The following is a 41,498-nucleotide window of genomic DNA, read 5'->3' on the forward strand; positions in this document are numbered from 1 at the left end:
AATTCTTCGTGTAACTGCTTACACCAGGCACGTACACGCTCTTCGGTTAATTCCGGCTGGCGGTCTTCGTCAATGCCCAGACCAACAAAGTGGTTATCATCAGCCATGCCTTTAGAGGCTTCAAAGTCGTAGCCGTCTGTAGACCACTGACCGACAAGAATTGCACCGCGGGGTTCTACGATATCGCGAACCATGCCCATGGCATCCAGGAAATATTCAGCGTAATCTTCCTGATCGCCGCAACCGAAAATTGCAACCAGCTTGTCATTGAAATCAATTTCTTCCAGTTCAGGGAAGAAGTCATCCCAGTCACATTGTGCTTCACCGTAGTACCAGGTAGGGATCCCGAATATCAGAAGATCAAATTCAGCGATCTGTTCTTTGGTACTCTTGGCAATGTCCTGTACATCAATCAGGTTTTTGCCTAATTCCTTTTGAATCATCTTTGCAACATGTTCGGTATTTCCTGTGTCACTACCGAAAAACAAGCCAACACTTGCCATAATAACCCTCTGTTCGATACATCTTCTGAAATTACACGCCGGTACTTAACCAAATAAGTTCTATCAATCCTTTGGCAATAAAACCCAGCGCTCCCATTCCGAGTACGCCATAGGCAACTACCCGTCCGATAAGCGGTACATCGTTACTTTTGAGAACATCATGTACGGCATAGCCCATCAAGACAAACAGGCCGGTAAGCCCAAGATAAAACATGATGGATTCAATGGTTTCGTAATTTTCAGCAAGCATAGTTTTACTTAGTCCAAAATCGGCGCAAACTATAGCACAGAAATCAGCTGCCTCGCAGTGAAAACCACGTAATTTTTTGCGCTATATCATGCCTGATGCGGGCGAAATATGTGTTTTTCAACCACGCGGTTGAAGGCGTCCGGCTTTTCTGCATGTAACCAGTGTCCGGCTCTTTCAATAACATGGGCGCGGGCAGCAGGAAAATACTGCAATATTTCGCTCTGCATGGACGCCGTGATGTAATCGGAATTACCACCCTTGATGAAAAGTACAGGCTCAGAGAATTGAGCATCGCTGCTTTGCCATCCTTTAATCGCTTCGTAACTGTTTGCCAGACCATTCAGATTAAAGCGCCAGTGCCATTGTTTACCGGTATCCTGATACAAACTTTTTAACAGAAACTGGCGTACTCCGGCTTCCGGAATACCACTTTGTAAACTTTTGTCCGCATCAGAACGGCTGTTGACAGAATTAAGGTCTACCGACTTTAATGCACTGATTATCGCATCATGGCGGGACGGATAACTTACCGGTGCAATATCCGCAACGATGAGATCGTCAAGAAATTGGGGATGGGTGAGTGCGAGGCGCATCGCTACCTTTCCACCCAGCGAATGTCCAAGTATGCCTGTGCGGGCTTTCTTAAACTGATTGATTAATGCGTATAACTGTTCTGCTGCAGCCTCTATGGAAAAATGCTCCAGATGGGCTGATTGACCGTGGTCCGGTAAATCTACACTGAGCACATTCACTTTGGGCGCGAAATGCCGCTTTACGACAGATAAATTGTCAGCTGTTCCGAATAAACCGTGAATAATAACAAGTAAATAATCAGAATCAGCATTTTCTGAAAAAGAATAATGTAACGTGGATTGCATGATTGACCTGAAAAAAAAGGCGACTGATGTCGCCTTTGAATGGAATTTTTTAAATTGCGAAATCTTCCAGCGATTTGCCGCTGTCTAACGCATCTTTGTAGACCCGTGGCATTCTTCCGATACCTGTCCACTGGTGTACTTTACCTTCACCATCTTTTAATTCGTATTTTACCGGACGTTTTTTTCCGGTAGATTTCTTTTCAACAGTCGTCGACTCCAGATCACTGACATCAAGACCGGCTTCTTCAAGTTGCTTTTGGATATCAGCAATTTTCTGCAGCTTTTCCTGTTTAGCTTTTTCTTCTTCGAGATCTTTTTCTTTTCTTTTCTCGATGATGTTGGCTAACTTTTCTTGTACAGATTCTAATTCAGCTGTGCTTAAATCCTTTACGGCACCTTGCAAACGTCTTCCATGCGTCAGTATTTCTAAAAAGTCGTTCATTCATCAACCTTGTGTTAGTTAAAAAACTGTGTATTTAAAAAGGATAGTCAAATTTTAATCTAAAAAAAAGCAGCTTAACACTGCTTTTTCTTAAAATTGTAATAAATAGCTAATTGACAGGATTTGGATCACATATTCGGATAATTCGGTCCGCCTGCACCTTCAGGGACAACCCATTGAATATTCTGTGACGGATCTTTAATGTCGCAGGTTTTACAGTGAATACAATTTTGCGCATTGATTTGAAATCGCAGCGTGTTGTGTTCTTCAATTATTTCGTATACACCGGCCGGACAATAACGCTGTGCGGGCTCATCGTACTTTGACAGATTAACTTTCAGTGGTATCTCAGGGTCTTTTAATTTCAGGTGGCAAGGCTGATTTTCTTCATGATTGGTGTTCGACAAAAAGACAGAAGAGAGTTTATCGAAACTCAAAATACCATCGGGTTTTGGATACACCTTTTTAGTGGCATCTTTCTTATCTTTTAATTGTAAATAATCTTTACGATCGTCTTTAATGGAGAAGGGTAATTTACCATTGAATATTTTTTGGTCAACAGTATTGTAAACGCCGCCCCAAAACGTGCCGAACTGGTGAATAGCTGCGCCAAAATTTTTACTGCTGTTCAGTTCAGAATATAACCAGGATGTTTTAAAAGCCTGATTAAAATTCGTTAATGCAGGATCAGGTGTTTCTGATTTTAATTCATTAATAATGCTGTCTGCCGCTAAAATGCCAGACTTCATCGCTGTGTGATTACCTTTGATTTTAGCGAAATTCAGTGTACCCGCATTACATCCTATGAGAATGCCTCCGGGAAAAGTCATGTCAGGTAATGAATTCAGTCCGCCTTTTGCAATTGCTCTGGCACCGTAGGAGACTCTTTTTCCATTTTCCAGATATTGCCTGAAAACCGGATGATGTTTCATTTGCTGAAATTCATCAAATGGACTTAAGTACGGGTTGTCGTAATTTAAATCGATAATAAGACCGGCAAATACCTGATTGTTTTCTGCATGGTAAAGAAAGCCACCGCCCGTTGAATCTGTCAGCGGCCATCCGGCTGTGTGAACCACCAGACCGGGTTCATGCAGGGCGGGGTCAATATCCCAGATTTCTTTAAATCCGATGGCATAATGTTGAGGGGCGGTATTTTCATCCAGATTAAATTTGGAAATTAGTTGTTTACCCAGATGTCCGCGGCAACCTTCGGCAAATATAGTGTAACGGGCTTTTAAAATCATGCCCGGCATGTAGCCGTCCTTTTGGCTGCCGTCTTCTGCTACGCCCATGTCGCCGGTAATGACACCACCGGCTGAGCCGTCTTCGTTATAAAAAACTTCAGATGCTGCAAATCCGGGAAAAATCTCAACACCAAGGCTCTCCGCCTTTTCAGCCAGCCAGCGGCAAACATTGCCCATACTGACAATATAATTGCCATCGTTGTGCATGGTATCGGGTACCAGAGCCTGAGGAAGTTTACGGGCATGCTGACCGTCAGTCAGGTAATAAATGTCGTCCCTCAGCACAGGGGTATTCAGGGGAGCGCCTTCATTTTTCCAGTCCGGAAACAATTCATCCAGTGAAGTGGTTTCGAATACCGCGCCGGATAAAATATGTGCACCTACTTCAGAACCTTTTTCAACAACACAGACCATCAACTCGAGGGAAGCGGCCTGAGCCTGTTGCATTAGCCTGCATGCCGCTGACAGCCCGGCAGGGCCTGCACCGACAATCACTACATCAAATTCCATCGATTCACGTTCCATGGTTGCCTCCGGTAAGTTTTGTCAATCAGGTTGACGTTTACGTCAACAGTAAGTAAATTGCATGGTAAGTTTACGTTAACGTAAAGATAAAGTCAGGTGTTAATTGTAACATCTTTGTAAACTGAGAAATCTGATGCTTTATTTAACAGGAGCATCGTCTCCGGTTTTTTGTTTTTAACACCGGCAATGAATGTTTAGACGTTAACTGTAATTAATCAAACTCTTATTCCCGGCCAACTGAGGTAAAGAATGAAAGTACTTGTCCCGGTAAAACGCGTTATCGATTACAACGTAAAGGTACGCGTGAAAGCTGATGAGTCAGGTGTGGATCTGACTAATGCAAAAATGGCGTTAAATCCTTTTTGTGAAATTGCAGTAGAAGAGGCGATCCGCCTGAAAGAAAAAGGTATTGCGACAGAAATCGTCGTTGTGTCTGTCGGCGATAAAGCGTGTCAGGAACAAATCCGTACGGCACTGGCACTGGGTGCTGACCGCGGTTTGCACATAGAAGCGGATAGTTCGCCGGACTCTTTGCAGGTAGCAAAGCTGTTAAGTAAAGTCGTTGAGCAGGAGCAACCCGGGCTTGTGATTCTGGGCAAACAGAGTATCGACTCCGATAATAATCAAACCGGACAAATGTTGTCAGCATTGACCGGCATGCCACAGGGTACCTTTGCTTCAGCTGTTGATGTGAAAGACGGCACGGTGGAGGTCACCAGAGAAGTAGACGGCGGTCTGCAAACTGTGTCACTAAGCTTACCTGCTGTAGTAACCACAGACTTACGACTGAATGAACCCCGCTATGCGTCGTTGCCTAACATTATGAAAGCAAAACGTAAGCCTCTTGATGTAAAGGTTGCTGCGGATTTCGGCGTCGATATGACGTCAAAAGTGAAGGTGATCAAAGTGACGGCTCCGGCTCAGCGAAGCGGAGGCGTGAAAGTGGCAGATGTGGCTGAACTTGTCGAAAAACTGAAAAGCGAGGCGAAAGTAATATCATGAGTATTCTTGTAATCGCAGAACATGACAATGACCAGTTGAAACCGGAGACGGCGAAAGTGTTACAGGCGGCGTCAAAGCTGAGCGGAGACATTCACGTACTGGTTGCCGGGGAAGATTGCAACGCCGTGGCAGAGCAGGCCGCAGCGTTAAGCGGTGTGTCGCTGGTCAAATGTGCCGACAGTACCCATTATGCACATCAGATGGCAGAAAGTGTTTCAGCCCTGGTGGTATCTCTGGCCGCGGACTATTCTCATATTCTTACCGCTGCCACAACCACAGGCAAAAATTTTATGCCTCGTGTGGCGGCCTTACTGGATGTCGCGCAAATCTCTGACATAACCGGCATTGAGGCTGATAACCGTTTCATCAGACCGGTCTATGCGGGTAATGCTATTGCCACTGTCGAATCTGAAGAGACAGTACATGTTATTACTGTACGAACGTCCGCCTTTGACAGTGTCTCTGATGGCAATAACGCAACGGTTGAACAGATCGATGCAGAATTTCCGTCGGAAAAATCATCCTTTACCCGTGCACAGCTCACTGAGTCCGAACGCCCTGAGCTGACTGCGGCGAACGTGGTGATCTCCGGTGGACGTGGCATGCAAAACGGTGAAAACTTCAGTTTGCTTGAGGGAATAGCCGATAAACTGGGGGCAGCAATTGGTGCGTCCAGAGCGGCAGTGGATGCGGGATTTGTTCCCAATGATATGCAGGTAGGTCAGACAGGTAAAATTGTTGCCCCTGATTTGTATATAGCAGTAGGGATTTCCGGTGCAATTCAGCATCTTGCCGGCATGAAAGATTCAAAAGTGATTGTCGCGATTAATAAAGACGAAGAAGCTCCGATTTTTCAGGTGGCAGATTATGGTCTGGTGGGTGACTTATTTGATATCCTGCCGGAACTTGAAAAGGCCCTGTAGCTATAAAGCAAAGAAGGCGCTTTACCAGCGCCTTCTTTCAATTTCTATACCCTTACAACCGAGTTATCTTCCAGACTCACCGGCGAGGGCATATAACCGTCAGCTTCCCAGTCATTCTCCCACACATCGTCATTCAATAAATAACGGAACTGGTATTCGGCATCAGCATCCAGCGTTACAGTTTGTGTGAAATCACCATTCTTAAGTTTTTTCATTGGTGTGACATCCGTATCCCAGGCATTAAAGTCGCCCACCAGTTTTGCTGTGGCAGCTTCACCAGCCTCGTTGGCATTTAAACGGAATGTGACCTTACAGGCAGGTTTAGTTTTTAAATACTGTTTTTTAAGACTCATGAGATCCCTCGTGCAAAATGCGTATGATTCATCTCCAAGTTAAGACTAATTTTCAATCAGTTCAAGGGATTTCGTGTTAAAAATCAGCCAGTGAGCTGTTGCTGCTTTAGTAAAAATATAAACAAACAGAAATAAAATTTAACAATCTAAAAGCAGCCAGCATCAGGCAACAGGTTTACACTAAAGATGTAAAAATAATAATACCGTTAAAACGGCGCCCGGAATGCCTGTACCCGTTAATCCATCAGGTTCAGTGTTTCCCGGCAGCTGTTATTACATTGCGCCTTAAAGGAATATTCATGTCTAAAAGTGGTTGGGTCAAAACACTCGGTCCTGTCATCGTCATTGTCATTGCGGTCGTGCTGGCAATCATTCTCATTTCATCGAAAGCACCGCCTGAACAAAAAGTACCAGAATCTAAAGATTTTCTGGTTGAAGCAAGGCTCGCTGAGAAACAACAAACCGCTTTTGTGGTGCATTCTCAGGGGAATGTAGTGCCTAAAAATCAAACCCGTATCAGTGTTCAGGTAAATGGTCAGGTGATGGCAATATCAGAACAGTTTGAAGTAGGGGGCACATTCAGGAAAGGTGATGTACTTGCTGTGCTGGAGCAGCAGGACTATCAGACTGAAGTGAAACTGGCAGAAGCTGAACTGGCGCAGGCACAGGCAACATTACAGGAAGAAATTGCCAGAGGAAAAGTGGCGGAAAAGGAATGGCGTTCTGTGAACTCAGTCGTGCCACCTGAACTGGGATTACGAAAACCACAGCTTGCCCGTGAGCAGGCCAATGTGAAAGCGGCAGAAGCGAAACTGGAAAGAGCTAAGCGCAACCTCGCCAGAACTGAGATCAAAGCCCCTTATAATGGCATTGTGATAAACCGGAATATTGATCTCGGGCAGTACGTTTCAGCGGGCAGTGAAACAGGCACGATCTACTCTACTGATACAGCCGAAATCCGCTTGCCAGTAACTGAATCTGAACTGGCTTATATTGACCTGCAGGGTGATCTGAGAAGTAAAACATCGGTGCGGCTGAAAGCTAAAGTCGCCGGAACACTTCAATACTGGGATGCTGAGCTGGTCAGAACTGAAGGGGTAATGGATGCCGGTAGCCGCGTACTATATGCCGTAGCCAGAGTGGAAGACCCTTACAACCTGAATGGCAAAAGGGATGGAGCCGTTTTGCGGTTTGGTCAGTTTGCAGAAGCTGATATCACCGGCTCGGATCTCGAAGAACTGTATGTGTTACCGCGCAGTGTGTTACGGCTGGATAATACCATTCTTACTGTTTCAAAAGACAATACCTTGCAAATTAACCAGGTAGATGTGGCGCGGGCGACAGCAAAGCAGGTATATGTGCGCTCAGGCTTGCCGGAAAATCCTAAGGTAGTCTTCAGTGTTGTGCCCAACCCCTATGAAGGAATGAAGGTACGCATTTCCGGTGAAGAGTTGATAACGGAAGATGCTACTGGAAATGACAGCGACGAGCTGAAAATCCCGGGAGCAGACAATGAGTAAAATCGATACTCATAAGGGCATTATTGCCTGGTTTGCCCGTAACAGTGTGGCTGCCAACCTGCTGATGATAATTTTGCTTGTTGGCGGTCTGTTCTCTGCATTCTCGATTCAGAAACAGGTATTTCCGGCTTTTGATATTGATGTGATCAATGTGAGGGTGCCTTATCTGGGTGCTGCGCCTCAGGAGGTGGAAGAGGGCGTTATACTGAAAATTGAAGAGGCGGTTAAAGATCTCGACGGTATTAAACAAATTACCTCAACCGCTGTAGAAGGCATGGGCACCGTCAGCATTGAAGTCGATGAAGACTACGATGTGCAGGAAGTACTTGATGAAGTAAAAGTGCAGGTTGATGCCATTCCGACATTTCCCGGTAACACCGAGAAGCCGGTGGTATACCGCCAGAAAATTCAGCAGGATGTTATCTGGATCTCAGTCTATGGCGAAGCGACTGAACGGGAACTGAAAGAATTCGCCAAAAACATGCGGGATGAGATTGCCAATCTGCCCGGAATTTCCAGTGTTTCCGTTGTGGGTGCAAGAGACTACGAAGTCGCCATAGAACTGTCTGAAATGGCGCTGCAGAAATACAACCTGACTTTTTCAGAAGTGGTGGATGTTGTCCGCCAGTCCAGTGTGGATTTGCCCGGCGGTGCGATAAAAACGGAAAACGGCGATATTCTTTTACGTACCAAAGGTCAGGCATACCGGGGAGATGATTTTGCCCGCATTGTACTGCTGACAGACAACAACGGCACCCGCGTTACACTGGGTGATGTGGCGGCCATAAAAGACGGCTTTGTTGAAGATAATCAGTTTTCAGAATTCGACGGTAAACCTGCTGTAAACCTGCGGGTCCGTGCTGTGGGTGATCAGAATGCGCTGGATATTTCTGATCAGGTTAATCAGTACATTGAGAAAAACAAAGAAGACTTCCCGGGAAATATTACTGCCGATACCTGGGGAGACAGCTCATTTTACCTGGCCGATCGCCTGAACATGATGCTTTCAAACATGTTTTTCGGTGCTCTGCTGGTTTTTATTGTTCTGTCTCTGTTCCTGAAAATTAAACTCGCTTTCTGGGTTATCTGGGGGTTACCGGTGTGTTTTCTGGGCACGTTACTGGTAATGCCCATGGAAGCGGTTGATGTGTCTATCAACATGCTAAGCCTGTTTGCCTTTATTCTGGTGCTGGGCATCGTGGTGGATGACGCCATTATTATGGGCGAGTCGGCATACTCTGAAATCGATAAAAAAGGGCACAGTACAGAAAATGTCATTATTGGTGTTAAGAAAGTGGCAATGCCGGCTACCTTTGGTGTGCTGACTACCGTTGCTGCCTTTACACCTATGCTAATGGTTTCAGGGCCCTTCGGCGTGATCTGGAAGACAATCGGCTGGGTTGTAATCATCTGTCTGCTGTTCTCCCTGCTGGAGTCAAAGCTCATTCTGCCTGCCCACCTGGCTCATATGAAATTAAAGCCCTATGACCCGGCAAAAGCCAATCGCTTCCAGCGCTTCCGGGATTTTTTCAGTGAAGGTATCAAAACCTTTATCGATAAGGTGTACGCCCCGTTTTTACGCAAAGCCATTCACATGCGTTATCTGACTTTGTCGATATTTCTGGCCATGATGATCCTGACTATCGGACTGTTTATGGGCGGTATAGTACGCTTCGTATTCTTTCCGAATATTCCCAGTGACTTCATGATGGCATCTTTCGAACTTGAGCCGGGTTCTTCGCTGCAACAGCGGGATCAGACCCTCGCGACAATGCTGGATGCCATGTACCGCATGGATAAAAATGTCACAGATGAAACCGGTGCCGGCATCATTAAACACGCCATTGCTTTTGACAGCGGTACTACGGGCGGTGAAGTCTTCGTGGAAATGACAAAAGGCGAAAGCCGTGAAATGAAAGACTTTGAGATCCACCAGCGCTGGCGGGATGAAATGCCTGAAATTCCCGGCGTAAAATCCTTCAATATCGGCGCGCCTGGGGGAATGGGGAGCGGGGCTGATCTCAGTTTTGAATTCAGTTCATCAGATATTGCCGCTTTGCAATCTGTCAGTGAAGCATTAAAAACCAGATTATCGTCTTTTGACGGGGTGACAGATATCAATGATACGTTTGCCGGTGGCAGCGATGAAATTCAGCTTTCTCTGACCACGCAGGCAGAGGCGCTGGGGATCTCACTTCAGCAGCTCGGCCAACAGGTACGGTATGGTTTCTATGGTGCTGAAGTACAACGGGTGCAGCGTGACGATGAAGAAGTCAAAGTCATGGTGCGATATCCCAAAGAGGAACGCTCATCGGTTTCTCATTTGCAGGAAATGCGGGTAAGGGCGCCTAATGGCGATGATATTCCGTTTGAAGAAGTGGGTGAAATCACATTAGGCAAAGGCTATGACTCTATTATCCGTGTAGACGGCAGCCGTTCGGTGACGGTAACCGCAAAGGTCGACAAGGATATGTTGGATCCCGGTGAAATTACCAAAGAAGTGGTCATGAAAATCGTGCCTGAATTACTCAAACAGTATCCGAAGGTGCACTTTAAACTGCAGGGCAACTCCAAAGAAGAAGCCGATGCAATGATGGGGCTGGTTAAAGGGCTGCTCTTTGCTTTATTCGCCATCTATGCGCTCCTAGCTATTCCGCTTCGCTCATACAGTCAACCGCTGATCATTATGTCTGTGATCCCGTTTGGTGTAGTCGGGGCCATATTTGGCCATCTTGTGCTGGGACTTGCTGTGAGCGTGCTGTCAATTTGCGGCATCATTGCGTTATCCGGTGTGGTGGTAAATGACAGCTTAATCATGGTGGATTTCGTTAACCGTGCCAGACAGGAAGGGCACAAGTTAATTGATGCCGCTATTCTCGCCGGTACTCAACGCTTCAGAGCTATCATTCTGACCTCACTGACAACTTTTATGGGGTTGATGCCCATCGTAGCAGAAAAGAGTTTGCAGGCTCAGATTGTGATACCCATGGCTGTATCACTGGCTTTCGGTATTCTTTTTGCCACGGTGATCACTCTTCTGCTGGTGCCTTGTCTGTACCTGATGATGCACGATGTACGCAAGCTGTTCAGAAGCCGGCGCGATGAGAAAGTCCGGATTTACGGAGAAGCAGAATCTACCACTGATTAATTCAGCTGCCCCGCTTGCGGGGCTTTTTTGACCAATATGCTTGATAAGTGTTCAAATATACAGTACTGTTTATGTGTACAGTATATGGAGGACTTATGAATACAGGTCTCAAAACAGTTGATAATTTAATCCGCACGTTTGGTATACGCACCAGAAATGGCGCTGATAAATCACAATCGCTGGTCACTCTGTCATCTGCTGATGAACGTCTGGCCTCTATGCGCATTCCTTTTTGTATGATGCAGAAAATACTGTCATTACCGCAAAACCGTTCACTGCGTTTTCACCAGTGGTATTTACCCCATAAAGGGGCAAAGCTTGCCTGTTTTCTCATAGACGAAGAAGGTCGTATTGTGGAGCAGGTCTATTTTCAGCGCGATACAAAACACGTGAATGCAGCAAGAAAGCTTCAAAAAATGGTGGAGCAGGCACACCGCAGTCAATATGAAATGACGGCGAAAATGGCCGCTTAGTGTAAGAACAGACTGTTTTAATTATAAATTCAGGTGGAATCCGTGCAAGATGTGCTGACAGTGTCTATAACTTAGTAATTGTGACCCTGCCCGGTCATGTGCTGTCCGTTGTGTATCTCTGCGCCGGATAATGTATATGGTCAGGCAGTCACTGCTAAGATTCTTACACTGGAGGTAATTTTGAATTTACTGGTCGTCGAGCCGGATGATATTCAGGCTGAAATTTATCAGTTGTCTCTTGCTGAAGCTTTTTTTGTCGATGTAGCTGACTCTTTTGAAAATGCCCGCATCATGATGAGAGACAAATATTATCAGCTGGTAGTGTGTGAATGGGAAATTGAGGGAGAGAAGGCATCCTGCCTTACCCACGCCAGTTATAAGCCGGATTATGCGGCGTCACCGGTTATCGTTGTTGTCAGTCATCATGCTGAAGAAGAAACCATGGTTGAGGCATACAACGGCGGGATTTCTTATTATTTCACCAAGCCTTATACCATCGTACCGTTCTATGAAACTTTACTGGCCATTCAGGATCAGATTGAAGCGCTGCAGCAACTTGAACACGATAAAAGGCAATCGGTGATTGCCTCTGAACAGGCAGTAAACAGAGCGGCAATATACCGTTTAGGGTTGGAAACCCTGGGCAAACTGAATGATGCCAAAAGTGTTGCCGATATCGCTCATATTACTCTCACAGCATTAAAAGAGCAGGGGATCCATGCTGCTCTTGAGTTCAGGCATAATAACCGGCCTCTTTATTTTGACGGTAAGTCAGACTCCTGTGATGAAACTACCGTTAAAGTGTTTACAACCCTTCGCAAGCAGGGAGAGTATTTTTCTTTCGGACAACGACTCATGCTGAATGCTGAGCACGTCTCTATGCTGTTGAAACAAACTGATAACCTCACCATTCCGTTGCAATCAGTCCTCACAGATTTAGGCACGAAATTCATGCCCCTGCTAAACATGCGTTATGTCGCATTATTGCAGGAGCAGGCCTTGTATGATGCCGGTAACGATGTCAACAAGTTGGTGAACAAGCTTCACGATGTGCTTATTGACCGCAGGGATCAAAAACATAAATTCTCTTCCAGAGTGCGTAATGTGGTCATGGAGGACAAAAGCACAGGGTCTCTGAAAGACACTGACAAAGAAGCTCTGGTCCGGCTATTACAACAGGCGACAGACAGCACGTTAAATGACGAAGAACTGATTAATGCAGATGCGTTACTTGCAGGCATTGCCGCCAGGATGCATAGCCGGCTGGTGGATTTATCTGTCAGGGAAATTTCCGGAGAGGATGACGATCTGGATGACGAATTAAGAGGGCTGGAATATTTCTGAAACAAAAAAGGTGGCAATCAGCCACCTTTTATCATTTGTCTTACGAAGGTTAAAGCACTGAAACCAGAGCCTTAGCCAGGGCATCAACGTTCTGCTGGTTGATACCGGCAACGTTAACGCGGCTTGAATCCACGAAGTATACGCTGTGTTTTGCACGCACTTCACGAACCTGCTCCGGTGTAATACACAGAAACGAAAACATCCCTTTTTGGGTGTTCAGGAAGCTGAAATCTTTCTGGGCGCCATTCTCTGCCAGTTTGTTAACTAACATTGTACGCAAATCAGACATGCGGTTACGCATTTCATTCACTTCAGTTGTCCATTCGTCCTTCAGCGCGGTGTCAGACAAAATGATATCAACTAATGCGCCGCCCCAGCTTGGTGGCATAGAGTAAATACCACGGGCAACAGACTGAATCTGCCCCTGGGCAATTTTACGGGTAGCACTGTCATTCGTGACAATTGCAGCCAGACCGGTGCGCTCACGGTACAGACCAAAGTTCTTAGAACAGGAAGCCGCAATAATCACTTCAGGCAGGTTTTCAGCCAGTAAACGGATGCCGTAAGCATCTTCTTCCAGACCGTCACCGAAACCCAGATAAGCCACATCGATAAATGGCAGGAAACCTTTTTCCTGAGCCAATTTAAGTACTTCATCCCACTGTGCGTTGGTTAAATCTGCACCGGTAGGGTTGTGACAACAACCGTGCAGCAACACGATGTCGCCTTTACCGGTTTGCTTAAGCGTTTCCATCATCGCATCGAAATTAATGCCCGCAGCAGCTTTATCGAAGTACGGATACGTTTCGATTTGCAGACCGGCAGAACCGATTAACGGGATGTGGTTCGCCCACGTAGGGTCGCTTACCCACACTTTCAGGTTGTCGCCGCAACGTGCAAGTAATTCAGACAAAATACGCAGCGCACCGCAGCCACCCGGCGCCTGAACCGCAGCGACGCGATCCGCCAGCATGACTTTGCTGTTTTCACCCAGCAATAATTTCAGCATGCCATCAATATAACCCTGATGACCCTGCGGGGTGATGTAAGTTTTAGAGGTTTCTCTTTCCAGCAAAATTTGCTGAGCTTTAGCCACCGACGTCATGATCGGCGTATTACCCTGCTCATCTTTATAAACACCAACACCTAAATCAATTTTAGCCGGATTGGTATCTTCCCGAAATGATGCAGACAATCCCAGAATTGGATCCGGAGCCAGTTGTGGTAATACTTCAAACACGATTTTTCCTCACGTTGCGTGATAATTAAGCGAGGTCGGCATTATGCCACTGCTCACGCAAATTACGAGACTTAAAATGCAATTTTCTTCAGGTTAAATTGGAATAAATCATTGCCGGATGCTACGGGTTGTAAAATACATTGTTCATCATGGGGTTTTAAACCTGATCCGAACGAATGATTTGTCACCTCGCCGGCAATTGGGACTGGGCGTAAACGCTGGTTTGCGGTAATATCCGCTTCCACAGGCAAACTCAAATCCGCTTTATTTTAGCGTTACAGACAGCCGGCACTCTCTGTGCGGCCTGATTTTGCTTCCTACATTTTTTATCAAACGTGGAGTTTCAGCGTGAATAACAAGGGATTCACTACCCGTCAGGTACATGCAGACCGCCTTTTGAATCAACCTGAGCACGGTGCTGTGCATACAGGGACGACTAATTCTGTGCTTTATGCCTTTGAGGATGCACAGGGTATTATCGATGTCTTCCAGGGTAAGAAAGCCGGTCATGTGTATTCACGCTCTTCGTCAGGCTCGATTGCCGCGTTGCAGAATATCCTTAACGAACTTGAAGGTGGCGCAGGGGCTTTGTGCTTTGCCACAGGCATGGCTGCAATCAGCAGCACGCTTTTATCACTGCTTAAAGCGGGCGACCATATTATTGTCAGTCAGTATTTATTCGGTAATACCCGTTGCTTCGTGGATACGCTGGCGGATCTGGGTATTCAGGTCAGTTTCGCCGATGTGACATCAATAGAGGATGTACAGGCACTTTATCAGCCGAATACCCGCATTGTGTTTTCTGAAACCGTGGCGAATCCGGCTACTCAAGTCGCAGATGTTCAGGCTATCAGCCAGTTCTGCCGTGAAAAATCATTATTATTTATCATCGACAACACAATGACACCGCCGCCGCTTTTCGATGCTAAAGCTGCCGGTGCTTCGATTGTTATTTCCTCGCTGACCAAATACGTGTCCGGTCACGGCAATGTGCTCGGTGGTGTGATGGTTGATCTTGGTACGTTCGACTGGACAACTTACCCGAATATCAAACCCGGCTACCAGGTCGCTGACAAGGGGCAGTGGGGAATTACTCAGGTCAAGAAGAAGGGGCTACGTGACATGGGGGCAACATTAGCACCGGGTTCTGCCCATGCAATTGCTACCGGTCTTGAAACCCTTTCCCTTCGTATGCAGCGTAATTGTGAGAATGCGATGAAACTGGCTACCTGGCTGGACAGTCATCCGCTGGTAGAAAAGGTGTATTATCCGGGTCTTGCTGAGCACCCTCAGCATTATACTGCCAGAGAAATGCTGTCAGGTGGCTATGGTGCCATTTTGAGTCTTGATCTGGTAGACCGCATCAGTCCACGGGACTTTTTAAATGCTCTGGAGCTGGTCATTTGTGCAACACATCTTGGTGACAACCGCACCCTGGCGCTGCCTGTTGCCTCAACCATTTTCTTTGAAAACGGACTGGAAGAAAGACAGAAAATGGGGATTTCAGAAGGTATGATCAGATTATCAGTAGGTATTGAAGATACTGACGACCTGGTAGCTGATTTTACGCAGGCTTTCGGACAGTTTAACTGACACCGTTTAGAATTTTTGTAAAGACAGGGTTATTTTAGAAGCAATTCTGCAACAACCCTGCTATGATAATTTTCAGCAAGTAAGCGGGCTTTCTTTTCTCGTAGGGTGTTTTGGCGAACTTCGAACCGGGTGATGCTTGAATTTCCGCTACTTGCTCCATTCTCCTCACCTTTATCTCAAATTTTTCCCACTATTTTTCTATCTGAAGTTACAGATTTATCTCACTTTTTTAATATTCAGATAATTTATCAAAAAATAATTTGAACTAAAGACTAATAGTAATGACTAAATCTATGCAGTTAGCAATTAACGGTTTAAGCCAGGACTTGTGCTTAATCGTTACCGCTAAAGTGTGTTCCAAGTTGAGTGTGCTTGATTGCCCCGCCATGTGCGGGGCTTTTTTATGTCTGTTTATGACTGAGAGTGTGGTAGAAAAGCCAGTTACATGGCTGCTTTAATATCTGCGCGCAGGTCTTCATCTGAGGGCTTAACGCGGCTTCCGTAGTGCTTGACGATGTTACCGTCTTTATCCACCAGGTATTTATTGAAGTTCCATGAAGGCTCTTCGCCGGTGGCGCGGGTGAGCATGCGGTACAGAGGGTCCTGATCATCACCGGTAACCACGGTAGGTTCAAACATCGGGAATTTTACGCCGTAGGTCAGCTCACATAATTCCGCCGTTTTACCTTCATCTTTTGCTTCCTGATTAAAGTCGTGGGCAGGAAAACCAAGAATGGTGAAGTTTTGATCTTTGTATTCTTCATACATGGCTTCCAGTCCTTCAAATTGCGGCGTGAATCCGCAATAGCTTGCTGTATTCACGATCAGCAGAGCCTTCCCCTGGTATGCTTCGCACAGGTTCACTGTTTCCTGGGAATTCAGTTTACGTTTAACAAATTTCAGGACAGAAGGGCAGTTTTCAGCAGCGAAAGTAGCACTGCTGAACAGAGTAAGTGTCGCAAGCAAAAGCGTTTTTTTCATAATGGCCTCAAGATGTGGAAGAGTTTGTCTCAACCTTAACAGTAATCTGCGCAGAGAAACAGTTGCGCGGTTGACGACACCGGTCAGTCACCGTTAGGCTGGGATAATCCGACAAGTTAACCCGATGAAAACGGCTGTCGGAATTACCTTGTTGCGTATAATTAACATGCTTATAAATAACACACTTAAGACAGAACCATAATGAAAAAAATGTTAAGCCTCGTTATTGCTGCTGCGTTAGGCACGTCACTTTCCGCTTGTGTCTCTACAGCTGCTGATCCCGTTACTTCCTCAACGCCGGTACCGGTCACTGCACCACCTGCTGTGGTAACACCGGAAACAGTCACTCAACCAGTGTCATCAGACACGATTACACTGAAACAAATTATGGCCGATCCACAGTGGATGGGTCGTTCTCCGGTACGCCCCGGCTGGAGCCTTGACGGCAGCATGCTGGTGTATGAGCAGGAACGGGAGAACAGTCATCTCCGTGATGTATTTGCCGCTCCGGTCAACATGCCTGCCAATGCAGAGCGTATCCCGCTATCCGAACAGTACCTGTACCGCTACAGCGAAAAAGCACAAAGTGTTGATGGCCAGACAATGGCATTTCTCGCCGGAGAGAGTGTTTTTATAAAACACAAAAGTCAGCCGGCCGAACAACTCATCCGTGGCGGAGCTCCGGTACACGGATTGTCTTTTATGACCGACGGCAGGCTGATGGTGACCACAGGTAACCGTATCGTTGCTATCGACGTGAATAATGGCAGACGTGAGCAACTGTTCAGTTGGGCATTCGGGGACAAGCCTGAAGCAGTAAGCGAACCGGAAGACTATATTGCCGGTGAACAGATAAAATTAATCAAATATATCGACAAAAAACGCAGACAGAGCCAGCAAAGTGCTGACCGTAATGAAAAACTGAAAACGGTAAGTCCGGCCTACGTTCAGGATAAGGTCTGGTTCGATAAGGGTGACAGACTGGTCACCGCTTCGGTATCTCCGAATGGTAAATTTGCACTTGTCGTGACTACCGCTGATGTGAAGTCCAGAGACGACTCTGACATCATGCCGCATTTCATTCAGGAAGATGCGCGGATCTTGCCTATGCGGGTGAGAAGCCGTGTTGCTGATGCAGAGCCGGTGAATCACGATGCCTGGCTGGTTAATCTGCAAACCGGTGAGAAATCAAAATTATCCTACATGAGCTTGCCCGGCTACAACGACGATGTACTTGCAGACGTGAAATCTGAAAATGCAGCTGCCCGCGGCGACAAGTATGTGGTTAACCGCCTGCCCAGAGACATAACCCTGTTCAGCAGCTGGGACCGGAACAATCCGTCTGTTCGCTGGCACAAAAATGGCGGGGCTCTTGCCCTGATGCTGGAAGCATGGGACAACAAGGATCGCTGGATTGTAACCGTTGACTTTGAAAAAGGCCGGTTTGAAACTCAGGAGCGGTTACACGATGATGCATGGGTGAATTACAGCCATAACCAGTTTGGCTGGCTAAATAACAGCGAAACACTTTTCTATCAGTCAGAAAAAGACGGTTACTCCCATCTTTATTTGCAGGTACCCGGTGAGAGTCCCCAGCAACTTACTCGTGGTCAGTTTGTCACGGAAGAGCCGGCACTCACCAGCGATGATAAGTTCATATACTATCAGGCCAATAAAAAGCACCCCGGCATTTATGAAGTTTACCGGGTGAATACCGCTACCGGTGCCAGTGAAGCCATGACCGATTTGAACGGCATAACGGACTTTGTACTCAGTCCTGATAACAACACACTGTTGTTAACTCACAGCAAAGTAAACCGACCGCCTGAGCTTTACATTAAAAAAGCCGGTGACAGTGGCGCAGCACAGAAGATCACAGATACTGTCAGTGATGCATTCCTGTCAATGCCCTGGGCCGTTCCTCAGGTGGTAGCGATGCCATCTTCTCATACCAGCCAGCCTGTTTATGCCCGTGTGTATTTACCTGAAGGCTACAACGAGGGTGAAAAGCGCAAAGCGGTGGTCTTTAACCATGGTGCCGGATATTTGCAGAATGCGCACCTTGGCTGGTCAGGGTATTTCCGTGAATACATGTTCAACAGTATGCTGGTGCAGCAGGGTTATGTTGTGATGGACATGGATTACCGCGCATCAAAAGGTTACGGCCGCGACTGGCGTACTGCCATTTACCGTCAGATGGGCACACCTGAAGTAGAAGATTTACGGGACGGAGTGAACTGGCTGACAGAAAATGCGAATGTTGACCCGGCACGTATCGGCACCTACGGCGGCTCTTACGGTGGTTTCCTGACTTTCATGTCTATGTTTACCGCACCGGATCTGTTCGCAGCCGGCGCAGCATTACGTCCGGTAACCGACTGGGCGCATTACAATGCGCCTTATACATCTAATATTCTGAATACGCCGGATGTGGATCCCATCGCATTTGAGCGCAGTTCGCCTATTTACTTTGCAGAAGGTCTGGAAAAACCATTACTTATCATTGCTCCCATGGTTGACGACAACGTGTTCTTCCAGGACTCAGTGAGACTGGTTCAGCGCCTCATCGAACTTGAGAAAACCGATTTCGAAACGGCGATATATCCGGTTGAACCTCACGGATTCGTTCAGCCCAGTTCCTGGCTGGATGAGTACCGCAGGATCTACAAATTGTTTGATACAAACCTTTAATAAAGCAGGCAGTGACTGACCATCACTGCCTTTTTTTATCCGCCGGAGACGGCATACAACAAGAACGATAACACCAACAACAGGCAGGAAATATGATGAAAGCGCTTACGACAATCGCCGCAACGATCTATCTGGCCGGTACCACCACAGTACAGGCTGCACAGGACAATACACTGACCGCAGAGGAATCTGCCGCCGGATGGCAGTTACTTTTTGACGGGCAATCTTTTACAGGCTGGCGTAATTACCGTGAAAAACAGGTGGGTGACGGCTGGACTATCGAAGAGGGTGCCATGAAGCTGGCTAAGGCTGGTGGTGGCGATCTGATTTCTGACAAGACCTGGGAGAACTTCGATTTTCTCATTGACTGGAAGATCTCAGAAGCAGGAAACAGCGGTATTTTTATTCTCGCCGATGAGACCGGAAAATATATTTATTCCCATGCACCTGAGATTCAGATCCTCGACAACGAAAAAGCGCACGACAACAAAACAGATACTCACCTTGCCGGTTCACTTTATGACATGGTGGCCGTCCATTCCTCTGCTTCAAAACCCGCCGGCGAATGGAATACAACCCGCATAAAACTGAACGATAATTTGTTACAGGTGTGGCAGAACGGTGTGATGACGACCAATGTGGTTATCGGAACATCAACCTGGAAGAATCTGGTGGCGGCGAGCAAATTTGCTGACTGGGAAGGCTTTGCAGCTAACGCTTCCGGTCATCTTGGATTGCAGGATCATGGCAACACGGTCTGGTTCAAAAATATAAAAATAAAGGAACTGTGAAATGGATAACACTGATTATCAGGTACTGGTAGTCGGCTCCGGTGCCGGCGGTGCCATGGCTGCTTACGAGTTAACCCGGCAGGGCATCAAAGTGTTGCTGCTTGAAGCTGGCCGTGATTATGACCCCCGTACAGAAACCCCCATGTTTAAAAGACCCGGTGATGCGCCTTTGATGGGCTCGGGGAATGTGGATAAAGATTTTGGCTACTACGACGCTACCGTAGATGGTGGCTGGACCGTACCTGACGAGCCGTACACGACTGCAGATGATACCGAATTTCTCTGGTGGCGGGCGCGGATGCTGGGTGGCCGGACCAATCACTGGGGCCGTTATTCCCTGCGTTTTTCTCATCATGATTTTAAAGGTAAGACCCGCGACGGTCATGGCGCTGACTGGCCATTTGAGTATGATGACATTGCGCCCTGGTATGATAAAACAGAAACCCTTGTCGGCGTGTGCGGGGAGAATACCGGTCATGAAGATATGCCTGACTCTTCTGAAGGTGTATTACAGCCACCTCCGGCCCCCAGAGTCACTGAATTACTGGTGGCTGCTGCCGCCGGTAAAGAAGGCATACGAACCGCGCCTATGCACCGTGCAGTCCTGACACGCTCGCAGGATATCCGCCAGAAGTGTTTTTATGCCACGCCTTGTGGCCATGGCTGCTCTATCGGTGCGGCTTTTCAGACCACCACGTCATTGATTCCTATGGCCAGAGCCACCGGAAACCTGACCGTGATTACCGATGCGATGGTTAAGGCTGTCCGTACAGATGTGAACGGTAACGCCACAGGGGTGACCTACGTGGATAAGAAAACAGGTAAGGATACCGACCTTGATGCTCCCGTGGTTATTCTGGCCGCCAGTGCCTGTGAGTCGGCACGGATCCTGCTGAATTCAGCATCAGAACAACATCCTGCCGGACTGGCTAATTCCAGCGGACAGGTAGGTCGCAATCTGATGGATTCCACCGGGGCGAACATCGGTGCCTACGTGCCGGCACTGCGGGACCGGCCACGGTATAACGAAGATGGTCATACATCGAACCATTTGTTCATTCCCTGGTGGGGCCACGAGGCGCAGGAAAAAGGGGAACTGGACTTTCCGAGAGGTTATCACTTTGAAATCGGCAGTGGTTTCCGTGAACCCGGCAGTTGGGTAGCCGGTGATTTTCAGGGCTACGGTGAAGCTGTAAAAGCTGAGGCCCGTTCTGCCTATGGCAGTTACATTGGCTTTGCGCTGCGTGGGGAAATGGTGCCGAATGAACATTGTTATATGGAAATTGATAAAGACGTGAAAGACAAATGGGGTATACCTGTTGCGAAGTTTCACTGGAAGTGGTCGGAAAATGAACTCAACCAGGTCAGGCACGGCCTTGAAACCGCGAAGAAAATTTTCGCCAATATGGACGCTGACCCGGGGGAATTACCTTCTCCTGAAGAGGCTATTCTCAAAGGCGGCGAAATTATTCATGAGGTGGGCACAACCAGGATGGGAGACGATCCCGGCACCTCTGTGACCAATGAATGGGGACAAACCTGGGACTGTAAAAATCTGTTTATCATGGATGGCGGCGTGTTCGCCTCTAATCCTCATAAAAACTGTACTCTGACTATACTGACCCTGGCCATGCGTAATTCAAGCTGGCTGGCAGGACAAATTCAACAAGGGAGCCTGTAGCCATGAGAGATGTAAAATCTTCCGTTTATGTGCCACGGTTAACACGCCGCGAATCGTTAAAATGGCTGAGTGCTCTGGCAGCCACTGCGGCATTTCCTGCATTAACAGCGTGTTCAGGCGAGCCGGATAAAAGCGCGAAGGCCACAGCAGGAGCGGGTGAGGGGCACTGGCCTGAACTCACACTAAAGCCGGTGAATGCCGCCGGTTACGGGAAAGATCCTGATCTTATCATGCCGCCTGAATCACCCTGGCCGCGGCTCCTGTCACAAAAAGAGCTGCAACTGGTTGCTGACATCAGCGATCTTATTGTTCCTCAGGAAGGGGAATACCCTTCTGCGACCGGGGTTAATGTACCGGATGTCATTGACGAGTGGATAAGTGCACCCTATGAGCGGCAGCAAAACGACCGCAAATTCATCATGCCACTTCTGGTATGGCTGGATGACGAAGCTGCATTGCGTCATGACATGACGTTCACGGACCTGACAGAAGCCCGGCAGAAAGCCATCCTGGATGATATAGCGACGGTGGACGACAATACCGGTGATGCCTATCTGCGTCCGGCTGAGGCTTTTTCCCGTCTTCGTGGTTTGGTTCTGGCTGCCTATTTCAGTTCGCCGGAAGGCACCAGAGATATTGGCTATCAGGGGAACGTTGCCATTGCCGGAGACTATCCCGGACCCACGGATGAGGCTATGACGCACATTAACCGTGTTATCAGTGAGTTAGGTTTGTCGGAGTACGCGCTTAAAAGCTGATAATTGAATAAAGCCGTCTGTCAGTGCTGCACTGCCGGACGGCGTTTGTTCACCGGAATAATCATCAGCAGAAACATTAAAAGACCCGCTACCGCGCCGTAAAGGTGGGCATCTGTTGCAACCGCTGCACCAATCAGTGCCTCCACATCAGCAGAACCGCCATTGATTTGTTCGTACACTATTTTAGCGACCACACCGCAGGCCAGTAGCCAGCCCGACTTTAAACCTGAACGGATATCCATGCAGGCGCCCCACAAAAACACGCCATGTAATGCGCCGGACAAACCTGCATACCATATGAGTTGCGGTGAAAAGTAATAAATACCTGCACTGGTCAATAAACTGCACCAGAGAAATAATTTAATAAACCGCATGAAACGATAATGGTCGCTATGCAGAAAGGTGAGCAAAGTCAGCCCGGCCAGATTCAGTAAAGCGTGCCAGCCGTTGGTGTGGACAATATTGGCTGTAAGTAAACGCCAGGTTTCAAAGCCCTCTATGGCATAACGGTCATATGCCAGCCATTCCCCTGACGCGGGTTCGAAGACGCAGGCCAGCAACACACAGAGTGTCAGCAGCAGGGGCCCGCCGTAAGGTCCGGCAAATTTGGTGAAATCAGATGACATGAAATTTTGTAGTTTTTGCTGTTAAATCGCTATGATACAGAAAACTGATAAGAATTTGCCTGTAATTTTGTGAGGATTTTGTCATGAGCACTGTGACTACACAGATAGAAAACCACGTTCTGACCATCAGCCTGAACCGCGCGGATAAGAAAAATGCGTTAACCCGTGAAATGTATCAGTTAATGGCGGATGCAATTAATACCGCGAGCCTCGATCCGGAAGTAAAGGTTATCCTGCTCAAAGGGGAAGGCAGTGCGTTTACGGCCGGTAACGATATTGCAGATTTTGCACACAGGGAGGAGGGCGATAACGTTGCTGAGATTGTTGCCTTCATGAATGCTCTGACTCAGTGTACTAGTCCTGTTGTAGCGCAGGTTCATGGCGTTGCCGTTGGCATCGGGACGACCTTATTGTTACATTGTGATCTGGTGTACTGTGCACCGGACAGCGTTTTTTGTATGCCTTTCATTAACCTGGGCCTCGTACCCGAATATGCGTCAAGCTATCTGTTACCCAGACTGGCCGGCCGCAGAAAGGCCAGTGAATGGCTGATGCTGGGCGAAACCTTTGGCGCAGAGGAAGCACAGCAGTTTGGTGTCGTTACCGCTATCATCGCGGCAGAAAATCTAAGCGAACATGTTGAGGCAGTGTGCCGTAAACTGGCACAAAAGCCCGCATTCGCGCTGAACCAGACAAAAGCATTGATGAATAATGAGCAGGATGCCATACAACAACAAATCAGTGCTGAACTGGATATCTTTCTTGAAGCGCTGTCTACACCGGCAGCCAAAGAAGCATTCGATGCATTCATCAACAAGCGCCCGTTAAACCGGGATAAATTTAAGTAATTCAGAGGAAGCGATACATTGAAGTTCAGTCAGGGAATTCTGGCAACGGCTGTTAAGGTCGTTTGTTTATCGGTCACACTGGTGTCCGCCACTCAAGCTGTTGAACGTTTTGAGCCCGAAGCGGCTACCGGTTTTGAAAATAAAAAAGCCCGTATAGCCAAAGATTATATGGTTGTGGCTGCAAACCCGTACGCCTCATGGGCGGGTAAAAACATTATCGAAAAAGGTGGTTCTGCCATTGATGCCGCTGTGGCTGTGCAGGCAATGCTGACACTGGTTGAGCCTCAGTCCTCCGGGATCGGTGGTGGTGCATTTATCCTTTACTGGGATAATAAAACGAAGACTCTGCATACATTTGACGGGCGGGAAACCGCACCGGCTGCCGTTACACCTTACTGGTTCTTCAAAGGTAAAAACCAGATGAACTGGCTTGAAGCTGTGGTTGGTGGTAAATCTGTGGGTGTTCCCGGCGCATTAAAAGCACTGGAAACTGCGCAGCAAGAATTCGGCAAGCTGAAATGGGAAGACCTGTTTGACGATGCGATCAACACCAGCGCTGAAGGGTTCAGGGTCTCAGCCCGTCTGGCGCACCTGGTCTCGCTGAATAAACACCCGGGTCTGAAAGAGTTTCCATCCAGCGCTACCTATTTTTATCCTGCCGGTGCACCGCTTAAAGAAGGAACGGTTAAAAAGAATAAAGCGCTTGCAGATACCCTGCGCCATATTGCCAGTGACGGTACAGACTATTTCTACAAAGGCCCTGTGGCTGAGAAAATTGTTAAGGCAGTAAACGGGGCATCCATCAACCCGGGACAAATTACCACGGCTGATATTGCCGGATACGAAGCATTAAAGAAAAAACCTGTGTGCGGCGATTACCGCGAACATAAAATTTGTGGCATGGCACCGCCCAGTTCCGGAGGGATCAATGTATTCCAGATCATGAAACTGCTGGAAGGTCAGGACATTGCTTCATTGCAGCCTGACAGTGCTGAATTTGCCCATTTATTTGCACAGGCCAGTGCCCTCAGTTTTGCTGATCGGGAAATGTATATTGCCGACAGCGACTTTACCGATTTACCCTTTGCGGCATTGATCAACGCGCCTTACCTGAAACGCCGAGCAGAGACGATTGGCATCAATGAAAAATGGCATAAAGCAAAGGCCGGCAAGCCTTACACCGATGCTAAAGTTCACCTTGGGATGAATCTGGAGCAGCCTAACACCAGCCACTTCTCAATTGTGGATAAAGAAGGGAACGCGGTGTCTATCACGACCAGCATTGAGTTTATGTTCGGTTCCGGCTTAATGGTCGACGGTTTCCTGCTGAATAACCAGCTTACGGACTTCTCATTTAATCCGGATATTAACGGCTGGCCTGTGGTTAACCGTGTGGAACCGGGTAAGCGTCCGCGCAGTGCCATGAGCCCGACCATGGTGTTTGATGATAAAGGTGATCTTGAACTGGTCATCGGCTCACCGGGTGGCAGTCGTATTATCGATTATGTCGCGCAGACCCTGTTTGGTGTTCTCGACTTTAACCTTGATGTGCAGCAGGCCATTAATCTGCCCAGAATGACCAACAGAAATGATTATACTGCGCTGGAGGCTGGTACGTCCGCTGAGGCGCTGAAACCTGCACTTGAAGCACTGGGTCATGATGTCAAAGTGATGGATCTGAACTCTGGTTTACATGGCGTACAAGTGAAAAACGGTAAGTTGATTGGCGGTGCCGATCCCCGCCGGGAAGGAGTAGCAGTGGGGCAGTAAAAGCCCCGCTTACCGGTTTACATAAAATGGTCCGGGTCGATGCGGTCAACTTTCCACAGCCCGTCGTCGCGGATCATTTGTACCGTTCTTAAATCTTCCACTTTGTCATCATTATACTGGCCGCTGAAAAATAAAGTGACGGTGGCATTTTCCGCAAACTCATTACGTCCCACACGGTTAGATCCCTGAGGTGTAATGGTTACTGTATCGTAACGCAGATTAACAATGTGTCTCTGAACGTTGCGGTTTGTATGGTAGCGCTTAAGCATTCTTGCCATGCTGTCAGAACTCAGTTCTACTGCACGGTTTATGTTCTTGTCTTCATAAATACTTTTCATAAATGCCACAGCAGCGTAGTCCGGCGTATTTTCGTCCATCATCCCGTAGCGCCCGAGCCCTTCTTCCTTTTCTTTACAACCGGATATCAAAATCAGACATAAAGCGATGAACAGGGAACTGAGGTGGCGGGAAGGGTAATTCATAATAATTATTCCGGACGGCTAAACTGTTATAAAAATAGCAGATTTTACAGGCAAAAAAAAAGCGGAGTAATTATACCCCGCTTTCTGATTTTATATCTTTAACGCTTACTGAACTTCTTCCTGTTCACCGAATTCACCGGCAAACAACGGACTGCTCAGGTAACGCTCTGTTCCACTGGCAAGCAGAACAACAACGATTTTGTCTTTGTTTTCCGGACGCTCAGCAAAACGCTTAGCTGCGACAACCGCCGCACCTGAGGAAATACCGGCTAGGATACCTTCTTCCTTCATCAGACGGTGAGTCATTTCCATACTCTCGTCGTTAGTTACCTGTTCAACTTCATCTACCAGGTCGAGATCAAGGTTACCCGGAATGAAACCGGCACCAATCCCCTGGATTTTGTGAGGACCCGGTGTCAGTTCTTCACCGTTCTTGGCCTGGGTGATTACAGGTGAATCTGTCGGTTCTACGGCGACAGAAGTAATTGCTTTACCTTTGGTATTCTTAAGGTAACGGCTAACACCGGTAATCGTACCGCCGGTACCGACACCGGCAACAAAGGCATCAACCTTACCGTCAGTGGCTTCCCAAATTTCAGGGCCGGTTGTTTTTTCGTGGATTGCCGGGTTAGCAGGGTTATCAAACTGTTGCAGCAGAACGAATTTTTCAGGATCTGAAGCAACGATTTCCTGAGCGGCTGCAACGGCACCTTTCATGCCTTTAGGGGCTTCAGTCAGTACCAGGTTTGCGCCCAGCGCCTTGAGTAATTTTCTGCGCTCAAGACTCATGCTGCTTGGCATGGTCAGTGTCAGCTTGTAACCACGGGAAGCTGCAACAAATGCCAGTGCAATACCTGTATTACCACTGGTCGGTTCAACAATCTCTTTACCCGGGCCCAGAACACCACGCTTTTCTGCATCCCAGATCATGTTTGCGCCGATACGGCATTTCACACTGAAGCTCGGGTTGCGTGATTCAATTTTTGCATACACATTGCCACCGGTAACGCGGTTGAGTTTTACCAGCGGTGTGCGGCCAATAGATAATGAGTTGTCGTCAAATACTTGCATTATTATTCCTTACCTGGTTAAAAATACCTGCGGACAATGATGTAGTCTGTCAAATGAACAGAACCACACAGGTATTTGTGTACGGTTATATAATTGGTGTCATTTTGTAAAATGAAAAGTGCTTTTTCGATATAACTTATTTTGATTTGCGATGAGGGTTAAAAAGCAGGCAAACGGGTGGTCGTTACAGTCAAATTCACCGTAATTACAAACAGCGTTCAGCCGGGATGACAGGTGCAGTGGTAGAGGATTTACGACAGACGTCACGGATGCGGTGATACTTTGTTATATATTAGCGGTAAATTTGCCGGTGATACCGGCTTAAGAAATATAAAACTGTGAACTGGTTCTGCGAATAGCGTACAGGCTGTTCATGGTCGTTCAGGCGGGGAAAAATGAATCATCATATTTACCATGTGTTGTCGGACTGGTTCCCTCAGCGCGATGCAGGTAACTGGTTGCTGGCAACCATCATCAATACCGAAGGCTCTTCTTACCGCAAAGCCGGTGCAATGATGCTGTTCAGTGAATTTGGCAGTCAGCTGGGTGTTGTTTCCGGCGGATGTCTGGAAAGTGATTTATTGCATCAGTCACGGCGGTGCTGGGAAACAGGCAACAGTCGTATTGTGACTTATGATATGCAGGAAGAGGGTGATGTTGCGTGGCGGCTGGGCATAGGTTGCGGCGGTGAAGTGACGCTTCTTTTGCAACCTGTGAGTGCACAAAACAACTGGCTGGGGCTGACAGATGTGCTGGATGCGCTCAGCCGGCAGCAAACCGTTTATTTTTCACAGCCGGTCACACCGGGCATTCCTTCAGGGTCTGCGGCGGCATCTGATCCCGGCGACAAAGCACTGTTTACAGCCACACTCATACCACCTCCCACGCTGGGCATTTTAGGTGGCGGGGTTGATGCACTGCCGTTATGCGATATGGCTTCAAGGCTCGGCTGGCGTGTTATTGTTAACGACAGCAGAGCGCGTTATGCGCGGCCTGCAGACTTTACCACTGCCACAGTGACAGACGAACAGCCAGCGGGTGACATTAGCGGCACAGACTGGTATCACCAGATGAACGCAGTCATTGTTATGCATCATCAGGTGCGTATGGACGGTGAGGCGCTCGCGGCAATGGTCTCTGTACCGCCGCAGTCTTTACAGTATATTGCCTTGCTGGGTCCCTCACATCGCGCTGAGCGTGTGCTGGAAGAAGCCGGCATTGATGAATCTCTGTTACCGCTGCCACTTCATGCACCTGCCGGTATCGCAATCGGAGGTGAATTACCTGAGTCAATTGCATTATCCATGCTTGCACAGGCACACGCTGTGGTACATGGCAAGTCAGCCCGTTCACTGAAGGGTAAGCCATGTCAGGCAGAATAGCGGTTATTATACTGGCTGCCGGTGAGGCCAGCCGGTATGGCGACAACAAATTACTTACTGCCCATCCGCAAGGTGACACATTGCTGGAGTATGTTGTACAGCAATATGCGCCGTTTACGGATTTGCCCGTATTTGTGGTGACCGGTTGTTACCGTGAGGCGGTTGCCGAATGTCTGGTTAATAGTCCGGTATTGCCAGAGGTGTCTCTCGCCCACAATGACGCCTGGCAGCAGGGAATGGGCGGCAGTATTGCTAGCGGAGTTAAAGCCGTGCTGCATTATTGTGAGGAAACCGGCACATTGTCGCCGGATCATTTTTTTATCGGATTAGGTGATACACCGGCTGTTACTACCGGTTCCCTTCGTGAGCTTGCTGAAAAAGCAGGGATTTTTCCTGCCAGCCGGATTGCCAGCCTGGCTGAAGGAAAACGCATGTCACCGGCTATCTTTCCATACTCCGACGAAGCATTGCTTATGTCTCTGAGTGGTCAGAAGGGGGCGGCAAAACTGCTCAACGTTGCTGCCCCTGAGTGTTTTGCCGTACCTCACCCGCAAGCTGCGCTGGATATCGATACGCCGGATGACTGGCATAAATTAAACCGTAATTAAGCCGCTGTCTGGTAATTCCCGATATTGTCCCAATATCGGGATTATGAAGCATTCAAATAAACGCGATATCCTGCTGCGTTCGGTATGGCTCAGTGTTCTGTGTGTCACTGTGCTCTGGGTCATCCAGTCCGCCGGTGTGTTGTTCCATTTACCCTTAAATTCTCTGGGTATCGTGCCTTTGTCCCTGGCAGGACTATACGGCATTATTACTGCTCCTCTGGTACACAGTTCTTATGAGCATTTATTCCATAATACATTGCCACTGATCATTCTTGGTTCCGCCCTGTATTATGGCTATCCGGCTACGAGAGGCAAAGCGCTGGCATTTACATGGTTGGGTTCAGGTCTTGGCGTATGGTTATTCGGCAGGCCGTCTGTGCATCTGGGAGCAAGCGGTGTTGCACACGGATTATTTTTTTATCTGTTCGTTATTGCCATTCTGCGCAGAGATAACCGCTCAACGGGTCTGATGATGATCGCATTCTTTCTGTATGGCGGCATGATGATGTCTATCTTTCCCCGCGATCCACAAATTTCTTACGAGGCGCATTTCTTCGGTGCAGCAGGGGGGGTTATTGCTGCACTGCTGTTTGGTAAACAGGATCCCAAACCGCTGAGGAAGCGCTATTACTGGGAATCGCAGGATGAAGAAGACCCGGTGATTGGTGATCAGTGGCAATCCACCGGGCCGGAAGAGCCGTCTAAGCCGCCTGAACGCGCTGGCGGCGCTGAATAATCATAACGCGGCTGCCTAACATCACGGCGGCGCTGCTTAATCCTACAATAAAACCTATCCAGAAGCCGGCAGCGGACATGGGCTCACTGGTTATCCAGTCTGTACGACCCAGAATAAGTCCGGTGGGAAGACCGATTAGCCAGTAGGCAATGAAAGTGATGATAAACATAGCCGTGGTGTCTTTGTATCCCCGTAACGCATTGGCCGATAACACCTGGATTGCATCAGAGAACTGGAAAAGCGCGGCGTAAATCAGCAGTGAGTTAGCCAGTGCAAATACCGTTTCATCCTGCGTATACAGGCTGATGATGGCACCCTTGGCCAGTAACGTGAAGCTGGCGGTTAACGTGGCAATGCACATACCTATGGTAATACCGCTTTTTACCACCATGCGGGCCTGCAAAGGATTGTTCTGGCCAATCCGGTAACCTACCCGGATTGACAGCGCCATGCCTAAGCTCAGGGGAAACATGAACATGATTGCACTGAAATTGAGTGCAACCTGGTGAGCCGCTACGGTGCCGGGTCCGAAAGGGGCCAGCATCAGGGCAACGACGGCAAACAGGGTAACCTCAAACAGAAGCGTCATGGCCACCGGAAATCCGAGTTTGAATGTGCGCAGGATCATGCGCAAATCCGGGCGATAGATGTGGCCGAACAGGTTGTACTTCTTCAGTCTGTCAGACAACAAAACGTAAGCCATGGTAGCGAAAAACATCGTGTATATAACAATGGCCGTAGCGATACCACACCCCGCGCCACCGAATGCAGGAACCGGCCCTGCGCCATAAATGAATATGTAGTTACCCGCGACGTTACACATTAATCCGATCAACGTAATGGCCATGGTGGGTTTGGTGGTGCCAAGGCCTTCACAGAAGTTACGCAACCACTGGTAACCGGCAAATGCCGGCATGGAAAGCAACACAAACTGCACATAGTCCACGGTAATATCGTAGAGTGCCGGCTCCATGGGAAACAGTGCGACCAGGTGGCCGGTAAACGGCCAGATAAGCAGAATGAGTAAACTGATTGTCAGTAGCAGGTATCCGGCCTGCCAGGCCGCAGAGGCTACGTCAGATGTATTTCCCTTTCCGTGTAATCTGGACAGGATAGGGGGCATAGCAAGACCCAGGCCCTGAATAAAACACTGCAACGGTACAATGATACTGAAACCCAGTGCCACAGCGGCCATATCTGTAGCGCTGTAGTGACCGGCCATAATGGTATCAATAACACCCATCATCATCTGCGTTATCTGGGCAATCAACAGAGGCCAGGCAAGGGTGATCAAACGTTTACTTTCCACGGCAAAGCGCGGAGAAATGAATGCCGCCATGGGTGAATTATGCTCCGTTAAGTGAAAATGGCTGCACTTTTACCGTGTCACCGGCACTGAGGATTTTGCAGTCAGACGGAACGACAATGTAACAATTGGCCTGTGTCACGGTGGTCATCACACCGGAACTTTGTTTACCTGACGGAGTGACGTTATAGCTGCCATCCTCCTGCACAACCATAACCGCCCGCATAAATTCTTGTCTGCCGGCTTTACGTTTTATACCGGCGGTCAGTGTGGCATTAATCGTGAGAGGCTTACCTGCCCCGTCAGTTTCAATACCGCTCAACCGTTTGAGCATGGGTAACACCAGTTGCTGTGTGGTGACCCAGGCTGACACCGGGTTGCCCGGTACGCCACAGAAGCGTGCATTTCCCAGAGAACCGAATGCGAAGGGTTTGCCCGGTTTAATCGCGATTTTCCAGAACGCAATCTCACCAAGCCTGGCAACCAGTTCTTTAACAAAATCGGCATCACCTACAGATACACCGCCGCTGGATATAATGACATCCTGAGATTCAGACGCCTCTTTAAATACCGTTTCCAGAGCGGCTTTGTCATCAGGAATAATGCCATAGTCAGTGATTGTGACCGGCTCATGTGCGAGTAAGGCCCGTGTGCCGGTACGGTTTGATTCGTAAATCTGACCTGACTGCAAAGGTACTCCCGCCTCAACCAGTTCATCGCCGGTAGCCATGATTCCCACTTTCAGTTTGCGGAAAACACTCACTGAACTGATCCCCATTGAGGCAAGCAGTACCAGGTGACCGGGTTCAAGGCGGGTGCCCTGTTTAATGACCTGTGCGCCTTTAGCGATATCTCCGCCGGCGCGGCGAATATTTTCACCGGCAATAGCGGGTTTGGTCACTGTGATAATGTCATCTTCCCTGCGTGTATTTTCCTGCATAACCACGCATTCTGCTCCGGGCGGGATAAGCGCACCGGTCATGATCCGTACTGCTGTACCCCGCTGTATTTTTTCTTCCGGCAACGCCATGCCCGCAAACTGCGTACCGGATACCGTGACGGGTTCGCCGGCGGTATCGGCTGCATAAAGAGCGTAACCGTCCATCGCAGAATTATCAGCCGGTGGTACATCTGTCTTTGAAACAATGTCTTCGCCGGTAATCCGGTACAGCGCATCAGATACTGCAACGTTTTCAGTTTCTGTAACAGGAGTAACAGCGGCAAGAGCACGGCTCAGGGCCTCGTCCAGTGGAAGCCAGCCGGAGGGAGTGGAAGCAGAATTGGTCATATTTATTAGCGCAGGCGAATTAAGAAGGGGATTATTACTGATTGGTATAAGAAAACCAACACCTGCGACCAGAATTCCGCAGGTGTTGATAAGCGTGTCAGTCTTCAAACTCCATATTGCTGATCCACACAGTCTGGTACGGCTTTAACTGCATGAATCCTCCAACGTCTTCAATTTCATCACGTGTAATGAGGTCCATCCATTTATCTGTGCCAATCAGATTAATACTGGAAAGCAGGATAGACTGTTCTTCATTCGTGACATTGCTGACGCAGAACACGCTCTGGCGTCTGTCGAGACTTTGCCGCCAGTAGCCAAACAAGGTGTCTCCCAGTTGCAGGGTAAACTGTGTGGCATTGGGGTGAAAAGCCGGTTGTGCTTTTCTGATACGGATAAGCTGGGACAAACGGGTTAACACTTTATGGTGTTGTGAAAACGGCGAGTCCAGCAGGGCTGCCAGTTCTTCAAAGTTCCATCTGTGCCGGTTGATAGAACGGTTCTGACCGGTGTTAGCCACTTTTTCATAGTCATTACTGGTACCCAGTAAGCTATGGATGTACAGACCCGGTATACCTTCCATACCCAGCATAATGGCATGAGCACAAATAAAGCGGTCTACCTGATACTTATCCGGGCCTGCTGTGGTTCCCTGCAGTGCGTCAAACAAAGTAATGTTGATTTCATACGGCTTCTGCTGACCGTGATCAGACGCCCGCCAGGAGACCTTACCGCCGAAATTCTGCATGGTATGCACCAGTGTAGAAATTTCTTCATCGTCAAGTAAGCCTTCAGCCGGGCGCAGACCGATCCCGTCATGGGATGCAATGAAGTTAAAATATGTCGTGCCGTTCTGCGCCGGCGGCATACTCATCATCCAGTTCTTCAGATAGCCACAGTTGCCGGTAACAAGGGTATTTACCAGCAATGGGGGGAGTGAGAAGTTATAGATCGCATGGGCTTCATTGGCATTACCGAAATACGTCAGGTTCTCCCGGTTAGGGATGTTGGTTTCGGTAATAATAATGACAGTAGGATCAGTGTGTTCAATCAGTGTACGGAGCAAACGGATAACTTCGTGGGTCTGAGCCAGATTGATACAACTGGTACCGATGATTTTCCATAAAAACGCCACTGCATCCAGACGGAACAACTTAGCGCCTTTGTCCAGATACAGGCGGATAATTTCCACAAAAGCCAGCAGTACCTTCGGATTGCGGAAATCAAAATCCACCTGGTCGTGACTGAACGTGCACCAGACATGTTTCGTGCCGGTGGCGGTTTCAGTTTCCCGCAGCAGGGGAGACACCCGCGGACGGGTAACCATAGATAAATCATCAGACGGATCGGCAGTAAAAAAGAAATCACTGCCAGTGCCTTCGCCTTTCTGAAAATTGTCAAACCAGGCACTACGGGCAGAACAATGGTTGATAACAAGATCAAACATCAGTCCGTAGTGCTTTGACAGCCGTTCAATATCAGGCCAGTCTCCCAGTGATTCATTCACACTGGAATAGTCGATGACGGAAAAGCCATCGTCTGAGCTGTAAGGAAAGAAGGGCAGCATGTGTACTTTGTTGATCGTGTTCTTACAGTAGGTGTGCAGAAAACGGTCAAGGGTAAACAATGGCTGCTCATCATCACTGATCACACTGTCACCGTAAGTGATCATGATAATATCTTCTTCATCCCAGTAATTGCAGTGCGGCGTTGGTTGAACAACGTCTTTATCTTCTTCAAGACGCATCGTATGCATCAGCTGAGTGGCAAGATCTCCCACAGGGATATCCAGAACCACATCAGCATAAATCGACTGCAAGTGATGACTGACTTTTTCGTGTAATTGTTCCCAACTCGTCATGCGTTACCCTAATAATTCTGCTGTGTCTGCTTCAACGGCCTCCAGCAGGCGGTCAAGAATGTCCGGTACTGCACTGGTGACCCTGTTCCAGCTTGGAATAAACGGTGTTTCCATCGGATTGTCGAGGAAGCTGTTACCCGCTTTCATAATATTGCTGGCAAACAGTTCAACGGCTTTTTCTTCATTGTGAATGTCTAATGTCAGGCCATTCATTACTGCATCGTTGTGATAGGTTTCAACGAAATCCAGCGCAATACGGTAATAGGTTGCTTTAATGGAACGGAACATTTCGTTGCTGAAAGTAAATCCCTGAGTCGCCAGCTTTCTGAACAGTGCTTTGGTGATGTCGATAGACATCTTCGACAAACCGCCCTGGTCATTATTGAATGACAAGTCCTGGTGTTTATGATCGTAATTATCTGCAATATCGGCCTGACACAGGCGGTTGTGATTGTAGTTGCGGTGCATTTCAGACAGCACGCCTACCTCAAGGCCCCAGTCACTGGGAATACGGATATCGTTCAGCACATCACGACGGAAAGAGAACTCGCCGGCCAGCGGATAACGGAAGCTGTCCATGAATTCCAGATATTCGTTATCACCCAGCGTGCGTTTCAATGCGCGCAGCAACGGGGTAACCAGCAAACGGGAAACCCGGCCATTGATTTTTCCGTTGGCTACGCGGGCGTAATAACCTTTACAGAACTCGTAGTTGAACTGAGGATTCGCGACCGGATAGATAAGGCGGGCCAGCAGGTCGCGGTTGTAGGTGACGATATCGCAATCGTGGAGGGCGACGGATTCTGCACGGTTTGATGCCAGAATATACCCCATGCAGTACCAGACGTTGCGGCCTTTACCCAGTTCCTTAGGCGCGAGGTTCAGAGCCGATAGTTCTTCGTCAATGGCTTTAAGACGGGGGCCGTCGTTCCACAAAACGCGATGGTGTTGCGGCAGCTTTTCGAAAAATTTTAATGCAGATTTGTATTGCTCTTTATCTGCACGGTCAAGGCCAATGACGATTTCAGACAGATAGGGGACGTGGGTGAGTTCGTCGACGATGTGCGGCAGGGCTTCGCCTTCCAATTCTGAATACAAAGACGGCAGGATCAGCGCCATCGGACGTTTCTGAGAAAATCGTAACAGTTCAGCTTCAAGCTCTTCTGTGGGGCGTCTTGATAAGTTGTGTAACGTCGTCACTACGCCATTTTGATAAAAATCAGCCATGTGTTCTCCATGTCCTGTTAAAAAAGTAATCGGGTCAGTACTTCAGTCCAGCCTTGCGGGCCGTGCAGGGTACTGGTGTATACATTTTCTTCTTTTTTTAGTGTAGGGGGTTGATGGCTCGGGGAGGCGATCCGAACGGCAATATCCGCCGCCTCAAGCATTGCAATATCGTTTTTACCGTCACCCAGCGCAATACTGGTTACCGGTTCGTCATGTTGACGGATAAACTCTTCGACAAACCATTGGAGGGCTGCGCCCTTATTACAGTCGCCGGAAATATGAATAAAACGGCCGCCTTCCAGGGGGTAGGCGCCTCTGTCTGTCACAGACCGGATAAACGCCTCTTTTCTTTCCTCCGTGCCTTGCCACAAGACCGGCTCACCGAATTGTCGCTGTGCAGCCAGTGCAGCTTCTGCGGGTGATAACCCGGTGGCTTCACAGATGTCCTCATTGGACATCTCGCTGAAATGGGTGAATTCACCGGCAAAATCCGGTTTGACCTTTTCGAGTAATTTCAGCCAGTACATTTTCGATGAGGTGAAAGATTTGCACCAGAAACCATCCTGCCACACGGTACCGGCTGGCTTTTTCGCGAAAAAACCATGAGGAATGTATGCTGCAGCGCCGTTTTCTACGATAAACGGGCCGGTCAGGCCAATGGTTTCCCGCAATTCAAGCAATTCAACAAAGGTTTTGCTGGTGGTAGGAATGACGGGAATATTTCGCTCTGCCAGTGAGGTCAGCGTAGGCTTTGCTGCGTCAAAACTGTATGTATGGTGGTCAAGTAACGTACCGTCCATGTCAGTGAAAATGAGTGTATTCGCTGTGTCCATGACTACTTCCTGATGACGTTTTTAATGACTCTGTTTTCATCTAACTCAAATACCTGATTACACTTTGCAGGCAGGGAATTAAACGCATGTTCTGTGAGTCTCTGATAATGTTGTATGAAACGAAGAATTTGTTCATCGCTCATAATACCGCTTCCGGTTTTTCCGGTTTTTGCGGCCAGTTTGTGTTCCTGTTCACACCGCCATTTGTAAACATGCTCAAAAGACGGACCTTTTAACATTACCCAATACTGCATTTCGTCGTATAAAGATTCATATTCTGCAGCAATTTTATCATTCACATACCGCCGCCATGTGCCATCCGGGTCTTCAGTACGCTCAAGATCATTAACCGGCTCTTTAAGTGCGTCCTCAGATTGCGCTGACACGCCCCAACACCAGCCTTCAATTAACACAATATCAGGTGGAGAGGTGATTACCGGCCACGCAGATCCTTCAAAAGGATCATCGGTGGCTTTGTTAAAGCGGGGCAGAGCAACGCTGCCTGCAGATTTTAACGCTGTAAAAGTGCTATCAGCCAGAACCGTATTGTGCGTACCGGGTACGCCTCTGGTGCAAAGCAGGGGATGTACGTTGGCAGCAAGTTCTTGTCGTCTTGCACGGGAGAGATAGAAATCGTCAAGGGAGATCGTGACTGCTGACAGCCCGTGCTGGTGGGTGAAGTAGTGGATAAGAAAGTCGCACAATGTGGATTTCCCTGATCCCTGGCAGCCATTAACACCGACGAAAAATGGCCCTTCTGCACCATTTCTGTGCGAAAGGATTTCGTCTGCTAACGGTATGAACCATTCTTGTGCAATGGCCTGGTAAGTGTCCGGTAACTGGTGCTCGTTCAGAAAGCCCGTAATATCCATGTTACTACCTGTGTGACGTGCTGTTTCAGCACAGTTTATAAAGTAGTAACTACAACAATTATGCCAATCCGGGTCAGGAATGCTCGCAGACCGGTGCCAAGAATTGGCAACAGTCTGCAAACGAACAGGACATAAAGTTACTTTTTCGTGGCTATCAGTACTGCACGTTGTGGTGCAGGATAACCTTCAATGGTTTTGCTGATGTCATCAGGATCCAGAAAATCTTTCAAAGACTGAGACGTCATCCATTCTGTGGTGCGCTGCTCATCCAGAGACGTGGTATTGATATCAGCGACCTTAATATTTTCAAAACCCAGCCTGCTCAGCCACACAGTGAGTGCCTTTACACTTGGCAGAAACCAGACGTTACGCATCTGTGCATAACGTTCGCCTGCCATCAGTACGGTTTGCTCATCGCCTTCCACTACCAGTGTTTCAAGCACCAGCTCACCACCTTTACGTAACTGATCTTTCAGTTGGGTGAGAAACTGTACCGGATCTTTTCTATGGTATAGCACACCCATTGAGAACACGGTATCAAATGCTTTTAATGCCGGCATCTGCTCAATACCCAGCGGTAAGAAATGGATATTAGCGGCAGGAATAAAATGCCTGATAGCCTGAAACTGAATTAAAAACAGCTGAGTTGGATCGATGCCATATACGCCGGCAGCATCTTCTCCCAGCATACGCCACATGTGATAGCCACTGCCACAACCCACATCCAGAACATGACGGTTGGCAAGCGGGCTGATATGAGGCATTACCCGATCCCATTTCCAGTCTGACCGCCATTCTGTATCAATATGAATGCCGTGAATGCTATAGGGGCCTTTTCGCCAGGGCATAAACTGTTTCAGCAAACCTTCTATCTGTTTCTGCTGATATTCGCTGATGTCAGCGGCGCTACCCGCAGTAACACTGTGTTTCAGTTCTTTTGAACTGACAGTGGTCTCAGGAAGTTTTTCCAGCAATTTACACCATTTACTGAATTCTCCGTGAAGGTGTTCCCGTTGCCATTCGCTGATTTGTGCCGGCAGCGTTTCAAGCCAGTGTGCCAGAGGCGTGTCCAGCAACTGACGGTAACATTCAGTGAACCAGGGATCAGAAATACGTCGCATCAGGCATTGTCTCCACCAGCCTTAATGGCCACCATTGAGGTAAAGTTATAGCATTTGAACCACATCACCACATCTTCAAACCCTACCTTTTTCAAGCGGCTTTCATGAGTCTGATAGGTGTCGGTGAGCATCACATTTTCAAGCGCTGCCCGTTTCTGGCTGACTTCCAGCTCACTGTAACCATTATTGCGCTTAAACTGATGATGCAGGTCGATAAGAAGATGATTTCCCTGTTCACTGGGATGCTGAATTTTCTCTGATAAAACAAGGATCCCACCCGGATTCAGACCGTTGAAAATTTTGCTCAGCAGCGTTTCTCTTTGCTCCGGGGGAATAAACTGCAAGGTGAAGTTCATGATCACCATGGATGCATTTTCTATTTTGGTGTCCAGAGCAGATTCACAATGGAGTGTGACAGGGTTGGGTAAATGAAAACTGGAAATTACCCGTTCACAGCGCTCAATCATTGCCGGGGAATTATCAATACCGGTGATCTTACAGGATAAATGATCTGTGTTGCGTGCAACAGAAAGACTGGCAGCACCCAGAGAACAGCCGAGATCATACACATTGCTGCCTTCAGTGACTCTGGCTTTGGCCAGTTCTCCGATGGTATGCAGAATCGTCTGATAACCCGGGACTGAACGTTGAATCATATCGGGAAATACGTCAGCTACGTGTTCATCAAATCGGAAATCACTGACGGTTGTCATATGGCTGGCAAAAATATTATCCGGCTTTTGCACTGAAAGACCTTACTGATTAGCTAAAAAACGGGGCAGATTTTAAAGGATTGCCACGTTTTTTTCATTTAAAAGGAAAAATTTCTTGATTATAAAGCGCCTTAAGTTAATTTGACTTTATATCGTTAGCCTAAAGTATTACCCTATAGTAACAGGAAAAATTACATTGTTCGGGCACCGCATTATATGACTCGTATATTAGTTGCAGATGATCATCCACTGTTCAGGGAAGCATTAAGTGCTGCACTGGAACCGTATTTCAAGGACGCTGAAATTCTTGAAGCGGACAGTCTTGAATCCATGATGACCGTGTTAACTGAAAATCACCACATTGATTTACTGTTATTAGATTTAAATATGCCGGGAGGCGAATACTTCAACGGTCTTATTTCCGTTAAAGATGTTTATCCGGAATTACCCGTCGCGGTTATTTCTGCCAATGAAAGTATTGATGTTGTTGCTCAGGTCATGGGTCTGGGTGCACAGGGCTTTATTCCCAAATCATCGCCCACAAAACAAATTGCTGAAGCAATCGTGACCATCAAAGGCGGTGAAAACTGGGTTCCGGAAGAGATGAAAGCGGACCTGGAGAACGTTGATGAAGAACTCACTCAACTGTTGAAACGTTTCCGTGAACTGACGCCGAAACAAATTCAGGTGCTGAGCTTCCTGCGGGCAGGTTTAATGAACAAGCAAATTGCCCACGAAATGAATGTGACCGAAGCGACTATCAAGGCACATATCAGCGCAATTTTGCGTAAGCTTGAAATTAATACCCGGACTCAGGCTGTACTGCTGATGGACAAATTGCAGTTCAGTTAATTCTTCCAAAAAATAAAAAAGGCCGCATCATTATGATGCGGCCTTTTAGTTTCAATCAGCATTTAAGCCATTGTATTCACTTTTGCAATGAGTTCTTCGTTGTCGAAATCATCTACATTGATAGTACGCAGACGGCCGGCTTCGGCTCTGGTAAGTAACTCAGCTTCTTCTTCGTCAATAATACCGTCTGACAATGCTGCATCAGCCAGTTTATCCAGACCGGTAAAGGGAAAACGGGCTTTTCTGGCCTTACAAATTTTATCGAATACCGGCTCAGCAGCCAGCACATCATCCAGTGTTTGCTCCAGATCGCCGAACAGACTGCCTTCCTCCCGGGTAAGGTACTGACCGTCACCAAGTCGTGTACGTACTGTGCCGGGGGTTTGCAGGATGGTTGCGATCTGGTGTTCCAGTTTGTCATCGGGACGTTTACAACGGCGGCCGAAGGGTAAAATCAATACTCTTAATGCCACTGCCATTGCTTTGTTCGGGAAGTTACTGATAAAGGTATCCAGTGCTTCTTCGATGTCGAACAATGTGTTTTGCAGTGCCCAGTGCATCAGCGGAGCATCTTCCTGTAACCGGCCTTCTTCATCAAAACGTTTCAACGTTGCGCTTGCCAGATACAAGCCACTGAGAATGTCCCCCAGTCGTGCAGATAAACGCTCTTTACGTTTCAGTTCACCACCAAGGAGACCCATTGACACGTCAGTCAGAAATGCCAGGTTAGCACTGTAACCCTGGAGCAACTGGTAATACCGGCCGGTGTCGTCATTAAATGGCGTGCGGTGAAATAAACCACCGGTGAGTGAGAACCACAGGCTTCTTACTTTATTTGCTGCGGCGAAACCCAGGTGACCAAATACCGCTTTATCAAATTCCCGGAGTTGTTCAGATTTATCCGTCATTGCCGCAGCCTGGATCTCAGACAGTACATACGGGTGACAACGCATAGCGCCCTGACCGAAAATCATCATATTGCGGGTAAGGATATTGGCACCTTCCACGGTAATAGAAATGGGCGCGCCCTGGTAACCGCGGCCAAGATAATTATTTGGCCCGAGCATAATGCCCTTACCACCGTGAATATCCATGGCATCGTTTATGACCTGGCGCATTTTCTCCGTCAGGTGATATTTGCTGATGGCGGATATCACGGACGGCTTTTCGCCTAAATCCACACCTACAGTGGAGAACCGGGTGACAGCATCCATCAGGTAAGCATTACCGCCGATACGGGCAAGCATTTCTTCCACGCCTTCCATATGACCAACAGGAATACGGAACTGACGGCGTATACGTGCATAGGCGCCTGTTGCCAGTGCCACTGATTTTGCACCGCCTGCACCGGTAGAGGGCAGGGTAATGCAACGACCCACTGATAAACACTCCATCAGCATGCGCCAGCCTTTGCCCGCCATTTTCGGTCCACCGATAATGAAGTCCAGAGGCACAAATACGTCTTCACCTTTAAGCGGCCCGTTCTGAAAGGGGGTATTCAGCGGGAAATGACGACGGCCAATTTCCAGTCCTTTCGTGTCTCTTGGGATCAGAGCACAGGT

37 protein-coding genes are annotated in these 41,498 nt (G+C 48.0%); 17 read left to right on the top strand and 20 right to left on the bottom strand.

All coding sequences use genetic code 11. From position 1 onward, the window contains the following. The 5 genes from fldA to AC4PME_RS16840 form a co-directional block, all read right to left on the bottom strand. Nucleotides 1-503, bottom strand: a 503-nt coding sequence (gene fldA, locus AC4PME_RS16820; protein ID WP_491529664.1) for a flavodoxin FldA, incomplete at its 3' end; no start/stop codon positions are given. Nucleotides 504-534: 31 nt separating this feature from the next. Then, entirely contained in the window at nt 535-753 is a 219-nt protein-coding gene (locus AC4PME_RS16825; protein ID WP_119501487.1) for a DUF2788 domain-containing protein, read from the bottom strand. Between the two features lie 86 nt (nt 754-839). Next, nucleotides 840-1,631: an alpha/beta fold hydrolase gene (locus AC4PME_RS16830; RefSeq protein WP_491045420.1), complete on the bottom strand. Its 792-nt coding sequence runs from the start codon at nt 1,629-1,631 to the stop codon at nt 840-842. A 49-nt stretch (nt 1,632-1,680) separates the two neighbouring features. Continuing rightward, a complete protein-coding gene (locus AC4PME_RS16835; RefSeq protein ID WP_303574763.1) occupies nt 1,681-2,073 on the bottom strand; it encodes an H-NS histone family protein in 393 nt (130 codons plus the stop codon). A gap of 128 nt (nt 2,074-2,201) precedes the next feature. Then, a complete protein-coding gene (locus AC4PME_RS16840; RefSeq protein WP_491045421.1) occupies nt 2,202-3,845 on the bottom strand; it encodes an electron transfer flavoprotein-ubiquinone oxidoreductase in 1,644 nt (547 codons plus the stop codon). 249 nt (nt 3,846-4,094) lie between these two features. Between AC4PME_RS16840 and AC4PME_RS16845 the strand changes: the two genes are divergently transcribed. Both AC4PME_RS16845 and AC4PME_RS16850 read left to right on the top strand, forming a co-directional pair. Further along, the gene (locus tag AC4PME_RS16845; RefSeq protein WP_119501483.1) at nt 4,095-4,847 is read left to right on the top strand and encodes an electron transfer flavoprotein subunit beta/FixA family protein; all 753 of its coding nucleotides are present in this window, start codon (nt 4,095-4,097) and stop codon (nt 4,845-4,847) included. Beyond that, nucleotides 4,844-5,770, top strand: coding sequence for an electron transfer flavoprotein subunit alpha/FixB family protein (locus AC4PME_RS16850; protein WP_119501482.1), 927 nt, complete (start codon nt 4,844-4,846; stop codon nt 5,768-5,770). The genes AC4PME_RS16845 and AC4PME_RS16850 overlap by 4 nt, the downstream gene beginning before the upstream one ends. A 44-nt stretch (nt 5,771-5,814) precedes the next feature. Here the strand turns inward: AC4PME_RS16850 and AC4PME_RS16855 are convergent, their stop codons facing one another. Further along, nucleotides 5,815-6,123: an isoamylase early set domain-containing protein gene (locus AC4PME_RS16855; RefSeq protein ID WP_119501481.1), complete on the bottom strand. Its 309-nt coding sequence runs from the start codon at nt 6,121-6,123 to the stop codon at nt 5,815-5,817. 299 nt (nt 6,124-6,422) lie between these two features. Here AC4PME_RS16855 and AC4PME_RS16860 point away from each other — a divergent pair, with 299 nt between their 5' ends. From AC4PME_RS16860 to AC4PME_RS16875, 4 genes are all read left to right on the top strand, one after another. Continuing rightward, on the top strand, nt 6,423-7,643 hold the full coding sequence (locus AC4PME_RS16860) for an efflux RND transporter periplasmic adaptor subunit (RefSeq protein WP_119501480.1): 1,221 nt from the start codon (nt 6,423-6,425) through the stop codon (nt 7,641-7,643). Further along, nucleotides 7,636-10,791 (top strand): efflux RND transporter permease subunit, encoded by a 3,156-nt coding sequence (locus tag AC4PME_RS16865; RefSeq protein WP_119501479.1) that lies wholly within the window; start codon nt 7,636-7,638, stop codon nt 10,789-10,791. The genes AC4PME_RS16860 and AC4PME_RS16865 overlap by 8 nt, the downstream gene beginning before the upstream one ends. Nucleotides 10,792-10,886: 95 nt before the next feature. Then, on the top strand, nt 10,887-11,264 hold the full coding sequence (locus AC4PME_RS16870) for a hypothetical protein (protein WP_119501478.1): 378 nt from the start codon (nt 10,887-10,889) through the stop codon (nt 11,262-11,264). A 180-nt stretch (nt 11,265-11,444) separates the two neighbouring features. Next, nucleotides 11,445-12,608, top strand: a complete 1,164-nt coding sequence (locus AC4PME_RS16875; RefSeq protein ID WP_491045422.1) for a hypothetical protein — start codon at nt 11,445-11,447, stop codon at nt 12,606-12,608. 49 nt (nt 12,609-12,657) lie between these two features. On the opposite strand, the gene AC4PME_RS16880 is transcribed toward AC4PME_RS16875, so the two are convergent. Continuing rightward, entirely contained in the window at nt 12,658-13,848 is a 1,191-nt protein-coding gene (locus tag AC4PME_RS16880; RefSeq protein WP_119501476.1) for an amino acid aminotransferase, read from the bottom strand. 348 nt (nt 13,849-14,196) lie between these two features. Here AC4PME_RS16880 and AC4PME_RS16885 point away from each other — a divergent pair, with 348 nt between their 5' ends. Then, a complete protein-coding gene (locus tag AC4PME_RS16885; RefSeq protein WP_119503403.1) occupies nt 14,197-15,441 on the top strand; it encodes a cystathionine gamma-synthase family protein in 1,245 nt (414 codons plus the stop codon). 441 nt (nt 15,442-15,882) lie between these two features. Here AC4PME_RS16885 and AC4PME_RS16890 read toward each other — a convergent pair whose 3' ends face one another. After that, nucleotides 15,883-16,422 (bottom strand): glutathione peroxidase, encoded by a 540-nt coding sequence (locus AC4PME_RS16890; protein ID WP_119501474.1) that lies wholly within the window; start codon nt 16,420-16,422, stop codon nt 15,883-15,885. Nucleotides 16,423-16,623: 201 nt separating this feature from the next. On the opposite strand from AC4PME_RS16890, the gene AC4PME_RS16895 reads away from it, so the two are divergent. The 4 genes from AC4PME_RS16895 (at nt 16,624) to AC4PME_RS16910 (ending at nt 22,343) form a co-directional block, all read left to right on the top strand. Then, nucleotides 16,624-19,113, top strand: a complete 2,490-nt coding sequence (locus tag AC4PME_RS16895; protein ID WP_491045423.1) for a prolyl oligopeptidase family serine peptidase — start codon at nt 16,624-16,626, stop codon at nt 19,111-19,113. A 92-nt stretch (nt 19,114-19,205) separates the two neighbouring features. Beyond that, nucleotides 19,206-19,904, top strand: coding sequence for a 3-keto-disaccharide hydrolase (locus AC4PME_RS16900; protein WP_491045424.1), 699 nt, complete (start codon nt 19,206-19,208; stop codon nt 19,902-19,904). Nucleotide 19,905: 1 nt separating this feature from the next. Beyond that, complete coding sequence (locus AC4PME_RS16905; RefSeq protein ID WP_491045425.1) at nt 19,906-21,585, top strand: GMC family oxidoreductase; 1,680 nt, start codon at nt 19,906-19,908, stop codon at nt 21,583-21,585. 2 nt (nt 21,586-21,587) lie between these two features. Further along, the gene (locus AC4PME_RS16910; RefSeq protein WP_474863850.1) at nt 21,588-22,343 is read left to right on the top strand and encodes a gluconate 2-dehydrogenase subunit 3 family protein; all 756 of its coding nucleotides are present in this window, start codon (nt 21,588-21,590) and stop codon (nt 22,341-22,343) included. Nucleotides 22,344-22,363: 20 nt separating this feature from the next. Here AC4PME_RS16910 and rrtA read toward each other — a convergent pair whose 3' ends face one another. Next, nucleotides 22,364-22,969: a rhombosortase gene (gene rrtA, locus AC4PME_RS16915; RefSeq protein ID WP_491045426.1), complete on the bottom strand. Its 606-nt coding sequence runs from the start codon at nt 22,967-22,969 to the stop codon at nt 22,364-22,366. Between the two features lie 83 nt (nt 22,970-23,052). Between rrtA and AC4PME_RS16920 the strand changes: the two genes are divergently transcribed. Further along, nucleotides 23,053-23,817, top strand: coding sequence for an enoyl-CoA hydratase (locus AC4PME_RS16920; protein ID WP_491045427.1), 765 nt, complete (start codon nt 23,053-23,055; stop codon nt 23,815-23,817). Nucleotides 23,818-23,856: 39 nt separating this feature from the next. Continuing rightward, a complete protein-coding gene (gene ggt / locus AC4PME_RS16925) occupies nt 23,857-25,587 on the top strand; it encodes a gamma-glutamyltransferase (protein ID WP_491045455.1) in 1,731 nt (576 codons plus the stop codon). A gap of 17 nt (nt 25,588-25,604) precedes the next feature. Here the strand turns inward: ggt and AC4PME_RS16930 are convergent, their stop codons facing one another. Both AC4PME_RS16930 and cysK read right to left on the bottom strand, forming a co-directional pair. Further along, nucleotides 25,605-26,069 (bottom strand): hypothetical protein, encoded by a 465-nt coding sequence (locus AC4PME_RS16930; RefSeq protein WP_303574747.1) that lies wholly within the window; start codon nt 26,067-26,069, stop codon nt 25,605-25,607. 105 nt (nt 26,070-26,174) lie between these two features. Then, on the bottom strand, nt 26,175-27,140 hold the full coding sequence (gene cysK / locus AC4PME_RS16935; protein ID WP_119501466.1) for a cysteine synthase A: 966 nt from the start codon (nt 27,138-27,140) through the stop codon (nt 26,175-26,177). A 395-nt stretch (nt 27,141-27,535) separates the two neighbouring features. Here cysK and AC4PME_RS16940 point away from each other — a divergent pair, with 395 nt between their 5' ends. The 3 genes from AC4PME_RS16940 to AC4PME_RS16950 are packed head-to-tail and all read left to right on the top strand — an operon-like array spanning nt 27,536 to nt 29,866. After that, entirely contained in the window at nt 27,536-28,522 is a 987-nt protein-coding gene (locus AC4PME_RS16940; protein WP_491045428.1) for an XdhC family protein, read from the top strand. Next, on the top strand, nt 28,507-29,130 hold the full coding sequence (locus tag AC4PME_RS16945; protein WP_491045429.1) for a nucleotidyltransferase family protein: 624 nt from the start codon (nt 28,507-28,509) through the stop codon (nt 29,128-29,130). Before AC4PME_RS16940 ends, AC4PME_RS16945 begins: the two co-directional genes overlap by 16 nt. A 43-nt stretch (nt 29,131-29,173) precedes the next feature. Beyond that, nucleotides 29,174-29,866 carry a rhomboid family intramembrane serine protease gene (locus AC4PME_RS16950; protein ID WP_491045430.1) on the top strand — a complete coding sequence of 231 codons (693 nt, stop codon included), beginning with the start codon at nt 29,174-29,176 and terminating at the stop codon, nt 29,864-29,866. Here AC4PME_RS16950 and AC4PME_RS16955 read toward each other — a convergent pair. The 8 genes from AC4PME_RS16955 to cmoA form a co-directional block, all read right to left on the bottom strand. Continuing rightward, nucleotides 29,832-31,205, bottom strand: coding sequence for an MATE family efflux transporter (locus AC4PME_RS16955; RefSeq protein ID WP_491045431.1), 1,374 nt, complete (start codon nt 31,203-31,205; stop codon nt 29,832-29,834). The two genes, AC4PME_RS16950 and AC4PME_RS16955, sit on opposite strands and share 35 nt — an antisense overlap. 7 nt (nt 31,206-31,212) lie before the next feature. Next, on the bottom strand, nt 31,213-32,460 hold the full coding sequence (gene moeA, locus AC4PME_RS16960; RefSeq protein ID WP_491045432.1) for a molybdopterin molybdotransferase MoeA: 1,248 nt from the start codon (nt 32,458-32,460) through the stop codon (nt 31,213-31,215). A 97-nt stretch (nt 32,461-32,557) separates the two neighbouring features. Continuing rightward, nucleotides 32,558-34,318 (bottom strand): sugar phosphorylase, encoded by a 1,761-nt coding sequence (locus AC4PME_RS16965; protein WP_491045433.1) that lies wholly within the window; start codon nt 34,316-34,318, stop codon nt 32,558-32,560. A 3-nt stretch (nt 34,319-34,321) separates the two neighbouring features. Beyond that, on the bottom strand, nt 34,322-35,545 hold the full coding sequence (locus AC4PME_RS16970) for a glycosyltransferase family protein (RefSeq protein ID WP_119501460.1): 1,224 nt from the start codon (nt 35,543-35,545) through the stop codon (nt 34,322-34,324). 17 nt (nt 35,546-35,562) lie between these two features. Then, nucleotides 35,563-36,378 carry an HAD-IIB family hydrolase gene (locus AC4PME_RS16975; protein ID WP_491045434.1) on the bottom strand — a complete coding sequence of 272 codons (816 nt, stop codon included), beginning with the start codon at nt 36,376-36,378 and terminating at the stop codon, nt 35,563-35,565. Between the two features lie 2 nt (nt 36,379-36,380). Continuing rightward, nucleotides 36,381-37,250 carry a kinase gene (locus AC4PME_RS16980; RefSeq protein WP_491045435.1) on the bottom strand — a complete coding sequence of 290 codons (870 nt, stop codon included), beginning with the start codon at nt 37,248-37,250 and terminating at the stop codon, nt 36,381-36,383. Between the two features lie 137 nt (nt 37,251-37,387). Continuing rightward, nucleotides 37,388-38,362: a tRNA 5-methoxyuridine(34)/uridine 5-oxyacetic acid(34) synthase CmoB gene (gene cmoB / locus AC4PME_RS16985; RefSeq protein ID WP_491045456.1), complete on the bottom strand. Its 975-nt coding sequence runs from the start codon at nt 38,360-38,362 to the stop codon at nt 37,388-37,390. Nucleotides 38,363-38,370: 8 nt separating this feature from the next. After that, entirely contained in the window at nt 38,371-39,117 is a 747-nt protein-coding gene (cmoA, locus tag AC4PME_RS16990) for a carboxy-S-adenosyl-L-methionine synthase CmoA (RefSeq protein ID WP_491045436.1), read from the bottom strand. 183 nt (nt 39,118-39,300) lie between these two features. Here cmoA and AC4PME_RS16995 point away from each other — a divergent pair, with 183 nt between their 5' ends. Then, nucleotides 39,301-39,936, top strand: coding sequence for a response regulator transcription factor (locus AC4PME_RS16995; protein ID WP_119501455.1), 636 nt, complete (start codon nt 39,301-39,303; stop codon nt 39,934-39,936). Nucleotides 39,937-39,998: 62 nt separating this feature from the next. On the opposite strand, the gene AC4PME_RS17000 is transcribed toward AC4PME_RS16995, so the two are convergent. Beyond that, the coding region (locus AC4PME_RS17000; RefSeq protein WP_491529667.1) for an acyl-CoA dehydrogenase at nt 39,999-41,498 on the bottom strand (1,500 nt) is incomplete at its 5' end.

The sequence above is a fragment of the Alteromonas sp. genome, assembly GCF_984505615.1.

Coding starts and splice junctions, on each gene's coding strand:
- AC4PME_RS16825 (WP_119501487.1), bottom strand. CDS start 753: ATGCTTGCTGAAAATTACGAAACCATTGAATCCATCATGTTTTATCTT.
- AC4PME_RS16830 (WP_491045420.1), bottom strand. CDS start 1,631: ATGCAATCCACGTTACATTATTCTTTTTCAGAAAATGCTGATTCTGAT.
- AC4PME_RS16835 (WP_303574763.1), bottom strand. CDS start 2,073: ATGAACGACTTTTTAGAAATACTGACGCATGGAAGACGTTTGCAAGGT.
- AC4PME_RS16840 (WP_491045421.1), bottom strand. CDS start 3,845: ATGGAACGTGAATCGATGGAATTTGATGTAGTGATTGTCGGTGCAGGC.
- AC4PME_RS16845 (WP_119501483.1), top strand. CDS start 4,095: ATGAAAGTACTTGTCCCGGTAAAACGCGTTATCGATTACAACGTAAAG.
- AC4PME_RS16850 (WP_119501482.1), top strand. CDS start 4,844: ATGAGTATTCTTGTAATCGCAGAACATGACAATGACCAGTTGAAACCG.
- AC4PME_RS16855 (WP_119501481.1), bottom strand. CDS start 6,123: ATGAGTCTTAAAAAACAGTATTTAAAAACTAAACCTGCCTGTAAGGTC.
- AC4PME_RS16860 (WP_119501480.1), top strand. CDS start 6,423: ATGTCTAAAAGTGGTTGGGTCAAAACACTCGGTCCTGTCATCGTCATT.
- AC4PME_RS16865 (WP_119501479.1), top strand. CDS start 7,636: ATGAGTAAAATCGATACTCATAAGGGCATTATTGCCTGGTTTGCCCGT.
- AC4PME_RS16870 (WP_119501478.1), top strand. CDS start 10,887: ATGAATACAGGTCTCAAAACAGTTGATAATTTAATCCGCACGTTTGGT.
- AC4PME_RS16890 (WP_119501474.1), bottom strand. CDS start 16,422: ATGAAAAAAACGCTTTTGCTTGCGACACTTACTCTGTTCAGCAGTGCT.
- AC4PME_RS16895 (WP_491045423.1), top strand. CDS start 16,624: ATGAAAAAAATGTTAAGCCTCGTTATTGCTGCTGCGTTAGGCACGTCA.
- AC4PME_RS16900 (WP_491045424.1), top strand. CDS start 19,206: ATGATGAAAGCGCTTACGACAATCGCCGCAACGATCTATCTGGCCGGT.
- AC4PME_RS16905 (WP_491045425.1), top strand. CDS start 19,906: ATGGATAACACTGATTATCAGGTACTGGTAGTCGGCTCCGGTGCCGGC.
- AC4PME_RS16910 (WP_474863850.1), top strand. CDS start 21,588: ATGAGAGATGTAAAATCTTCCGTTTATGTGCCACGGTTAACACGCCGC.
- rrtA (WP_491045426.1), bottom strand. CDS start 22,969: ATGTCATCTGATTTCACCAAATTTGCCGGACCTTACGGCGGGCCCCTG.
- AC4PME_RS16920 (WP_491045427.1), top strand. CDS start 23,053: ATGAGCACTGTGACTACACAGATAGAAAACCACGTTCTGACCATCAGC.
- AC4PME_RS16930 (WP_303574747.1), bottom strand. CDS start 26,069: ATGAATTACCCTTCCCGCCACCTCAGTTCCCTGTTCATCGCTTTATGT.
- cysK (WP_119501466.1), bottom strand. CDS start 27,140: ATGCAAGTATTTGACGACAACTCATTATCTATTGGCCGCACACCGCTG.
- AC4PME_RS16940 (WP_491045428.1), top strand. CDS start 27,536: ATGAATCATCATATTTACCATGTGTTGTCGGACTGGTTCCCTCAGCGC.
- AC4PME_RS16945 (WP_491045429.1), top strand. CDS start 28,507: ATGTCAGGCAGAATAGCGGTTATTATACTGGCTGCCGGTGAGGCCAGC.
- AC4PME_RS16950 (WP_491045430.1), top strand. CDS start 29,174: ATGAAGCATTCAAATAAACGCGATATCCTGCTGCGTTCGGTATGGCTC.
- AC4PME_RS16955 (WP_491045431.1), bottom strand. CDS start 31,205: ATGGCGGCATTCATTTCTCCGCGCTTTGCCGTGGAAAGTAAACGTTTG.
- moeA (WP_491045432.1), bottom strand. CDS start 32,460: ATGACCAATTCTGCTTCCACTCCCTCCGGCTGGCTTCCACTGGACGAG.
- AC4PME_RS16965 (WP_491045433.1), bottom strand. CDS start 34,318: ATGACGAGTTGGGAACAATTACACGAAAAAGTCAGTCATCACTTGCAG.
- AC4PME_RS16970 (WP_119501460.1), bottom strand. CDS start 35,545: ATGGCTGATTTTTATCAAAATGGCGTAGTGACGACGTTACACAACTTA.
- AC4PME_RS16975 (WP_491045434.1), bottom strand. CDS start 36,378: ATGGACACAGCGAATACACTCATTTTCACTGACATGGACGGTACGTTA.
- AC4PME_RS16980 (WP_491045435.1), bottom strand. CDS start 37,250: ATGGATATTACGGGCTTTCTGAACGAGCACCAGTTACCGGACACTTAC.
- AC4PME_RS16995 (WP_119501455.1), top strand. CDS start 39,301: ATGACTCGTATATTAGTTGCAGATGATCATCCACTGTTCAGGGAAGCA.